Consider the following 57671-nt stretch of genomic DNA (forward strand, 5'->3'; position numbering starts at 1 on the left):
TAACTACGCTCGTAAGGACGACCTTAAGAGCGCAGCCTCGCTTCCGTGCCATGCTCGCGCAAGGCGGCCCTCGCCGGAGGCGTACCGCAAAGCCACAAGTTCAGGGTTTTCACCAGCGGCCAGAAACGCCGCGTCACTCCGGCCATCAAACGCCAGATGCGGCGGCGGGCGGCGGTCGAGCCCGTGATCGGCCACATCAAGGCCGAGCACCGCATGAGCCGCAACTACCTCGCCGGTCAGCACGGCGACGCTGTCAACGCCATCCTGGCCGCCGCCGGCTACAACTTCTCCCTCCTGCTCAGGTGGCTGAAGGTTTTTTTGTCGCTCTTGATCGCTCTCTTCCAACTCCGGCCCAAGTCGGTCGCCGCTTAGAGCGCGGATTGTTCACGGTCGACTGGTGAACTGACCGGCGAACGCCAAACTCATGCTCACCGGGCCGATTTGTCAGCAGACGACAGAAACCGCTCAACGGCCGCGTCTTAGTAACCGCTTCAAGCTCAAACCGGCCAACAAAATGTAAGGTGGCATGGCGAGCGAATAGTGACCACAGTTTAACTCTAAAATATTTGGCCTGGCCCCGGCGTCCTTCAGCCTCTGCATGAACCTCTCCGATAGCGCTGGCAACACCACTTTGTCTCTCTTAGCCAACACAACCTGAAGATCGAGATCAGGCCGTGCCAAACTATGCGCGTAATTCTCCAAGTTAAGTGGACCCCAGGCCCTTCTGAGGCCGGTCAGCTCAATCTCAGGCTCAAGGCTGGCGCGTATCGATCGTGTCGCGCGACCCGTCCAAACCATGTCCGCTAGACTCCCCGCCGTCAGAAACAACGAGGCTTTTGACACGGCCAAGTCGTGTGCCGCGACTATGGCCGCTACCCAGGAACCTAAGCTCATACCGAGAACCGAAATCTCTCGATAGCCTTCGCTTTTCAACCAACGTATGAGTTTTCGCCCATCCAACACTGCCTGCCTTACAGATTGGATCGTTCGACCGAGATTAGGGCTGAGCATATAGTCTGCGTGCACGGAGCCGGGACGGCTGCGTTCGAAATGATAAGGCATAGCAATCTCGACAACCGTGATGCCACGCTGCGAGAAAAAGTTGGCAATCTGACGATTCCGGGCGCTTGCATTCCAATGGTGAAAAATCACCATCGCCTGGTCGAACGACCCGCTTTCTGTGATTTTCGCCGAGACGACATTGTTCTGTTCGATATCAGTAGAAATGGCCGATGGAAATTTGAGCCACCCATCTAGCCTTTCAAAACCCTGATCACTCACACTCGGCTCATCGAAAAAGGCTGGATCAGCCACGGCTTGGTCCGCAAGGGCACAGAACTCCTCGACACTTGTTATCTTCTTCGCACCTGGAAAGGCGCGTTCCGCGTCAAGGACGAAATCCGTTGGTTTCTTCCCTTCCTCACCGCGTCGCGCCCGCCGCTCATCCCAATGATCAAGCCAACTATGATACACTCTGATTGTTTCCTAATTTACTCGCTCGCCATCGCCCCAACACTGGATCAAACAGGCCGTATATTGCGAGCAGCATTCCAACGCCCAGAAGGATCGAAAAGCCAGCGAATGCATCGATCAGCAAGTAGCCAGTCACGAGTAACGCTACGATCGCTGACATCCTCCACAAAGGCATACAAAACCGACGTTCGAAACCTAAACGGATGGAACCGTACATAAATACAACACAGGTCGAAATAGCGATAAGAAGGCTACTGTAGTGGGTCGGCCTACGATAGCTGATCCCGGCGCTCACATCATTGCGCCCATAGAAGGCGGAAGACATATCTCCGACCAACCAAGCCACAACATTCTCTCCACGCGATGTCAGGTAAGCACTCTGGACCTTCATGGCTATGGCAATCAGAATCCCCAAAACAGTACACCGAAAAATCCCACGCATAACCCTGAGGCTGGCTTCATTGAGCTCGTGTTGATAATCCATCTCCGGCCGATTACTCGCTGCTTCTCCAATTCTCCAAAGATCATGGATCACCGTATAGAGCAAAATGAGACCTACGAAGAACAGATAAAAGCACACGCACATGTATAGGTAAGCGAGCCCGGTGAATACGACCGCTTCTGGCACCGATATGACCTCAGGGCGCACAATCGCTAGCGAGCCCCAATCCGTCGCATAGTTGCCACCACCTTTCATCAACGGGATCAATGACACGCCGATCCACTGAAAAAGACCGGCGAACAGCACACAAATCAAAAAAACCGCCCAATATGAATACGAAGAAGCTTCTACGCTGCGCGCCCAGGCATCGTCGCTTTCCATCTTGTCGCCGTGCGCTACGAGCTTTGGGCGGCCTTCATCTTTCCAAAAGGTCACTAGCTCGGTCACGAAGGCAAAAAACAGTGGCAAAAACACCATGAAGACGAATGTCCAATTCGCTGTCCAAAGAAACCCAACCTGCTTGACGACGCCATCCGCCCGGCCATATGTCACGCTGTGAATCCCCGTAATATACGACAAAAACCCAAGAGCGGTGACACCCGCAAACACCGACGCCGGTAAATTCAGGGGAGATCCGTGACTAAAAAAAGCCTCCGATTTCCTCGCCAAACTAAAACGCCGCCTCGGCCCCTTGGCGTCAGTATTTCGTTTTAGCTCTGCCGGAGACGCTGTGTCTTCATCGAACGTCGCAGCCAGTGCTGTATCTGGAAACTCCTGTGCAACGCTGCTTCCGGCTCTCTTCCATTCTCGTCTCTTGGCCGATAACCGCGATTGCGCCGCACTAAGCTCCATCTGCCATTCGCTAGTTGCCACCGGATCATCGCACCCAAAAACCCTCGCCAGCCAACGAATATTGGCAGTGCTAATTCCCTTCTCGTTCTCTTGAAACCAAAGCTGCACCGTTCGCAGATCGACCCCAATCCGGTTGGAATCGATCTGTGAAATCGCCTCTGCAAGAAGCTCGGGCGTCCATGGGCCTGCAGGAAACCCGTCCTTGCCCAATGGCCGACCAGCACCCGCCGCGGCCAACCGCTTGAATAATTCTTTGAAATCACTTTCGTCTCCCGGCGGAGGGAGAAATATTTTTTCATTCTTAATCAATGGCTTACAGGCGCTGCTTTCGTTTCGTTTCGCTAGCCTTCGTATCCTATCGTGCTCTCGTCCTTGATCAACGTTTTTATCACTCGATTTTGGCCGGCACGGGAGAGGATCGAATGAAGGGACAGGCGGGTTTGTGGGATGTCGATGAACGCTATGCGCGGCTGGCCGACATAACCGAACGACATGTCGCAGCTCAAAGAGCGGCCAAAGCGTTCCGAGAGGCTGAGAAGGGGCCCGGGGCTGGCGACGTGATCGCCTTGGACGAGGCCGCGGCGCGGCGCAACGTGATTGGGTATCAGCCCACCGATCACCGGGAATCCATCGGGAAGCTGGTATACATCGCGGCATATTTGATCGCGAGGCGGGAGCGTCTCGAGGAAAGGGAAATGGCGACGGTTATGGAGATGGCGGCGCCGTTTGGGTGAGGTGATCAGCCATCATGGGGGTGAAAAAAGCCCGCTGAAAAGCGGGCTTTTGCATGCCACAGGTGCTTAAAGCTCTGGTAGGCCGAAGCAGTCTTTAGAGGGACGTATCTTCGACGACAGCAACGGGTCGACTCCGGTCATTCGGGACAGTTCTGGCCAAAAAATTCATGTGCTGATTGATGGCACAACATCAAGGGAAAAGCCCACCGCCCAGGCGGGCTCTTTTGTAGCGCAGACGTTTCCTTGATGGTCTGTCACAGCAAGTCAGGCCTTCCATGCACCAGGCGGATGAGTCCGGCCTGTACCGCGCCGGTGACGATTCCAAAAAGCAACGCAGCCAGCAAGTTCCAGCCGAAGCAGAGTGAGATGACGAAGCAAACCACCGCTGTTGCAAGGACCGTCACGTAGTCGAGAAATTGATCTTCCATAACGAACACCTTTCCCGTATCGGCCTAGAAGATTGTGGCAATCCATCCGCCGTTGGCTGCCTTTGCGAAGCCCACAACACGGTTGAGAGGCTGTGCCTTGGGCGACATCTTGACCGTGGTCATGCACGAAACGCCGGGGCCGTTGTTGTTTTTGTCGCACTGGCCAAGGGCAAGCGAGATCTTCGGCAGGTCGTTGCGATCCCAGACCAACGGTGAGTTGGATCGCGCGTTCTGATAGGCAGCCAGGGCCTCACCCTCTGACGGTTTCTCCACGACTGGCAGAGGACACAGTGAGGGATCAGCGGCTATCGCCGCCGTGAGCTCGGCCTTGGCAATGGTCCTTGCCTCGACAGTCGGGTGTGGAATTGCCAGCCAGATTCCGCCGCCGCCCGCCGCAAGGCCGACGCCGGCTGTTATGGCGAGTAGGACGGCATTGTTCATCGCTCTGACCCACTAGAGATTCAGATTGAACCAGTGGCGTTGCTTGACGCCCTGATCATTCGGAATGTCGAAGTACCAGGGGTCAGCGCGCCTCGGCCGCTGCGAGGAAATCTGCTTGATGCAAGAGTTTTCTCCGTCACGGGCACGGCGGTTCAAGATCACGCCTGCTTGATGGGCGGGACCGTCTAGACCGGGGTGCGTTTGACAGGTGTTGGGGGTCTTGACGCAACGATCCGGTGCGCTGCGATTTCCGTCCCGGCCATATTGGCTATAGCCGATCTTGGTCCCTTCGGGGCAATCGGCATATTCCTCACGACCCGGTGCACCGGCCTTTGCTTCGTTGCAGATGGGCCACGAGAAGCCAGGCTTCGACATGGCAGCAATAAGTTTGATCATCGGCGGGACGCAGTATTCCACGCCATGCCAGGAAGGGTTTTGCGAGGCTGCGCAAAGCAGGACTTGGCAGCCCCAGGATGCGTCTCGTGCCTTGGCCGCTGTGGCTGGAAGGAGCGCGGCGCCGGCGATGCCGGCGGCATAAATCAGGTGTCTCATGTCAGGCGGTCCTCTGATTATTGCGGGCGTCGCCCAGGCGACAGACGGTGTGTCGTTGGGGTGGAGCGGTTCGCTTCGAAGCGTCTGCCATGTAGACGAAGTCCGGCAGCTATCGGTCTGTCCTCAACAGTCGCTTGCGGGCATCGGCAAAAGGCGGGGATATTTCACTCTCGCGTTCGGCCAGCAGATTGAAATCAGCGATCGGCCAGCGATCTGGCGTCTTGTCGACCGCCTTGCGGCGCCATTCATTCATGTCGAGCACGTAGGTTGCCCACATGCCGTAGCGCGCGGCCATGGCGTAACGCTGATAGGCGGCATATTGGCCATTGACGAGATAGGGCGAGGCAACTCGCGCCCAGCCAACACGAAGCATTTCCAGGGCAAGATCTCGAGCGCCGGTGGTGCAGCGCGCGATCGCCGTACCGTCGACTCTGTAGGAGACGACGTTGCAGGTCACCGACTTGTTGCCGACTGTCCGTTTAAGCCATGCCTTGGCAAATGGTCCGCACGGAACGGGTGGGGGAGCCTTCACGCGCTCACGGTCTTCCCACTTGGGATCGAGTGCCCATTGCGGCAGCTCGCAAGCGTCGATGTCGGCCAATTGGACGCTCTGTGCGTACTGAGGGTACCAGAGCGTCCGCCCGTCCATGACCGCGACCCGCCCCCTTAGAACAGGATGCACCCGGGTCACCTGGGCGGCGGATGGTTCTACGGCTGGCCGGTAGACCTTGCGGACAGGCTCATTCCTGATGACATCCGCCGCTTCGACGGCCTCAGCGGTGAGGGCAAGCATCTGCCGACAAGAGGAGTTGGGCTTTCATTGCTTCGCCTCCTTCTTGGCGCGCTCGTTGGCTGTCTTGGCCAACAGGACTGCCGGGTGCACAACATCGGGGAACTGCCAGAGACCGGCCTTGCGTTCGCGGGCGTCCAGCTCGGCCACGGAGTACGGCGGATGAAGTGGCATGCCCTGGTCATCGAGCGAAGCGAAGGCGTAGCCGCTCGAAATCATCATGGTGGCGAGGTCGAGGCGATCCTTGCCAAAGGTGGCATAGCAGATGACGTAGGTTAGGTCCGCGGTCTTGGCGACCGGCGCGCAAACCGGCTTGGTGTCCTTGATATAGGCAGCAAACATTGCCAGGGACGCATCGCCACAATCGCGCTTTTGCCCCTTCAAGTCGGTGTAGTTGGTGCCGCGAAGGCAGGGTTGAACCCCAAACAGGTGATAGCGTTGCCCCTCTGCAACCCAGGTGTCGCCGGTTTCCAGTGTTATGCCCGGCTCCAAGTCAAAATAGCCGTCAGGCGCACTAAGAGCCGTTGCAACACTGGCCACGGTGAGCGTAAGGGCGAGTGAACACCTCATTGGGCCTTCACTCGCGGATCGGCCCACATGCCGTAGGACCCTTCTTTGCCGATATCTTCGGCCTGCGCGAGGTCCGGGCGGTCATAGGAGCCATCGGGCTTTTTTGTCAGGCGCAACGCGCCAAGGGACAAAAGCTGCTCCTCGAACATATCAACGGAATCGAGGCTGCCGGGATAATTGTAGTAGCCATAGCAGGTGGCATTCTGCGTCGGTGACGACTGCTCGCTGACGAAGGCCCGGCAGAAGATGACCTTCGGGCTTTTCAGCATGATTTGCAGCTGCTGTTGCGCGAAGTCGGCGCAAGTGCCGGCAAAGCCTTCCTTCCGGTTGACCACTTCACCTTGGCACGGCTGGAGCCCGTATAGGTGAAGATTGGTCTTGCCATCGACCCGGAAATCCGTGGGCGATACCGCCACATATCCGGATGCTGACGCGTAGCCCTTGCGGTCCACGGCTTTGCCGCTGCCGTCGTAGTATTCGACGACCAGCACCGTCTTGCCCGGTGTCGCCAGCGACTTGATGTAGTCCTTGTTGACGTTGTCCACCGACCAGGCCGGCGTTGCGATAACGCAACCTGCGAATGCAGCAAGGATGGTCCGTTTCATTTCCAGCCCTTTACCATCTTGGTTCATGCCGAATCCCACTTTTGGGGTTCAAGTGTGGCGCAAAAACTTGTATCGCTACACCAAATCGGTTCATACAACGGCGAACTTAATCGGTTTTCACCACAATCTCAACACCGCAAATGGGGCGGGTCGCGATGACGAAAAGGGCTGGAACGAGCGGCATTGCAGGCAGCGGGGCTCTGATTTGCTCGACCCTGCTGAATGTGCTCGCCACTGGCGCCGCAACGGCCCAGGAAGCGCAGCAATCCGCCAACTTTGTGAATATTTTCGCGCAAACTGAAAGCGTCAATGACGCTGCGATCAGTAGAATTTTCGATTCTAGATGGAGCCTGAGCGGCGGTCAGTACGTCGTCAGCGAGGACGGCGTTGTCACGCCAGAGAAGACAGCCAAAAAGGGCCGCCAGGCAGACACCCATATTGGTACACTGAAGGGGGCTTACACGACGGAAGACGACACTCCGGAAAATACCATTGTGGGTAAGATACCGACAGGACAGATTACCCAAAATGGCTTAGAAAACCCGGCTCAAGACAGCACGGCAGGCGTGCAGGCTTGCGGTCCGTCACCGCTAAGCCCTTCGGAAATCAAGAAATTAGTTGTCGATGCGGCGCGGCGTCACAAGGTCGACGAGGTTTTCGCCACGGCGATTGCCTGGGCGGAAAGCGGCTTCGACCAAACTCGCAATTCGGACAAGGGCGCACGCGGCCCCATGCAGCTCATGCCTGCCATCGCCGAACGATTCCAGGTCGAGGACATCTGCGATCCGCAGCAGAACATAGAAGGCGGCATGAAATACCTGCGGGTCCTCCTCGACGAGTTCCAAAATCCTCTGCTTGTCGCCGCTGCCTACAACAGCGGCGAGCAACGGATCTACGCGTACGGCGGCATCCCGCCGTTCCGGGAAACCGTCAGCTACGTCGCCAAGGTAGTCAATTACCAGCTCGGTTTGCCCATGCCGGCGGCGAGGGCAAAGCCCAATGCATCCGGGACCACAACAATCGCAGCCGGTGATGAGGACGTCGACGTCGGTGTCATCGCCGTGAAGAAGACCGGCAAGTTTGTCGGTGGAGTGATGCACTTTTGAAGGAGAGAACGCATGAAGTGCAATGCAACTGAGGGACCGAGGGTCGGCGCATGGAAGCTGGCAGCCGTTCTTGGATTGGCTGCGGCCGTGCACATCGCCGGCGTCGATCTAGCCTTGGCGCAAAGTGGTGGTGGCGGCGGCGCCTTCGCGCCACTGCAGACGGCCGTTCAAATGATCGTGGATTTCATCACCGGTCCGTTCGGCCGGCTACTAGCGATCATTGCGGTGATCGGCCTTGGTTTTCTCGCCTTCGCCGGTCGGCTGTCGTGGTTCACGGCAGGCGCCGTCATCGTCGGCATTGGCCTGGTCTTCGGCGCGCCAACCATCGTCGATGAAATGATTGCGGCTGTCGGCAAATAGCCATGGCTGAGTTCGAGGACGAAAAGCCTGCCCTGACACCGCTGGTGATCGGCTTGACCCGTTCACCGACGCTTTGGGGTGTGCCCTACATGGCCGTCGTTATCGTCGTCGGTTTTACGATCATAGGGTGGTTGGGCTCCAACTCCCTGTGGGCACTGCTGACCGCACCAATCGCCTACCTCGTCCTTTTCACGGTGTGCACCTGGGACAGCAAGATCCTCGACGTAATGCAGGTTGCGTCGCGCAAGACGCCCCGTACGCGCAACAAGAGTTTTTGGGGCGCCAATTCATACGGACCATAGCCGATGCTGAAAGTCGTCACAGATGAGCTTGGGTTTGGGAAGGCCGCTCAGAACGAGCGGCGTATGTCGACTCATATTCCCTATTTGCGCCATGTCTCCGATACGGTGATCGGCTTGGAAAATGGCGCCTTGATCAGCGTCATCAAGCTCGACGGCCTATTCTTCCAGACTGAGGACCAGGCCACGCTAAACATGCGCTCCGTCGTGCAAAACACGATGATCCGTGCGCTCGGTTCCAGCCGGTTTTCGCTGTGGTCGACGGTCATCCGCCGCGCAGTTGAAACCGAGATCGGAGGCGCTTTTGATGATCCGTTCTGCGACCTGCTCAACAAGCGTTACATGGAACAGTTGCGCCACAAGCGCATGTTCACGAACGAGATCTACCTGACTATCGTAAGGTCAGGCATGAGGGGTGCGCTCGGCATCGGTGACACCCTTAAGCGGATACTCAACAACGCCAGCAGCGACGGTCGCTCTCAGCAGTCACGCGAGGACGTGACGGAACTGGAGGAGTTGGTCACCAACATCACGCGCGAGCTCGAGAAATACGGCGCACGTGCGCTCGGCATCGTTCGCCGCGACGGCGAGCCATATTCCGAACCCTGCGAGTTCTTCAACACAATCCTGACCTGCGGCGTGCCACGTAAGATGCGGCTTCCGCGCATGGGCATCAGCAACTACGTCGGCACGTCTCGCCTACATTTCAGCAAGCGGACCATGCAGGCACAAGCCGCTGTCGACGAGGACAGTCGTTTCGGCGCGCTTCTGTCGGTAAAGGAATATCCCCCCTTCACAGGGCCGGGAATGCTCGACAGCCTTTTGCAAGTCAATCACGAGTTCATTCTGACGCAATCGTTCACGATCGCGGACAAGCCCATTGCTCAAGAGCGAATTACGCGCCTGCAACGTCAAATCCAGGCCTCGGATGAAGCGGGTAGCTCGGTCGAACACGACATCGATTTCGCAGTTAACAGCCTGATGAACCAGGAAGCCGTTTTCGGCTTCCACCATCTGACACTGTTGTGCCTGTCGCGCGATCTGGAGGGCGTGAGCAAGGCGGTCTCCGAGCTTGGGGCATGCCTCACCGACATGAACATCAACTGGCTGCGCGAGGATATGAACCTCGAAGCAGCCTTTTGGGCGCAATTGCCGGGAAATCACAGTTACATCGCCCGCAAGGCGTTGCTGTCGAGCGGCAATTTTGCCGGTTTGTCGTCGATGCACAATTTCGCGACGGGGCAATCCGACGGCGTGCATTGGGGCCTGCCGATCACGATCCTGGAAACGACTTCGCAAACGCCGTACTGGTTCAACTTTCACCAACGCGACATTGGCCATTTTCTCGTCACCGGTCCAACCGGCTCGGGCAAAACGGTCGGCCTGACGTTCTTGCTTGCCCAGGCTATGCGTATCAATCCCGCGCCTAAGGCAGTTTTCTTTGACAAAGATCGCGGTGCGGAGATCTTCATTCGGGCGGTTGGCGGCACCTACGAGGTACTGTCCCCGGAAACACCCACCGGCTTCAACCCTCTCCAGCTCGAGAACACCGGACCGAACCGGGATTTTCTCCTGCGGCTGCTAAAGGCAATGCTTCGCGCCAACGATCGTCGCGACTTTAGCCAGGAAGACGACGACACACTCGAGAAGGCCTTGGCTCGGCTCATGCAAGAGCCCGCGGCTGAGCGCAACCTGGTGAACCTGTCGACCCTGCTCGTCGGCCGCTCTCGCGCAGACGCCAACGACCTTCATGCACGGCTGCGGCCATGGATCGACGGCGAAAAGGCATGGTTGTTCAACGCTCAGCACGACGTTCTGTCGTTCTCAGGACATCGTGTCTTTGGCTTCGACATGACCAACATCCTCGCAAATGAAGAGTTGCGCACACCGGCGCTGATGTACCTGTATCATCGGCTGGATGAGCTGCTGAACGGCGATCCTGTCATGTTCTTCATGGATGAAGGCTGGCAGCTGCTCCAGGACGAGACCTTTTCGGCGTTCATCGTCGACAAGATGAAAACCATCCGCAAGCTCAACGGCATTGTCGGTTTCGGAACGCAGTCGGCGGCTGACATCGCCAAGGCCCGCGCATCACACACGCTGATCGAGCAATCGGCAACGAACATCCACTTCCCTAATCCGCGCGCGGACGAGGAAAGCTACATCACCCGCTTTGGCCTGACGGTCAAAGAATTCAACTTCATCAAAAACACCCCGCCTGAGAAGCGCACTTTTCTCGTCAAGCACGGGAATGATTCGGTCATTGCCCGGCTCGATCTGTCGTCGATGCCCGACATGGTCAAGGTCCTGTCGGGCCGAAAGAAGACGATCGAGGAGTGCGCCGCACTTCGGGAACAATACGGCGACGAGCCGGAAAAGTGGCTGGCTGAATTTTGCGGATGGGAGAAGGCTCAATGAGAAATCGTCTGGCCCTTGGCCTGCTGGTGACGACACTCGCCACCCCCGTTCCGGCGATGGCGTCCGGTGTTCCCGTCATCGACGGAACGAACCTCGATACAAAGACTGATCGGAAGGACAAGAACGGCGAAATCGAAAAGACCGACAAGGACCGGTTTTCGATCAACAAAGGCGTGACCTGCTCCGTCTTCAGGGAAGGTCGCAAGGACGATCCGGTCGCGGCCGCGAAAGCCAACCCGGAAATCGTCGGCCTGGTCAAAAGGGTCGCGAGGGAAGAAGGCGTCGACGAGAACCTGTTTATGGCTCTCGTCTACCAGGAAAGCCGTTTCAATCCATGCGCCCAATCCGGCGCCGGCGCATACGGCCTCACCCAGCTGATGCCGGGGACCGCAAGCGATCTCGGGGTCAATCGCTACAATATCGAGTCCAATTTGCGTGGCGGCGCCCGCTATCTGAAACAGCAGCTCAGGCGGTTCGGCGGCAACATGAATCTGGCACTTGCCGCCTACAATTCTGGTCACGGCAACGTCCAGAAATACGGTGGCATCCCGCCGTTCAAGGAAACACAGGGTTACGTCAAAAAGATCACGCAACAGTGGCTGCCAGCACTCGGTGGGGCGAATGGGGCGAACATCCCGATCAACTATGGCGGCGGCAGCACATCGTACACTGGCATGCGGGATTCGACGATCAACGCCATGGCGACGTCGCAAGCCACGCAGGAGAGCGGCGCCAACGTCGCGTCATGGCTGCAGCAGCTCGGCGGCCTGACCACTGGAACCATTCAGGACAGTTGGGACCACAATTCCGGTGCGCGAAACGCCAATCTCGAAATGATGAACCAGGTCATCCTGCTCGGGTCGACAATGGCAGGCCTGTTCAATTCAAGAAACACGATGCAGCTGACCGAGACGTCCGGCTCATCGCAGTCGTCCGGATACAAAAACAAAGGCGAAATGCCGCGCGAAACCACTGGTCTGTGCGACCCGCGCGAAGGGTTCGAATGGAGCCCGGCGGACAAGGCCTGTGTCCAGAAGCGCGAGCGTGAATCCACCCTCAACCTGCAACTCAAGCTTCAATAAGGAGACCTTCCATGAAGCGCTCTATTCTCACTGCGTGCTCGGCTCTCTTTGCTTCCGCGACATGGGCATCAGGCGTGCCGGTCATCGACGGCGCCAATCTCAAGGTGGCCAAGGAAACGGCCATGACCACCGACAAGATCCTGAACACGAACAAGGACATCCTGTCGACTGTCGAAGACACGTTGAAGGCCGTCACCGGCGATCGCGGCAGTGATGCCAACCAGATGCAGAATCTGGCTGTTGGCAACGGTTTCAGCGTGTCCTCCATGCCTTCGTTCGACAGCATCATGTCAGGCGGTGTGCCAAATTTCGGCGGCATGGGTGGCGACATCAGCAAGATCGCGACCACCTTCATCAATGGCCTGCAGCTCGTGAAAAGCCTTTCTGGCAAGTCAAACAGCGGCTTTTCCAGCGACAAGTCCTATGAAGAGCTGATGAACACGGTCCTTGGCGTTTCGGCCCTTGTGACCGGATCGCAGCAGGCCGTGACGACACGCCGGAGCGCCCTTGAGCAAGCCGGACAGAGCATCGGCCAGGCTCAGGACATCAAGGGGTCGATCGATCAGAACACCCAGTTGCAGGTCCAGGCCGGCCTCACCATCAACGAGCTCATCGGCGTGATGAACGGTGCTGTCGGTTCTCTGCAGGCCGACAACCAGCGCCGGCTCACCGACATTTCCAACTCGAAGAAGGCGTTGACCTACGGTGGCAACTAAGCCTGCTCACATAGTCAGGGCCTCGTTCGTGCTCGTGATCGCGGCCGGCGTTGCCGGCTGCGGTACGGTCAAAGAGAAAACGGCCCCCTGCAAGCGACCCGCAAATCTGACGTCCTACGCTGCCGATCCTCGCCAGGAATGCGGCCCGATGTCGTACGTCAACGGTGACCCGGCGACAGTCATGGCGGCGATAAAGGCGATGGCAACTCAGTAAGGGCGATCGGCGGCAATGGAAGATTTCTTAGGCAACCTCATCGACCGAATTGAAGACACAGGCAGAACCTTCTCGGAAAGGGCATATGGGATTGTCGGCAGCGAAGTCACGCCGCTGCTCAATGTCCTGTTCCTAGCCTATGTCGCTTATTACGGCCTGCAGCTCTTCATGGGAACGTCCAGGGTCAGCGTTGCCGAAGTCATCGGCCGTGTCGCCCGGATGGTGATCATTCTGCTGATCGTCAGAGAATGGAGCAGTTTCGACACGCTGTTTTACAGTTGGCTGAACAACACGCCCGAGGATGTCGGGCGCGCGATCCTGACTGCCACGGGAACCGGCATCACCGAACCGACAAATGGCCTGTCGATGATCTGGAAGACCGCCAATGAAGCAGCGGCGGCGTTTGCGGAACAGTCGGGCTACTTCGCCATTCTGCCGTCGATGATCGGCTTTCTCATCATGCTTTGCGTGGCAGTGTTTATCGCCGTCGCGCTGGCGATCCTGTTGCTGGCGAAGGTGATGATGTGGGTGCTCATCGGAACGGCCCCGATCTTCATAGCCTGCATGCTGTTCGAGCAGACGCGACGCCTCGGCGTGTCGTGGTTCCAACAAGTCCTTCTCTACGCGCTGATACCACTGTTCATCTATGTGGTTGCCGCCTTCCTCATCGCCGCCATGGATCCCGAACTAACCAAGGTTACGAATGCAGCGAACCAACGCCGGCTGCAGCTCAGCGACGTGTCGGCTTTCCTGCTGCTGTGCTGCGCAGGCGCGTTCGTTCTTTTCCATATCCAGGTGTTGGCGCAAAGCATCGTCGGCGGCGTCTCAGCGGGCATCGGCAACGTCGCGAGGGCTGTTGCGCAATACTCCGGCATGACGGCACCAACGAAGGCACTCGACGTTGCGCGCGGCACGGCAGGCGTGGTCGGAGATGCCGGTATGCGTGCACGCGATCGTATCCAACCCGGCATGGTTGCCAACATTCGCGCGGCCAACGAGCGCGCTGCCATGCAGAACAGAATCTCTAACAACAGCATGCCTCGCTGAGGCTGCTCGATGGCAGGCAAAGTAAGGGCTGGATCAATATGGCAGACAACGAAGGTGCGCTGAGGAGCTATTTTCAGGACGGCGATCGATGGGAAAACGAGATCGTCAAGAAGGCGAAGCGCTCCCGGTCGCTTGCGTGGTTCGTGGCACTGCTTTTCGGCGCGATCACGTTGCTGGCGCTCGCAGCCCTCGTTCTCTTGGTCCCGCTGAAAAGCTTTGAGCCGTATATCGTCGAGGTCGACAAGAACACCGGCTACATCGAGGTCAAGACAGGCCTGACCAAGCCGTTGACCCTGACAGAGACGCAAGCCATCACGCAAGCCAATGTGGTGCGCTATATCCGCCACCGCGAGGGCTATGACCCGTTCGCCATCGAAGAAACTTTCGGCGTTGCCGCTCTTCTGTCAACCGGGGATGCAGCACGCGAGTTGGCAGAGCAGTACAGCGCAGCCAATCCGAACAATCCGACCAAAGTCTACGGCAAAAACAAGCGCGTGCTGGTCGACGTCAAGTCCGTGACGTTCTCGAATGCCAGCACGGCGCTGGTCAGGTTCTCGACGACGGAAAAGTCCGACACGGAGTCGATCGTCCGCCACTACATTTCGGTTGTGCGCTACCGCTACACGGACACGCCGGAAACGAATGAATGGCGGTTTGAAAACCCCCTCGGATTCCAACTCTACAACTACCGCCGCGACCAGGAAACGGTTACGTCGGGGGACGAGGGATGATGAAGCGCCTGCTGTTTTCGGCGGCGTTTTCCGTCGCCATCCTGACTCACGCCCATGGTGCGCAAACGCCTCGTCCGGGAAACCTCGACGGGCGCGTTACCAGTGTCGTCTATCAGCCGAACAACGTGGTCACGGTCAATGCCACCTATGGCATTTCGACCATGATCATTTTCGACGAAGACGAGAAATTCGAAACGATCTCGCTCGGCGACACGGAAAGCTGGCAGGTTGCGCCTTCCGAGAAGGGCAACATCCTGTTCGTCAAACCGGTCGCCAAGAACGTCACCACCAATATGAACGTGGTGACGACGAAACGAATCTATTTCATCGAGCTGCACGACTATGCGCCAGAGGCAGGCCACAAGGTCTTCGGCGTGCGCTTTGTCTATCCGGAGAAGGATCTGAACGCCGCCTTGCGCAAGGAGGCGGAATATAGGGCGGCAAACCCCAACGTTTCGAACATCGACAAGGCCAACGTCAACATTGACTACTCGTTCTCGGGCGACGCGGCCATGAAACCGTCGATGGTCTTCGATGACGGCAAGAAGACCTTCTTCAAGTTCAACGGCCGCGTGCCGGCGATCTTTGCCGTTCAATCGGATTTTTCCGAGACGCTGCGCAATTTCCGCAAGGAGGGCGACTATCTCGTCGTCGATGGCGTCGCCACTCAATACACGCTGCGCGACGGCGATCAGTGGACGTGCATTTTCAACCTTCGAAAGCCCGACTTCGGAACCCCAGACCCCGACATCCTCGGCCCGGCTCCCGATCGCCAGGCTAAGAAGCGCTGGAGGAGCGGCAACTGATGAAGCAATCTCCAGAGCTAGAGGCCATGCTTGCCGGCGACGATACGGCCATCGCCAACAAGAATGCCAAACGCAATCAGCTGCTCGGCGGTGCTGCGCTGGTAATCGGTGGCGTTGTCGCCGCCTATTTCGTCCTCTCGCCCGCCAAGGAAACCTCTCATGACATCACCCAAGGCGACGAGGAGTTTCGGACCACGACGTTCCGTCCGCCGTCATTCGTGCGCGAGCAGGATAAGCCGGAGGCGCAACCCGACCCGGCGATCATCAATATTCCGCCACCGCCCGAACCGGTTGAACCGAAGGTCGATACGACCGGATTCAACGTTCCACCGCCGCCTCCCCCGGTTGCCGAGCCGGCCGTCGCGCCACCCCCCGCGAACGAACCGCCACCGGAAGAATTTCCGCAACGCTACAAATCAGGGCTGATCTCGCTCGACCAGGCCAAGGCTGAGGATGGCGCCGGCGGGCTCGGCGGCGCCAATGGCAGCGGCCCTACGGTCGCTGGCGAAGACCGCAACAGCAAGTTCCTTGCTGCTGCATCGAGCCTGGCCGACCGTGGTGCGAAAGCCACCCAACTCAAGCGCATTGATGCCTTGATCCCGGAAGGCACTCTCATTCCCGGCATCCTCGAAACGGCGATCAACAGCGACTTACCGGGGCAGATTCGGGCGATCACGTCTCAGGATGTTTATTCGTTCGATGGCCGCCGCATCCTCATCCCGACGGGAACGCGACTGATCGGTGAGTATCAGTCCGATGTGACCAGGGGACAAAAACGTATCTTCGTCATCTGGATGCGGCTTATCCGTGATGATGGCGTGAGTGTCAGGCTGAACTCGATCGGAAGCGACAGTCTCGGCCGTTCCGGTCTCACCGGCCATGTCGACAACAAATGGCGCGAACGTTTTGGGTCGGCCATCGTCCTTTCCATCGTCGGCGCCGGTGCCAGCTACCTGACCGGCTTCGGGAGCGACCAGGCGTACGGCAAGAACAACGACGATGCCAAACGTGGCGAGGAGCTGGCGCGCGACACGATCGCTCAAACCTTCAGCGACATGGCCAACCAGGCTTTGAGCGAAAATCTCCGCATCCCCCCGACCATCAGCGTTGGTCAAGGCGAGCGCATCTTTGTTTATGTCAGACAGGATCTCGATTTCAGCGCCATGTACGACGATCCCGTCACCGAAGCGATGAAGGAAATTCAACGTGAACGTCGCCGTAGGTAGAGCCCCCAACCCTTATCATTTTCTCGATCGCGCGCTGGTTCCGCTGAAACCATTCCTGGAAGACCCGCGCGTCGTCGAAATTTCGATCAACAAGCCCGGCCATGTCTATGTCGAACGTCTCGGCTCCGACCATATGGAGCACCACGAGATTCATGAGCTGACGGCGGTCGAAATCCAGAACATCGGTGAGCGCGTCGCCGGCGCGACAAGTCAGTTTATCAGTCACTCCAAGCCCATTCTCAGCGCCGCGCTGCCGACAGGCGAACGCATTCAGGTCGTCCTGCCGCCGGCCGCTCCCGAAGGCGGCTCAATCTCGATCCGCAAGCAGGTGGTCAACAACTTCACGCTCGAGGAGTATCGCGACAGCGGCTCGCTAGACAGAGTGTCGGTCGCCGTCGGCGGCCTAAGTGACATCGATCGCGACTTGATTGGCCACCTGCGCGCCGGCCGTATCTATGACTTTATTGATACGGCCATCACGAAGCGCGTGTCGATCCTGATCAGCGGCGGCACTTCTTCCGGCAAAACGACGTTTCTCAACGCGTGCTTGAAAAGCATCGATGCCAATGAGCGCATTCTGACGCTTGAAGACACACGCGAACTGTTACCGCCCCAGGCCAACAAGGTGCACCTCCTCGCCTCAAAGGGCGATCAGGGCACTGCTGACGTGACGATTCAAAGCCTGCTCGAAGCATCGCTTCGCATGCGCCCCGATCGCCTGTTTGTCGGCGAAATCCGCGGCGCCGAAGCTTTCTCGTTCCTCCGCGCGATCAACACCGGCCACCCCGGCAGCATGTCTACTGTCCATGCCGACACGCCGCTGGGTGCCTACGAGCAACTGGCGATGATGATGCAACAGGCTGGCATGTCGTCAGGTTATTCCAAGGCCGATCTGATGTCCTACATTCAGATGGTCATCCCCATCGTCATCCAGCTCCGCCGCGACGGCGGCAAGCGCGGCGTGTCGGAAATCTTCTTTGCCCGGGATGAATCATGAGCCAGGGCTATAAGGCCTTTTACCTGTTCTTCTGCACCGGAATCGTCTTTGCAGTCTGGATTCTCGGCTATGGCCTTGGCCTCCAGATTTTTTTCCGTGACGGCCGCATTCTCGAAGCGACGATCACCACCAATCCATTCGCCCCATTGCAACAATTCTGGCTCTACAAGAGCAACACCACATTGCAGATGGTCGCGATCGGGGCGCTCGTCCCTGCCCTCCTTGCCGGTGGCCTAGCTGCATTGCTCGGCCTTCGGCCGCAAGGCAGCCCACTCGGTGACGCGGCCTTTCAGGACATCGCTTCTCTCCGCCGCGGCAAGTGGTTTCGCAAAGCCGGCCATGTCTTCGGTCGCGTCGGCCGCAAAATCCTGCGCACCAAGGATGATCGTCACCATCTGATCATCGGGCCGACAAGATCGGGCAAAGGCGCCGGCTATGTCATCCCCAATGCTCTGATGCATGAAGGGTCGATGATTGTTACCGACCTCAAGGGAGAGATTTTCAAGGCGACGGCCGGATATCGCCGACGCAGCGGCAGCCAGGTCTTCCTTTTCGCGCCAGGCGCGGAGCGGACGAACCGCTACAACCCTCTCGACTTCATTCGCCAGGAACGCGGAAATCGCACGACCGATATCCAGAACACTGCGAGTATTCTCGTTCCCGAAAACACCGAATCCGAAAACTCGGTGTGGCAGGCGACCGCTCAACAGGTCATGGCAGGCGCTATCAGCTATGTGCTGGAAAGCCCGTTTTATAACGGCCGGCGCAATCTCGGGGAGGTCAACTCGTTCTTCAACAGCGGCGTCGACCTCCAGGCGTTGATGAAATTCATCAAGGCAAAAGAGCCGTACATGTCCAAATTCACGTTGGAAAGCTTCAACGCCTACCTAGCCCTTTCCGAGCGCGCCGCCGCTTCAGCCTTGCTCGATATTCAGAAGGCGATGCGGCCATTCAAGAACGAGCGTGTCGTCGCCGCGACGAACGTCACCGACATGGATCTCCGTGCGATGAAGCGTCGGCCGATCTCCGTCTACCTCGCACCCAACATCACGGATATCACGCTGCTCAAGCCGCTCCTGACGCTGTTCGTGCAACAGACAATGGACATTCTTACCCTCGAGCACGATCCGAACTCACTGCCGGTCTACTTCCTGCTCGACGAATTTCGGCAGTTGAAGAAGATGGACGAAATCATGATCAAGTTGCCCTATGTGGCAGGGTATAACATCAAGCTCGCCATCATCATCCAGGACTTGAAGAACCTCGACGAGATTTACGGCGAAACCTCCCGGCATTCGCTGCTCGGCAATTGTGGTAATCAGCTCATTCTAGGCGCGAATGATCAGGCGACCGCCGACTATGCATCGCGTGCGCTCGGCAAGCGGACCATCCGCTACCAGTCGGAATCCCGCACGATCGAACTCTTCGGCCTGCCAAGGCGCACGAAGGTCGAACAGATTCGCGAGCGTGACCTGATGATGCCGCAGGAAATCCGGCAGATGCCGGAGAGAAAGATGGTAGTGCTTGTTGAAGGCCAGCGCCCGATCTTCGGCGACAAGCTGCGATTTTTCGAGACACAGCCATTCAAGTCCGCCGAAACCTTTTCGCAGACTCACACGCCGGATGTGCCAACGATCGACTATCTCCCGGTACAGCCGGTTCCGGCTTTGACCGACGATTACAACCGGGCAGGCCAGCCCGCTGAAGACGTCGGTGCCCCGACTACCGGGATGGCTGACCCCGAAAAGAGAATCTCGTCACCAGTTAACGGCGCTGCGGCGATGCCAACTATCGCTGCGGCCGCGAAACCGGCGCCGGCAACAAAGGAGTCCGCAGCTCGCACCGTAGATCGCAAAGTTGGCCTGCCGAAACCGAAACACGCTAAGGCATCGAGTGGCGGATCTGGAAACGAAGCGGAGGAGAAACCGGAGGTAGCGGCGATCGACGCTAGGATTAAGGTTGCCGAAGAAAGCCTGAAACCTAGCGCTGAACGCCTCAAGGAAACAGTTTCTCAGAAAGTCGAAAAGCTCGGCCAAGCTTCGCCCACGAAACGGCGAAACTATCTCGACATTTTCGCAACGACGGTCCCCGACCCCGTCGAACTCGGCCTGGAGGCCGCTGAAGCCCAAGCATAAAGAGCAACGTATAGTCCTAATGCGATTCACGAGAGATGTGTAGCGCTCTGAAGAAAAGTGCAATACCAGCGGTGGAGAGAATGTCGCAGACGGGTGGTTGTACCACAACCGAGTTTCACACGCATTTGAAAATAAGTGATGAGCACTGAAAAGGCGATCATTTGGTGCCGCTGGGCATGTTTGAAATGCGCAACATGATGATCACGAACAATCACCGGCCTGCTCTGCCGTACCTTACCGGCATTTCTTCTCATTCCAAGCATCAAGTGAACTTATGGAATAGAGCACACCCTTGCCCTACCTTCACGAACGTAACCCAACTCTCCTTGAACGCGATTGCGGTGCCTGCCGAGATGCCGCTCCGACACTTCGGGTCAGGAACATACCTCCAGCCGCTATCACCTCCCTTTGGCTATCCTGGCGAGGCAGCCTTGATAGGGACGAAGCCTCGAGCAATTCCAGGAAAAGTGTGTGCGGTTTTCCGTCCGGAATTGCGTAGAAACAAGGAGATAGAGCGTTTCGCCGTTTCCGTGAAACGGGGAAACGCTCTAGGACGGCCTTGCATCCGGACGCGAAGCGCTTGCGCCGAAGGCGCAGCGGAGAAGGCAGAGGCCGGCTATCTTATTTTGGTTCGGATGGAAACACGAAACACGCAACTCTACCGGAAAATTGGCGGAAGCGTTCATTGTCGGGCCGGGCGGGTTCGGTTGTGAGCCGATCGCCCTCTCGCGCGGTCATCTCGAATGGTCAGATGCATCCGGGAGTGGACGGATGAGGTCGCACCGTGACGCCCCGGGAGACCAAGTTGGCAGTTGGCATTGGCTTTCAGCACCTCGATGCCTCGGGTCCTCAGATGCCCTTGAAATCAAGGCATTGCGCTGATCATGGCATGATCAGTAGCCTGTCAGCTCGCCAGCCACCGGAGGCTGCGGGACCTTGCCGCCAAGTATGCGAGACATAATTGTTGTCAGCGTTGCGGGGTCATTGTCAAAGCCTCCGTGACTTTTTGGAGTAGCATCCTTGCCTACGGAATAGCTTGTGGATAGCCGTTTCTTGTAGGAGTTTACAAAATCGTCGTAAATCTGAATTCCGGCAATGGGCGTGTTGGGGTGATCTTCATAGGCTCGCGACACCAAATAAAGCAAAGAATGGCTGTACGAAGGCAGCGAGGCGACGCCGACCTTGTCATCGAGTTCCAGTTGGTCGCCGAGATTATACATGTATGCCTTGCCCTGAAGTGGGCTTCCCTCTTCAAGGTAAGGGCCATAGCACTGATTAAAGAAGTCGACAGTGCATGCTGGTGCCATGAGGTGAATACTTTCAAGCTTCATCTTGCTAAGACCGATAGACTCAAACTTCTCGAGAAATCGGCCCAAAATGATCGCGCCGGCGCTGTGTCCGACGAGATGGAGCTTTGGGCGTCGGTCAGCCTGGTCCAGGCCCTTAAGCAACATAGACAGGCCGTATAGACCGCCGCCGTATCGGTCCTCTCGATTTGGCAAAAAGGCAGCTTTTGCGTCTTGCTTCATATTGCGCCAGGCCCGCGCACCTAGAGGCTTTCCTATGGTTTCGAACAACACGTCACCCAGGATTCCGCCAGCGCGGGCATTGGCAGCTTGCGAGAGTGGTCCGAATGCTTCGTCTATGAATCCCGAACCCCACATGAGATGAAAGTTATAGATACGATTTCGCGCGAAAATGTCGTTCCGTTTCCAGACTGCAATTCGGTTCGCTTCGTCATCCAGTGTGTTGAGGCCGCCGTGTGCGTAGATGACGAGATGGTCGTAGCCTTTACCGGTGCTTTCTCCCGCGTCCTTGTTCGAGTTTGGGTCGGCAATCCGTTTCACCGTCTCCCCCATTTCGGATGGAGTCGGTGAGGCGTATCGCCCGTCGACGACGTAACGGCCGTCGTCGATGTTGATGAAGTGGCCGACGATGTCGCCGCGGTTCGGAGCACTCGCAGCGTTGGGAACAGCTAACCCCGACGGAACGCTTCTCGGAAATGCACTGAAAGCCGAGGGCGCGCGGACTCCGAGCTGCAGGACCCACGCGTCCATCATGGTTGCCGCCCAGTCCTCGTAGAGCCAGTGGGCGATTCCCCCGCGACCCCAGCCCGATCCCCACGAGTTCAGCACCCAAAAGCCTTCCGCGTCGTAGCCAACCAGCGCGAAGGCGTGGCCACCGGCAGACTCCCCTCCGGGTTTGATTTGATACTCACCCACCCAACCTTCGGATGTCTGTCGCTTTTCCGGGATTGCCCAATGCTCGTGTATCTGCGCCGACGCGTAAATTGTGCCTACTTCGTCAATCGCGGCATGAAAGTCTGAAAGATCGGGCTGGAGGCGGTAGTATGCGCCAAGACGCGTCTCTCTTGCTTCCTTGGCCATTTCATAGGTCAGGGTCCAATTATCTTCGGTGCCGTCTGGTGCAAGTGCCTCGCTACAAACTCCGTTGCGATAAAAACCCTTCACGGCCCCGCGTATGCTCGATCCTAGGTAGCTGGTTCCCGCCCACTCATCATTCCGTTTGGCCATCTCGTAAAGCATTCGCGCACTGACGCGCTTTGCGGCTGACTGCAGCTCCTCGTGATGGAGAAGACAGTCTATGGCATGAGCCAAGGCATGACCTGTGCAGCTCTGCAGTGACCCCTGATTTCTGACCGTGAACGCAATTTTGGGATAGATGCTCGGCCTCAGCACACTAAGGCGCGGCTGATAAATGCGATCCCGTATGTCTGGAAGATCTGGAAGTGCATTCAGGGTACGGTTATGCAGCTTCCGCTGCTGTTTGAATGTCCGATTGCCGAGCTGGATAGGCATCTTCAGAGCATGCGGCTTTTGCGCCGCTGCATCAGCCGGCACGTCCTCATCGCCGGGGACGGGCGATTTGATGCCAAGCCTCCCAGCTGTTTCGTCAGCAGGCTCACTTTGCGAGCCAACCTCCTTTGCCTCCCGATCACGGGCGGGTCCACGGGCAGTTTTAGAGATTTTGGGAGTAATTGCCATCATCGCATCCCCACCCGCGACATAAGCCGGAATCTCCGAAGCATGCAGAAGGCTACGGATACATCTTCTTGATCATCTTCACATCTGTCGGCGAGACCACCGTATTTTGATTGGTTGGACCGAGCCCGTCAGAAAACAGTGCTGCGTCAAACGCATAGAGCATTATGGAATCTGGGTCGAATTCCGTGGCCGCTATGCCGCTGGGCGAATATTTGTCCAAAACATTGCTCTTGATGTCGTTCGGATCCCAATAATTTGGCGGACCTTGAAAATATTTCATGACAGCTGCTTCATTCCAGGTTCGCGTGAATTTTGGATTCTGATGCTCATGGATGCAGCCAAGAGCATGACCAAATTCATGGGTAACGACCCTATGATATTCTTCGTCGTCCGTGTCGTCCCTGAGCCATCCATAATTCATCGTCGGTTGATGAGTAGGAAAGTAGCTCGTGTTAAGTGCGTCCCGCCCGACTGCCGACCATGATCCGCTGTCCGCAAAAAACGAGATCCGGATCTCGGCGCTGCCCTTCGTGACAAACTGTAGTTTGATATCCGCGTATTTTTGCCATTCGAGCGCGATAGCTTTCACCTTCGACTTCATCTTGACGCTGCCGTCCAGAAATCGGCAGCGTAATACTGAACCGGCGGTCCACTTTTTCGAGTTGACGAGAGCCATCTTGGCGACGGTCAGCACGCCATCGGCTTTCAGCTTCTTTTCGCCACCGGCTGCCTCAATCATTTGCTGCCGCATCTGCCTTCGCACCATACGTTCCGGATCAAGTTCATCGGGTATGATGCGCTCGAAACAAATTCTCACGGGCCCTCCTGCTGTGTAAACCGGCTTCTCCAACACGACCTTGGTTTTCTTGGCCATTTTATAATTTCCCCCCACAACCGAGACGTTGTTTGTCGATTTCTCGTTTATAAATAGAGAACGACAGTGGATTGTCACACGTTTGAATACAATTGACTAGCGCCTTTCGAGCGTCGCGAAGTAATTGTGGCTGGCTTCAGCCTGACGACCACAGGCGGGCAGCCTAGCCGAAACGACCGTGCGCAGAACCCGTTGGGAGGCGCCGAGGAGACTACGGAACGATTAGCAAAATGATGCCTGGACCAAGCAGTTCGCAGCCACCGAGTCACTTCTATCGGGGAAACATTGTCGTGGAGGGTCAAGAGGGCAATCGCCTAACGACATATATAGCATTTCTATCGATCGATTCTGCAGCACTATTGCAACGCGTCTTAGGACTTATAGATGATACGCTTTATGGCTCTGAAGAACGTATGGCTGCGGATAAGAATGGTGTCCCGTATTCCTAAATAGTCGACTCGTTGGATCAAGACCCGGTGGTCGCGCTAATGCGGCTCGAATATTGGACTATAAGTCTCTTGGCTACCTCCCTGTCGACTCTCAGGACATGAATAAGGTGGATCTAGCCTATCGAAGCTGTCAGTTGGCTTATTCATCAAAGGAAGAGCCACAAAAGACCGGGTTCTTCGAAGTCCGCAAATCGTTCTGGACTGCGTGGCTATAGTAACTGATCAAGCGAGAGCATCTCCGGTAGGCGATACCGTGGACGACATTTGATCGAAAATGCCTTCTGTCGCCTCAGGGATTTCCGTCGCATCGCCGCCCCGCCGCCAACTTCCGCGGTTCCACTGGCTACTATGATCGTGTTCTGGCTTTGAGAGGCAACGAAAAGCTCAGTCGGGCGATGAACAACACGAAATGGGACGAGCTTCGGCTGGAAATTGCGCGCTCACGCCGCCCCCATCGTGGAGCACGCTTTCCACAACCGGCTACCGCTCGCCTTCCGATCGAGAGTGGTTCTATCACTTCAGGGAAGGGCGTTACGAATCCATCCTTCACTTGGACATTCAGGTCGAAACCCCCGCCCAGCGAGAGCTTGTCCGTTCGGCTCTGAGGGAGGTGCATGTGCCCGGCCCGGAAATGGTCGACGGCTTTCGCGTGTTCTGATACATCCAGGACGGTCAGGCTGCCGCCTTAATATGAGTCTCCATTGCCGGCCTGATCGAGTCTAGCCCCTTGGAGACCAACCTTGGCCGGAACGTAGACAACGCTCGCCGATCACAGATATAAATGGGTCGAATGAGGTGTTTTCTGTTTCTGTAAGGAAGGAAAAGAAGTACACTGACAGGGCGACAACTCGCGATTTTGGAGGACTCCTTGGCTACCACGGGGACGACCATACTTCGAGAAAAATATAATCAACTCGCTTCATGGGTGTGGTCGAATTTATGGCGAATAATTTGGGGAATTTTATTTATAGCGCTTGTCTTTTCTTATATACGTCCATTTGAGAAAGAACATACTGACATAGAATCAGATTTAGCTAAAGCCTGGAACGGTACAATTCAAAGGCTTGGGTTACAACCGTTATATCCCCCACAAGAGAACTTCAGTGTTGGAGACATTTGGCTTGTTGCTTCCTCGGTGTCTAGTGACGGCGAAGACGCAACGCCGATTGACACAAACACTCTGCAGCAGCACGCGGTACGCGTTGGCCACGTTGATCTTACAGAGTCCATAAGGAATAATTCGTTCATACCTTCGTTGTCATCAACCGCTATTGCGGAAGACGGAACTGGTAAAACGGAGCTACTCCCTGCAGCGTCATCGGATGTCCCCGTTCATTTGACGTTGCTTTCGTATCCGGGTCTACACATTTCCCGAAAGGTTGGTACCAGCGCCTCCTTTCTGGGCGGTCTCTTCAGTTCATCCCGTTCAGAAGATCAGATACAGGATATAGCGATTCCTGTGGCAGAGACCTACGGAGCTTCGCCTTTGGATGCCATGGGGGCTCTTTATGCTTGGTGCGCATCAGAAGACAATAAGCCCTATTGTGAAGACGAGATTGCGCGAATTTATTTTTCTTATGCGGTTAATCCGGCGGTATTGGCGGTCAACAGTCAAAAGTACAGCGTACGACTTGACATAGTTATAGTTGATCGTGTCTATATGACCCGCCAACTTGATATCACTAGCGCCGGAAACATCACAAAAGACATTAAGCAGGGGGTAGACGGCCACAAGGAAGAAGTGATGGCACACTCTGACGGGCTAGAGACTAGCCTGACTTTGAAGGAGAAATTTCCTCGCCCCTTGGTGTTCGGATTCCGAACTGTCGGCTTCGGCCTTACACCGTCGGAGCCAAAAAGGGAGTCTGCGAAAAAATGAGAAACCTTCTTCTGCTGCTCTTCTTATTCAACGCTGCGGCGGCCTGGGCTGACGATGTCGTTGCTAATCCCCCAGACCAGGTTGCAAATCCCCCAGACCAGCAAGCGCCTGACAAGATAAAGTGCGCCAAAAAATTCACAGTCACCTGCGTGACAACCGTGAAAACATTGGGCTGGGGCGCGGCGTCGCACAATGGAATCGATGCAATCATCAAAAATCCTAAGAGCGATATTGATTCGCAAGCTATTAAGGATTCTTTTAAGTTCTAACGGGAGCTGCCGAAGCCATTTCATGCCAGTACCAGGGTTTCGATTTGGCGAAGGCACCCCGATCGGGGTGAAAATGATGTCCGCTGCCGACCAAAATAGGTTTCGTCATCCACAGGCGAACCAGCAGCTTGGGTCACATTTCAGTCCAAGGTAAATCCTACGGATTCGACTTCATGGCATACCGCTCAATCTCCGACGTTGGCGATCTCGCGGAGTCCAGACAAACCAGGGAACAGCAACAGCAGCGTTCCATGCCAATGGAGGAGTTGCGGCAAATGGTGCAACAAGACTTCGCCACTGGACGTGGATATAGCGGCGTCCGGTACGGCCCCTGGTGTCGCTCGATCTGCCATTAACATATCTTGCCAGCGGAGCCGGTGGAAATCGAAGACGGGGCTGAAATCGGCCTTATTGATCCAGTTCATGACAAGGAAGAACTGGGCCCTCAGATTGGAACACAAGAACAATCCTACCAGCCCTCGATCAACACCATCGTCGCGCTCACCTTGCAGTTCCGGCCCATATGGCAGGCCTCTGCGCAACAGCTGAGGGCCCCCTTTCGGTACAGTGGGGGTGACAAGTGCCGTCAGAGCCTGATCGCGAGGGTTTGCCAGACGTATGTGCGAGGTCAGCGGGCAGCGTAGACCTTTCGGATCATCAGAATAGCCGAACGCCGTGGCCGTTGAGAGTGCCGGGTTAGGCGCGGTCGGCGATAGGATCAGCGGAGTGCCATCGCGCCATCTCCCCATCATCTTCGCTGCTAACAGCTCCCTTGCTTGTCCAGCCGGAATGGCGGGCGCGAGGTGGGGAGCATTCGCGCTCAGAAACTGCTCGAATGTCGCCACATCCTGGCGAATCCATTGAAACGCCCCGTAGCTGCCGTCGCGCACCAAGTCGGCCCAGCGCCCCTCGCGCGGGAAGGACTGTACCGTTTCAGACCAGTACCCAAGTAGGAATTGGCGGACGTCCACGAGATCGGGCCGGTCTGGCTCGTCGTCCCAGTTCACCGCGGGCTCGGAAATTCCGTCTAGAAACCCGAAATGCAGCTTCCTCCCGCCTATCGAGCGAGCGGTGATAGCCGGATCCCGATCGGCGTTGGGCGTAAGCTCGACAAAGCCGGCCTCCGCCCCTTGCCGCACCATGCGGCTCGCGTCATCGAGCCCCGCCTCGGTCCGACAATGAACGCTCACAACAACGTGGACTTCGCCACCGGAAAAGCGTCCCTTCCACTCCCCCGCCACCGCTTCCGGTGGCGGTTCCCGGAAATCTGCAGGAAAGGCTGTCTCGGCTCCAACAATGCGTTCTGCCGTCAGCAGCGCTTCAAGTCCAGGCCATGTGATCCCAATATTCACAAGAGGTTCCGGCCGCGCGCTCAGATCGTCGCTCGCGCTCGTAACCTTCGGAAGCCATTCGCGCAGGCAAGCCCTCGCTTGCGCGGCATCCGTTGTCTTCAGCAACAAGTGCCGCGCCAGCGGATAGGCATAGCGCTGGGTGATGATCCCTTGGATATTCTCCCGCGCCGGGCCGGGCATCGTCCGCAACCTAATCCGAAAGCAGCGGTTTGATCTCTCTGACCGTGCGGTCGCCGAAGGCGGAAAACAAGTAGCCCGCGACGTGGCCATCCTGGTCCTTGTCGCCGTCCGTCGCGTCGCCGAGTGCCCGGACCTGCAACCCCTTGGAGAATTCAAAGAATTTATTGCTGTCTTCCAGCGCCGCCGGATCGATCGGCGTCTCCGCTAGCGAAAATAGCAGGCCGAACACCTGCGGCAGCTTTTCGCGGAAGAAATCCGTGTAGGCTTTGTGATCGCCGTCATATTCCGTCAACACTTGCAGATACAGATCGTCGATCACCAGAACCCGGGCAAAGTGGACAACCTCGGACTCGCGCAGGGCGGCATCAATCATTGGCTGGATCTTCGTAGCGAAGTCAGCCTTGACCTTCGCCAGCGTGGCTTTCGCTGTCTCGTCCTGCCTAATTTTCAGAGTCAGATTGAGTGCATGCGTCATGTGAGTGTCCCCCTTTTGATGTATTTATTTCGCCAACTTAGGCTCTAAAATAACCGCGCAACAGCCCAATAATTAGAATGCCAATAAAAAGATGAACACTTCGCGCCCGACCCCTCGGTGATGGAAAGGTGCTTGAATCAAAACCGAATTTAATCACCACATCAATTTCCGGTCCTGCGCGATGCCATCTGCGGGATGATGTGTTCGACCTAGACGTCGTCGGAGCCGAGCATTCGCAATTCGGCATGCTTGTCGTGTTGGCTGAGTTCGATCTGCTCAACAGATGGTTGTAGGATGTTGTTGGCCGTCAACCAGTTTCGAGCCTGTTTATCCCCGGCTGTGTGACGCCCTGTGGGACAGCACGATGCTTCCGAAAACATGCACGTCCCCATTTTCAAAGAGCTGATGTCTTTAATCAGCTCATACATCTGCCGTTCGCCCATACGATAGGCAGAGTGACTATCAATTTGACAGGTTGCGGCTTTAAGTCGGCGAGGTCGCGCGTATCGCCCCCCTTTTGGTGAGCGATCGCTTCCCGTGTCTTCTTGGAGCCGGCTCAGCCGAAGCCTTCGCGAATGGCATGCGCAACGTTCCGATCATTGAGATAGCCGACAATGCCGTGGCGATTGGACGTTTGGTTGTTTACCGTGCCATTGTTCGTAATAGCTGGATCGACGTCGAAATTATCCGAATCGAGTGGATAGAGCGCAACCACGTCACGCGAGTCGTAGGCGTTGTACCATCCTCTGGTGCCGGCCGGGTTGGTTAACGTTCCCAGGGCCGACCTGATCGCCCGAATGCCAAGTGGACAGCCAACCGTCACAAATAGGGGGGGCTTGCCACTGGCGTCACGAAGCACATCATATGCGATGACGCTTCCAAGCGAGTGCCCAACGACAACAGTCGTGTCGTTGTTGAGGCTTTTCGCGACAATCTTATTGATCTCGCTTCTGACCGCTGTCTTTCGTGAGTACAAAAACACATCCCGCAGGAGAATTTCGATCGCACCTTCCGACACACCCGTCAGATGCTTGTCGAGCAGCCGAACGATCGCCTGTACCCATGCCCAGTTTTGCGGTCCTTTTTCGGTCGGGAGATCACCGGCCTCTGCTTGAACTTGGGCGTCCGAGATATTGAGGCGAGCACGCATCTCATCGGCAACCTGCGCTTTGAAGGCGGCATACTCATCGAACACCGGGCTGCCTTTGGGCATGAAAGCCGGATCGGCGGGTAGCTCGAAGTCCTTGACGAAGTCGTCGAGGCGATCCGCATAGAACGGAAAGTCAACCTCAACATTGGTCGGGAACTTAAGCCCTGCCTGCTTGAGCCCTTTGCGGAGCGTTCCCATCCAAGTCGCCTCAAGTTCAGCTGGCACTTTGCCGCCTTGGCTACGGCCGTGAACGAGCATCAATCTCATTTCGATTTCCCCTCTTTATCGCGCTCATGATCTTGTCTGCTCGCGAAGGTCTGAATGTAGTCCAGAGTGCCGCTTCCAACTCGTCCTGCGCTTCGGCAATGACCCTCGGCAGCTTGACATTTCGGAGGCGAAGCAGGTTCCACCCCTGTGTGAGCATTGGGCAGAATGGCGCAATCGCCACACCGCTGTCTGTCATTGCCCTCAGTTCGCCTGCCAGCAGTGCGACGTCAAAAATCGAAGCTTGAAGGTCCTCGTACATGTACTTCAGCACCGATATTATGGCCTCTCGATCATCGGCTTGCGAATAGGCGTAGGCCGAATAGATGCCGAGAGATGGGTCGAGCGCTTTGTCGGTGCGCGATTTGCGAGCGAAGGCCTGGGCTTTCGCTTTGTCATTCAGCCTGAAGACGCCTTTGCCAGCCGCCGCCGCTGTGGTTGCGCGCAGCTCTTCGATGGCTTTTCGCCGGTCGCTGTATGGCTTCCATCTGTAGTTGTTCTCGGAGGGCACGTAACTGATGTTGACCACTGCATTTCCGTCTACCGTCACGTGCGCGATGTAACCAGGCAGTCCGGCGATAACGGTACCGCGGCCATTGGAGAAGCGAATACCGATATTGGTAATGTTCGATGATATGTGAAGCCGCGCGATCCCTGGGCTCGTCGTGGTACCGATCTCAAAGATCTCTGCCGTGGCGTCCTCGCCGACGGCAACCTCGGCGATACCAGCTCCCCTAACGGCTAGCCCGGTTTGTGTCTCGAAAGACCTTACAAATTCGACGGGAGCCGCTTTGTTGACAGCAGCTTCAAACCCACTGTCTCTCGCTATCCGTTTGATCGCATCGAGAGTCTTGAGAGAGACGTCCATCGGCGTGCCGAGCTTTTCCCAGAGCTTGATCGTGCCGACATCCCTTATTGTGATCGGTTGTCGCGAAGGTACCGCGATGCCGTCTGCGGGTGGCGCCCTTGCCGGGCCGGCCCTCGCGATATAGGCATCGCCATCCGACAGGACCTCAGCATCCGGAACCTGCTCGTACTTAGCATTGATCGACTGGAGGAGTTCGGGCACGCGCCGTTGTAGGGTAATGGCAAGCCTGCGGTTTGGTACGACTGAGATCTGTTCGCCTGCCTCTGTAACCTGCTCGACCGTGTCTGCGTCGGGCTCTGAGAAAGCGTCCAGCAGGCAATACGTGAAAACACTGGTCTTCTTATCATCGCCAACAAGTTTCAGTTCATACGCTGGATTGGTAACGACTGCGGCAAGGTACTTGTCGACCTTGCTGCGTGCGCCGGGTTGGTCAGTGTTTGGAATGAGCACGCTGCCCCTGATGCGCATAGCCGTTGTCGTTGCCGGCGGCGTGCGGCAGGCGTCCGAAATTAGGACGACGTTCGGAATCCCGCATCCCTTGGCGAGTTCGGCGGTTTCCGTCCAACTGATGGCCTCTTCGCTGTCCTGCGGTGCGTTCGTCAGGAGCCAAAACTCGTTGTCGTTCTTCCAATAGCCGTGTCCCGAAAAGAAAATAACGAGCTGGCTATAGGTTCCCTTAAGAACGATGTCTCTGACGGCTATTTTTAACATAGAGGCAGTGACCTCTTTGTTGTTGCCGTTTGCGTCCACATCCGTGAAGATCTGAACCGGGTCAAACCCTTCTTTCTTGAGCCACTCTGCTACGGCTTCCGCACCGGCGGCGCTGCCTTGCAAAGTAGGCAGTTCGCCTGTCTTGTTGACGCCGATCACAACGGCTGCGCGCTTCTTCCCCATGACACCTCGTTCTCTTTGACCGTTAGGCGCCGAGGTCCCCATCAACCTTCAGGCCTGAATTTGACTGTGCACCGTGGCAGCAGGGTCGTTGTTGTCGTCAGCAGTTGCAAGTTCTTCTCGCAATTTATGTTCTTCTCGAAGTTTAGGCCTTCGCCACATCTTCTGTTTCAAGAGAATAGCTCGATCGATGTAGGAAACATTCCTATCATCGCTCCCTTGACGGTCTTCTCGAGCAATTCGTCTCCGCATCGTGCACAAAGGTAGGTTCATCAAAAAACATCGCCGTTGGCCTTGTTGATGAATCGCCGCAGATGACGAAGATCGATCAATCCCTTGCTCATCCACAGGGCTCCTCCCGCGTGTTCTAGGCAGATAAATCCGAAGCTAATCAATCTCCTTGTAGCGGCAGATTGACCGCCAAACATTCAGCCGAAACCGCACGAGACGAAAGATCGTCGAAGGCCATCGTATTTCCCAGCCGGGACGCCGAGGTTTCTCCAAGCGCTCCGCTGTCAGCAATGCACTGGTCGCCGCCATTGCTATCAGGTGCCCGCTTTGCATCGCCAAAGGGATGAGCATCAGGGCCCAGCAGGTTCCGCAGCACCAGATCCCTTGCATCACGCCATACCTGAGAGCATCCAAATCGGCGCTGATCCCATGCACAGCAAGAGACGGCTGGCTGTGGCAGCGGTTCAGGCAGAATTGCTTTGCAGGAGAGAATTGCCAGAAAAGAACGACCGCTCCCACCAACGCGACAGTGACGATCGGTGCTGTCTGCATCACCCGAAATGCGAGCATCGTCGTCACGATGAGAAATCCATAGGCAAACCAGATCGTCCAGTAACCGATCATAAGAAGCACTAGTGCCCGCAGGCGCCGGCTCGGCAGGCTTCTCGCGCGGATGTGCCCAACAGCACCCACGAGCATCGGCATCATCATTGCCGCGACCATGAGCAGCCATTCTCCCACGAGATTTGCGGGAGAATAAAACGTCACAGCAAAAGCGAGCTTGTCGAACGAAAGCTCAATCCAAAAATCGGTGCTGCAAAAGGCTCCAAGTTTGCGCTGTTCGGACCCTGCCACTATGGTTGCCCAGGAGGCGATTGCCACCGCGGCAAGGGGAATGCGAGTCTGCAATCGCTCGTAGGCAGCGGGGGTCATGAGGAAGCTGTCATTCGCCTTGACGCACGATGCTGATGCGGCCGACACGGACGTCGGCCGACTGTTGGACCGGCGCAACCGCCTGCAGCCGGATTCCAATTTTAGCGAGATCGGCGTCCCCCGAACCAGCGAACTCCGAATAGGCCTTCGTGATATTCAACACGTAGGACAAACCATTTCCGGCATGCCCGTCGTCCGGCTCGGTCGCCTTGGTGATGCCAAATAGCCCGATGCTGCCGACCTGTCGTTCGACGGAGGGGGCGCTGCCTTTTCCCGGAAACTGTACATAGACCTGGAGAACGGTAGCATCGGAATAGCCGCGGACGTTCTCGAGATTGAGTAATACCTTCTCTGCCTTCGCGCCAGGCGCGGGGCCCGCGGTCAGTTTTCCAGCGACCTTCGCCCGCATCGTGGGATCTAGCGGAACGGAGGCCTCGGCGCCTTTCCCTGCTACGACAAGCGAGTGTTCGCTGGCGCCAATCACTTCGACGGTTGCGTCCCGACTTGTTCCTTTCGATTGGGGCATTGCAATCACTCCGGGCAAGGCCGTTGTCACGCCGGCAACCGCCTCTATCAGTGCATCTGCCGGCGAGAAATCGCTGTAAGTATAGTCCAAATTCGCAAAATCAGACATCTGCCCTGGAGTGAACTGCCACGGCGAGCCGTCGGGCAGCGGAACGACAAAGGCGTGCTGGCCGATACTGGCAGGCCCGTCCTTCCACCTGGCTTCTGCTGGATCCGGGTGATTCGAATTCCAAGCTTGCCACAATCGATCGATGTTCGCGTGGTGCAGCCAGAAGATCGGGTCAAGGCCAGCCGTCTGCGGCGCCGACATAAGTCCCGGCAAAGGTCTGGGGCTCGCAGCGGGAAACATCATCTCCCCGCCAACAAGGCCATGCACCTGGTCGTGCGGTTGACCCTCGAGGTCACCGTGTGTCCCGCCACTGTGCTCGAAACCCGTGTCGACTCCGCCGAAACCAGGATCACCCCCGCTCGCCACGCCGGTGAAGTCCGAAACGGTCATCGCGTCCAGATTGACCGCCTCGAGCGGGATGAAGACGTTGCCTGGCTGCCTGGGGTCCGGGCCCCAGCGCTGTTCGACAAAAAGGGGATTGTTGCCTGTCCCATCCGGCCAATCTCTCGCCGCAAACGCGCGCGGCAATCCGTTTTGGCCAGACTTGAAGTAGTTCCAGTAGGGCAGGGTCCAATCGTCCGGCCCTCCGAGTGCCTTGACCGTGGAGCGAATCAGTTTCTCGAACCCGATCAGGTACCCGCGATGCCACGGCAGAAAGTACCAACTTCCATGCTGGCACTGGAGCCAGAACCGATCGAAATCGGTCTTAGCGGGCAGCTGCTCGCCAGATGCCTTATAGCCGTGGAATTCCCAGAGACCCTGATGGTAGCCGTGCATGCCGGCCCAAAATCGCCAGCTGGTGCGATCGTTGAGGGCTTTGGGTTTCAGCGCGGCGACCGCGCGCGCATACCAAAGGATCGGATCCGCCCAGTCGCCGCCAAGCTCCCATACGTTGTGCCGAATGAACATGCTGCCCCCTCCCAAATCCCATTCACTCACCTACTGGCAGGCCGCCAGAGCAGACGTGCGTTCATTCCAGCTTGATCGTCCGCTTATCCACGGTTCGGCTCTTAAACCCGGCATTCTGCGTAATTCGAACTTCCACCGACGACGCACCCGGAAACTGGTTCTTGTCGACAACAAAGTCGGGAGTCGACTGTCCAACCGCCAGCGTCTGCCATTGATCGGCATTGTCGGGCTTCGCTTGAATCATGTAGCTCACACCGCTGCGTTGCTCGACCTTCGGCGTCCCCAACGAGAGCTTGCCCGGCTCGCCTGGAATGGGCAGACCGAAAGTTGCGGTTTCGCGAAACTGCTGGTCGGCCCGGGTCGCGGGTTCCGGCCGAAAGGCGTCGAGCGTCTTTCCCTTAAATTCCAGATCGACTTGCGACAACGTACCGGTGACGTCGATATCCTGCTGGATTATCGCGCGATGTGGCTTCTCGTCGTCCTGACAGGCCTCGAACCGCAACTCGGGACGCACTCGGCCGATCTCTTTTCCGGCAGCGTCCTTAAGGACCAGCCTTACTCCTTCGTCTTTGACATTTGCGCCAGCTTGTTCAGAGGAGCTCGTACGCATCTTCGCAGGAAGCACATAGCGAATCAGACCCTCTCCACTGGCGGTGTCGATGCTGGCAATCACGTGAGCAAATGTGTCGCTTCCACTGTCAGCCATCGCACAATCCTTTCCGCAACACCGCCCCGCCGCCGATTGTGAAATCAGGCGATGGCGGGTGCAAATTGTTCGTCCTCTTCCTTCAGTCGAATCCGGATAGCCTCAAATGTGTGGGCGCAGATCCACTGCTGATCCGCATAGGTCATGACATCGTGGTGGTCAGTCCCGGAAAGGGCCTGCAACGGCATGCCGAGGACCCCATCGCCCAGATCGTACCCGACATATTTTCGGTCCGCGTTGGAAAGCTGCCCATTTTGATACGGAAAGGCGGGATCAGACGCATCTTGCTGTCCCGCCGGGAAACCGGGGTGGTACCGGCCGAAAGTGTGGCCCAACTCGTGGGCGCCGTACCAGTCGGCATAGGAGAGATCATTGTCGCCAGCAAAGCCATTTGGAACTCCGCACGGCCCCGATGCAACCGTATCGGGCTGCGGCATTGCCGGAATACCCATCGCACGGCCGCGCATAAAGTTCGCGCCATTGGCGTCGTCGACCAGGCCGAAATAGTGGGTGCGCGGATCGACGCCGCTGTTCACATCCGAGCTGCGGATCGCGGCAATCTGCATGTTGGCCTGCACGACCGTATCGTCACTGAAAGGCGCCGAGAAGTCGGCGTCTACGACGACTTGTGACCAGATGACCGAGGGCACCGGATAGGCGCGCTCAAGATAGGAGCGCAGATAGGTGAAATGCACTGCATCGGGCGTGTGTGTCTTGCCGGTCGCTCCATCGCGGTATCGCAACCCCAAGCAGCGAATTCGAAGAGGTGCTGCTGAAACAAAAGTGGCAGACGTCATACGCGTGCCGGTCAGAGGCTGATCCTCGCCTCCTTTCTGTGTCACGCGGTTGATTTCCACCATCAGTTTGCCCGCTCGGGTCGAGCTGGCCGGCAGGCGAAAGTTCAAACTGGCGGCCATTGTGTCACGCTTGTCCACGAGCGTTGTCCCATCTACGGGGTCTAGGTCCAGCTCGTTGATCGCAGGAACGTATGTGGCCGGTCCTTGCTCGCTTGTCCTCAGCGTAATTTCACCCCGCAGTTTTGTCGCGGATCGAACACTCGCTTGATTGATATAGACCCGCACTAGCGTCGCCTTGTCGGCGATCAGCGTCACCGAGTTCTCGACGCTTTGGATGGCCTGGCACACTTCGATCCCCTGGATCGCTAGCCCTGCTGGCGTGGCGCCGGCGAATTCGATCTGTTGGGGTCTGCGTCGCGGAGCAGTGGCGTAGGCATGATCAACTCTCGTTGCGGCCTCGTTGCGCGGCATCCCTCGCTTGTTTTTCATGGCCCAGCCCCCAAAAACCGCACACGCCTGCTAAGAACTTAATCCAGAACTCAAGAATTGTATAGTGTTAGATTAAGATCCATGCACTCTTCTTGCGGTACACATAACGCTTGTTCTTGCGACTAGCCCGCGCCCATCCCTGCCTTGCCGCGTAAGATCCGAGCTTGGGAAACGTCACAGACTTTTGTAGTAGCTGTCCAACTTTGTTGGTGGTCATCTTAAACGAATGTCGCACTGCATAAGCCGCGCGAACATAACCGCGGCAATTCGGCAAGGATCTGACACAGTCTCTTTGAGGTTCGACATCGAGATTTCTCCGCCACCACACATCCTTGAAAGGGTGATTAGAGCACCAAGGGTAATGGAAACCTCGTCCTCTGGGTTACTCGTCCAAGGCTGTAGCGGAATCCCATTGATCATTGCTTTGGAGATGTCTCCATTTTTAGCAAAGACCTGCAATCTGGGTGAAGCACCCATGGGATAGTTAGCTTTGTATTCAATTGTCGCAGCGAGATTTTCCAGACTGCACGAGCGATTAAGGGCGTCACAGTTTAGTTCCCAATCAGTCGAGGCAACCTTCTCACCCACATTGAATTCATCTGCGTGAAAACAGAGGCTCTCATCGGACGGATAAGTTGTCTTCATATCGAATTCTTCCCCATCAATTCGGAGACTGCCTATGAATCCTTTACCGTCGTCGGATCTTCTCAGCGAGAACCCACCCTTTGTGGAGCTAACCGCGATCCACAGACAGTCGAGAAACACTCTTTGGTGTCCATTTTTTTGCTTTCCAGAGTCTGCCGAAAACTGACAGTCATTCTGGTCAATGGTCCAACCGTTGAGCAGCAGATCGACCTTGTACCGGCTGAGATTGCCGGCGTCAGTGTTGTCTACAAATCGTCCAGCCATCCCAAGTCGGCCTCCCTCCCAAGGGCCAACGTACAGGGCCGAATAGTCGGTATCCCTGGCTTGCAAGACCCCTGGGCCTTCGAATGTGGTTTTGAATGGGCCGATATAGACATGAGGTCCATTTTCTTCTCCCACTTGACCAAGATATTCGCCGCCATTGTATATCGTTCCTATTCCATCATTGGACAGGCCTTTTGAATTGAGTATAAGCCCTGTGAATTCCATCCGACATTCGCCGTCGGCGACGTTTTCCTGTTCGAAGGTGCCTTTACAGGTGGACCGACATCCCGCTGAGTGTAGGCATTCATTTTCATCAGCCATTAGCTTGCCTACGCCAGCTGGTCTGTTGTCTTTGACTTGTCCCGAAAAAATCCAGCGGGGAACGATGCTGTACTTCTTTGCGAGCATATCTCGATAACTGACCCGCTCATATGTTAGCTTGGCTGCGCCATTGAGTTTTCCGTTACACCCGATATCACCAGTATAGTAGATCAGATACCCGGGGAACAATGGCTGCTCATCCAGAAGAGTTTCGTCAGCGGCCACCCCAGAGCACTTAATTACTGGCTCTGACCTCACACCTTGTTGATATGCAACAATGCGAGCTTCATAAACAGATCCACGAGGTAGGCCAGTTATCTGGTAAGATCCGGATTGTACTTGTACGTCAGGAGCGAGTACCCGAAATTCGGGCTCTCCTTTTTTTCTAAGGGCGATTTCAATTGTAGTGTTGTCACTAACGTTCGGGTCCCAACTGACTGTCTTGCTGACAACTTGAGGCCCTAGGCCAACCACATCTGATCGATAGCGAGCAAACCTGTCTTGGACGTCTGCTTTGGGCTCATCCGCCAACGCTGTGGCAATCCAGCTGATCGACGTCGATGAGAAATTCACGTCCTTCGGTTGTTCGACCTTAAAGCCGGGTCGGAACCAGCTGTTTAGCGCCGGTGGTTTGCCAGTGGGGATGTAATACAGGATCGTAATGAAGAGTATGGCGACTGCAGTGAGAACTGTTGAAAGCAACGTGTTGCCGACGACGCGCCAGAAGGGCGTTTTTGATCTCGCGATTCTGTCAAACCCCAATACGATGAAAAATAAGCCGGCTGTCAGAACGATATTGATTACGAACGCGCTATTGGATGCATTGAAGTAGCTTGCCCCGGTCGCGGCCACGAACAAGAAAGCGAGGGCCCCATACGCAATAGATGCGATCGAACGCGGCGTACGTCGGGAAATGATGCGTCCCTTTGGGATCTGGATATCAGGATCACCCATGCATGCTCCCCTTCATGTTGCTGCCTACAAGGGATGGGCAGTTTCCAGGGCCAGCAAGCCACTTAGGGTTCCGCCGCCAGCCAAGATAGCAGATGCCCTGCCACTGTGCTTTAGCCTGCTGGATGTCCCACTTCTGTGCCGGTGGACGTCGCCCCACGTCGCCTCTCCCTGGGCCACAATGCTTCCATTGCCGACGTAAGTCCAGCTGGCGGCTTGACAAGGGAGATCAAATCGCGAACAGAAAAATGGATAGTCTAGCGCCGGCCTGTCCGGGAATCTCTAATGAACCCGACAATAGCCCCGCTCATCGGTGACAAGGTTGTCGCCGCCCACCGGCCACGGACCACATCGTTAGCGAACCGTGCCAGATTGGACCGTGGCTGCGTGGCCATTTCGCGCGTTTCCGCTGAGCCTATACCAGCTGCTTTCAAGACGCCGCCCATTGCGTGCTAATTTAATAAAATGATCATGTTCCGTTCCCCTAGCCGCCAGATCGTGCGGGCCTAGACTCGATCCTGTGCCTAAACAAGTGAGTGCCGGCACTGGCCGGTTAGCGTTCATTTCACCGATGTTGCCGACCCTGGTTGCGAAGCCTCCCGAGGGGGATAACTGGATTCACGAGGTCAAGCTCGACGGCTACCGCTCGCAGATCGTCATCAACGGCCCGGATGTTCGCATCTACACCAGGCGGGGCCTCGACTGGTCTGAAAAATATCGCGACCTGGTCGAAGCCGCGAAGGCGCTCGATGTCGAGACGGCGATCGTCGATGGTGAAACGATCGTCACCAACGATGCCGGCCTTCCGGATTTCGCCGCGCTTCGGCGAGCAATCACGCGACGACAGCATGACCTCTACTTCGTCGCCTTCGATCTGCTGCACCTCAACGGCCACGATCTGCGCGACCTCGGCGTCGAGGAGCGGCGCGAGATCCTGCTCGGTCTGATCCAGCCCGACAGCCGCATCCAGTTCAGCGAGACGATGCCGGGCGGCGACGCCAATGCGATCTTCTATCTGGTCGACCAGGCGGGGCTTGAGGGCATAGTGTCGAAGCGACTTGGCAGCAAATGTCGCAGCGGCAACACGGCGGCATGGCTGAAGACCAAAAGCTATACCGTGAGCGACCTCGAATTGCTCGGCGTCGAGCGGGAGAGGGGCAAGCCCGCCTTCGCCCTCATGGGAGAGCCAGGCACCCGCAAGTATGTCGGCTCCGCTTTCATCACGCTGAACCGTGAAATGCGGGAACGGCTGTGGAAGCGCGTTCAGGAGCACGCCGGGCCGGCCCCTAAGGGGGTGAAGCGGCAGGCGACAACGTGGGTCAAGCCGGGTCCGAAGGGCCACGTCAAGCACCTACGGGGCGAAGACAAGTTGCGCCACGCATCGCTGCAGGATTCCGGGAGGAGAATTAAGCGGTTTGGCCGTTGTTGCTGCGCGTCCAGGAACATGCCGGGCCAGCACCCAACAAATGGGTCAAGCCGGGGCTGATCGGCCGCATCCAGCACCTGCGCGGCGAGGAAGACCTGCGGCAGGCCTCGACGCAGGGTTTCCACGAAGAGGATTAGCGGCAAATTGGTTGGGATAGATATCGATCGACGGGTCAAGATTGCCGATGATGTCCCGCAAGGCGCGAGTCAACTGGCGAATGGCCTCCTGGCTGGTGGCAATGTTGTAGAGATTGCACATGCCGTTGCCTCAGGTGCGCAGGATCTCGGGGACGCTCATCGGCCCGAGATCGAGAATTCTCTTGTACTCGCCCGACCGGCGCCAGACACCACGTGCCTTGCCGTTTTCCCGGTCGCGCCTTGGATCGAACATCACGCCGGCGAAGTGGTCAAGGAACGCTTGTGCGGACGCCTGGTCGGCGAAGCAGTAGAGGCGCCAGTTTTCATACTTCTGGTCCGGCCATATCGCCTGCACCTGTCTCACCAATGGGCTCAGTCCGCGGTTTTGGCAAAACGTGCGGATCAACGCGAAGCTGTGTCCTGTGCACAGGTCATCCGGCAGAGCCACCTAATAAGGCCATTCCCGATCGATCCTGGCAGGCGAGGGACCTCGGCTGCGCATCGGTGTCAGCGTAGTGTCGGCTCATCGGTCGACTTCTCAAGCGCGTCGATGGCATCGTGAACGGCCACGCGAAATCTCCTCAAGTGAAGCATCCTTGATGCGCAAAAGCAGGTCCATCTGTGCCTCCTGTTGCTATCCGGCCAACAGTGAACAAAATGGGAACAAAATGTCAAGCGAGGCCTTGACGACGGAGGAATATGTTCCTCATTGACAGGCATGCCTGAACAACCAGAAAAATGGCCACGAGGTGCCCCATGGACGTTGATGCATGCTCACAACGCGGGGCAGGTGGCCCGTATTTGCTGCGGCCACTGCAACATTAAGCGCTTCTATAAGCCGCTGGAGCTTCGGGAGGTCATTGGCAATGTCACCATTGAGCAGGTGCGGGCAAAAGTCCGCTGCGAAAAATGCGGTCGCAAGGAATCAATGAGCGCTGAACTGTTCCATCCTGTCGGTCAGGAATAGGTGACGGTCCGTTTCCGCCGCTTGGTCGAAATCAGATGGGAACGGCGGGTTATCTGGAGAGACGAAAGCTAAGCGCTCCCGTCCGTTTCGCCGTCCTCATCGATTTCGCGCACCGGCAGATAGGCGTTGGTTTCGAGCCACTCGCGCAAGATGACTTGAATTAAGTATGATCTGCCGACTTTCATTTCGGCAGCAATCGAGTTGAGCGCAATCCTCGGTTGCCGGTTCCAGCGGCACGCCTGTCACGTTTCTGAGCATCAATGCAGCTCGACGCAATATAATCTGCAGATCCGCACGTGACATGTCCCCGATGCGATCGGCCGCGCTTTCAAGCTCTACGGCAATAGATTGACGCGTCATCGCATCGAGCCCGCTTGCCTGAGGCAGGGTCTTCTTTAGGCCTTCACCCGCTTGGCTGGTGCCTTCTTGGCTGGCGCCTTCTTGGCGGGCATTTTTGCGCCCGCCTTGCGACCAAGTCCGCTTGACTTCGCCAGCTCTGACCGTTGTGCGGCGTAGCTTGGTGCCACCATAGGGTAGTCCCGCGCCAACCCCCACTTGGCTCGATACTCGTCAGGCGTCATGCCAAGCAAGCCCAAGTGCCGTTTCATCGACTTGAACTTGCGCCCATCTTCCAAGGAAATGATATGGTCGGGAAACACAGATTTTTTCGGATTGACCGCCGGGGTTTGTGTTGGCTGCTCAACTACAGCTGGCTTGACTAGGCTAACGAGAGCGGAATTCACCGAAGAAATAAGGTCGGGCAGGCCTGCTACGGGTACTGCGTTATTTTGGACAAACGCCGCGACAATATCCGCGGTCAATTCCATCAATTCCGCGTTCTGACGATTGTTCTCTTCGGTCATTCATCAACTCCTATTGCTATTCCGCTTTCGTATGGCGGAAAGTCGGATCGCGCAAGAAGCAGGTCCACAGAACGGAATACTCGGGATCATCGGCCGGCAGCTGCGGTTTAAGGCAGAGTCTTGAAAACTTCCGCACCTGGAACTGTACACGCCTACATTGCTAGACGGCACGCCTTCGTTCCGGCAAAGCTGCGAATCGCGGGGCCACTGGCAATCCGCAGGTCGGCGGGTTCAGGCAATGCTCATCGAAAGATGGGCCGCCGACTTTCCTTTTGGCTGTAAGCTCGGCGGGTTGTCGCTCTCAATTGCCGTCACAAATTGATCAGCGGGACGTGGCGACGCGGATGACTGTCATACGCGCCATGACGTTTATATGCTGCCCAAGCCTCGGCGGGCACTGCCGATTGCGCGCGGACTAGCCAGTCCGCGCGCTCAGCCTCGGTAAGTGAATTCCACCACTGCATACCGGCCATTTCGTCAGCAGTCGGATCCCGGTTCGGTTCGTCTGCCATTTTCTTATCCTTGCATAAGACTTGAGCGCCAGGGGCCCGCAACTATCAGAACGGCCAAAAGCCGGTCAAAAAAGCCAGCATCTCGCCGCCCCACTGCATGAAGCTTTGGTACCAGCCAGACACCGTTTCATAAGCAACCTGCAGTGCACCTAGGAAGAAAACGAAACAGATGACGATAGCAAATACCTTGCCAAACCCCTCGTCACCCTTCGGGTCGCTGCTCTGGTAAACGTAATCCTGTCGATTAAACATGATCCTCTAACGGTCCCGGTCGTCGCGGTCGCGTTCCCTTCTTTCTAGTTCCTCGCGCTCCAACTCCTCGAGGCGAGGAATATGCTGTTGCGCCGGATCAGTCCGCGTTGTCTCGCCGCCGCGTTGTGCGGCCTCCTTGTCCCTGTTTAACTTATCCTGCAGCCGATTTGTAGCATCTACGGTCGACGCCAGTTCGTGAGCCTGCTCGGCCGGTTCGTCCGGCGGGCGCTCGGCCTCCCCGGGGCGAGGATCTCGCTGCTGTTCGGTCACGGCATCGACATTTGCAAGGGTTTTGCTCTGCTCTTCTGCCGGCCTCTCTTGGGTCTGCTCTGCCGCCTCGATAGCGCGCTTAAGCTCCGGATCTTTCTCGGCTACCTCGCGCATATAGGTGTTGCCCTGGACGGCAAGCTCCGCCGCGCGAGCCAGTCCGCGCTCAATATCAGCTCGGAATACCCTTGGATCGTTGGAAAGCTCACCGGCCACAATCCTATCCAAACCCTCGCGACCGGTTTCGATGTCCATAAGAAGGTCATTTGCCGCCTCGACAACCGCCTCACCGTGTTTGGCGACTGCCGCATCCCACTGGTCATTCGCATCGTCTCGACGCTTCCGGCTTTCGTCTCGCTCGGTCACAGTTCCCTGCTCCGCCTGTGCCTGGCCCTTCATCTCGTAAAGTTCCATCAGCTCGCGCCGGCCGTTCACATGCTCGCGGGCGACAGACGCGACGTCATCAAAGTCTTCTCGCTCGCTCGGACCGACGCTCCGCTCCAGCCGGAACAAGGCGGTCTCGACCTTCTTTTCATATGCTTCAAACTCTGCTCGTGTTGTCTCGCGCATTTCCTGGCCCTCCAAAACGACTTTCTGCAAGGTTACCAGATTGGCGCGGAATTTTGATCCGAAATCTGCATGGACGACATTTGCGCTCGCTTCCGCCTGACCTGCCGAAAGGCTTGCTGTCAAATGATCCCTCTGCTGTTCTGCATAAGCGACAATACGCCGATCGCCGCTGGCGAGCGCAATCTTCTCCCAACTCTGCGTTGCCTTTATGGCATACTCTCGGCTTCTCTCAGCCTTCGCCAGACTGCGCCGTCCGCGCCGCTTGGCATCGTACCGTCCCTGTGCCGCCTCACTGGTCCCGACGTGCTCGGTCCGCCCTTCCCTGCTCACCGGCCTCACCTGATTGCGGGTAAAGGCGGGCGGACTGGCGAACTCGCGACGATCGGTCATCTCCATCGCTATTCCCTGCGCCCGGGCCATCTGGGCCATTGTGGCCCGCCACTCGCGAAACACCTGAGGGGTCGTCTCGATCCGATCACCCGATTCCGATCGCATGGTGATGATCGCGTGCGCATGGACATGTGGCCGCTTGCCTCCATCCCCTTCTTCCTTCGGATCATTGGCCGGATCATGCATGGCAAACACGTAGCGATGACCGGCGAACTGCTCGGCAAGGAAGTCGCGTGCAGCGTTTTCAAACGCCTCGACATTCGTGCCGGCCCGGGCTGACATGATCAGGTGCATTACGTCGCGGCCTTTGCGGCTGTGCAGATCACTGCGCCATTCCTTTTGCACCAGATCGCCAGCTTGTTTTTCGTCACCAACGGTTTGGCCGCGGTCGTCGCGAACGTTACCGTCATGACGTTCGACCAGGCTCCGCAATTTGCTGGCGCCATACTCGACACCATTGCCGTAGCCCTGGAACGAGAACCGAGCAGCCACACCCTGCGCGGCCGCGCTGGCTTCGTATCGCGCCTGAATGATGCTGGCGGACTTGTCGTCGCCAGTTAGCCGCTCCCCCTGCCCGCTTCTGAGCACGACCGCACCTTGAACCGTCAGCGCGCCGTCGGCCTGGTGCGTGACAGCGTAAGCGTAGCGGCGATCGCCGAATGCGCTCGTCAAACTATGCCTGACCAGCTCATGCATCGCCTCATCTGACGAAACCGCCGCAGTCGCAATCTCTACGGTGAAGCTGCCGATATCGCGGCTCTCTGCGCGGTTCTGGAACAGATGGTTCCAGTCTCCCCGCAACCGCGCCAGATCCTCGCGACTGCTGATGCGCTCGCCGTTCTCGTTCTCGACGGCGAGTTCGCCGCCGCGCGACACATAATTCAGCATCGCCCCTACCCTCGCGCCGCCGCCATAGGATGCCATTTTGACAACCGCGGGCTGGCCGCCCTGGGCCACCGCCGCTAGCCGCGCTTCTATTGGACGGGACGCTTCCGCTGCCCGCTTCTCGGCCGCGAAGATCGGCCTGGCGGCCGCCCGCTGCATTTTCGGCAGGCTGCCACCGCCGCCACCAGCACCACCGCCGCCGCCTAACCCGGCCATCGCTTTCAATCGACGCTTCATTTCGTCTTCGGCCGACGAACGGCGTTTTGGCCCAAGCGATAGCTCATGCAGCAACGCCGCGCGCCGCTGCTCCCATTCGCTCGTGAAGGCGCCGAAGAAGATCTCCACCCCTTACCCCTCCCCTCGCCGCTTATAGCCGGCGCGCTTCGCCAGCGATCGCAACTCCGTCATAACGGCTGCTTGGACGCGCTGCACGTTGCCAAGATTGATGTCGAGCTCGCTCGGGTGAACGCTCTTGCCGCTGTTTATTGATCGCGCCACCTGGTTCAGGTTCACGCCGATCGCGCGCATGTCCTCCAGCAGCAGCGCCATGACGAGCCGATCATCCTTAGTCAGGATCGGTCGGACGCCGGCGCCTTCGAGGATCAGCGACCGGAAAAATCCGGAAACCGTCATGTCGGCCGCCTTGGCAGCCTTTTCGATCGCCGCATATTCGTCCGCGCCGACGCGGGCATGCACCATTCGACCCTTCCGGTCCGGCTCGAGCCGGACCTCGAATTTCGCGTCGTCCATTGGCCTGGCCCCTCTCTGGCGCTTGCGGCAGGCATCGAGGGCTTTGTTCCTCGATCGTCGGGAAAAATGTCGCACATTTTTCCGTATCCTGCCACCTTTAACAGATGTGAAATAAAATCCCATAAAACCAACTGAGGCCCACTCGACTTTATCGCGACCCTGCCACCTTTAACAGATGTGAAATAAAATCCCATAAAACCAACTGAGGCCCACTCGACTTTATCGCGACCCTGAGCAGGGCCTTCGCCCCTGCTCAGCAAACGTTAAAACGCTCTCCGGGGTTCACCTCCAGGACCGCTTTGTCGCGCGGATCCGGGGTTCACCACAAAGGGAGCGGCAAGGCCTGCGGCGGCGCTGACGGTCTCTTGGCCAAATGAGGGAAAATTGCGTCGACTGGCGAGGGCTCCAGGGTTTGCTCAACGCTAGCGCGTGCACCATTCCAGTTTCACACGACTTGTTCACACGATGTTGTCACATGATGCCATTACGTTACGATGTGAACGTAAGGTGTGATTGAAGTATCACACCTTACGATGGTGAGGCGTGATCGCATCGTGTAAAAACGCCATGCGAACGCAAGCATTCACTTCGTTTGGAAATGCAGTTGCCCAACAGGATGCATGAGCGTGGCGACGGTCCGCCGCGTTCGGCTTTGGGGGGCGTCAAAAGATGGATCAGACATGCCTCGAAGAATTTGCGCGATCAGCGGAAAAGGCGGCGCCGGGAAGACGACGGCCATTATCCTCGTCGCCGGCGAGTACGCTATTCAGGGAAAGAAGGTTCTTCTGATCGACGCCGATCCGCGCCAGAACCTCGCCGAATGGTGGAAGCGATGTGAGGCCAAGGACAATCTTCCGGCCAACATCGAGCTGCACAGCGCGGCAACGCAGCGAAGCATTGAAACCGTGCTGGCCGACCAAGACGGCGTCTATGACGTAATCCTGATGGACTCACCGGGCATCGACAGCGTTATCCGCGATACGATCATCCGCAACTCCGACCTGGTGTTGACGCCAATTCAGCCGAACCAGGATGAAATTAAGGCGGCCGGCGAAGCCGCCACCATCACGGCGGATATTGGCGACAGGGAGGGGCGCACTATTCCCCACGTCAACGTGGTGACGCGCATCGCCCTTCCGGGCCGCGTGCTCGAGGCTTACAGGCTGATCCGTCCGTTCATCGCCAATCTTCGCGACAATGGCTATGAATCGACGCTGATGGATACCGAGCTCACCGAAAGAAATTGCTACCGCGAAATCCGTAACGGCCTCGGCACTTTGCAGATGCTTGAGCTGACCGACCCCGTCATGAAGGGTCGCGCGGAGATTGCGGCGTTTGTGGCCGAGCTCGATCGCCATCTCGCGGCAAACCGGGAAAAGGTGGGAAATGTCTAAACCAGGCAAACTGTCCGTCTCTGACTTTCCGATCGCTCCGCGACGGCCGAAGCCAGCCATATCCAAAGCCGCAATGAAACCAGCCTCTGTGTCGGTAGGGGCAGAGGTGCGAACGGCTGCAAGGGAACCAGCAGCGGCGCTGGTTTCAGAAACGGATGTGACAAGGGAACGGCCGCGGCGCAGTCTGCCAAACCCGAGCGGTGAAGAGCGCAAGAGCAAAGCGATCGAACGTGCTCTGTCTCAGGAGGAAGGGCGTTATCGCCTGCGCGACCTGAAGCGAGCGCACGAGCGGGAAGCCAAGCACTACGTCAATTGCCCCCTGGACTACGACATGAAGATGCGACTGCAAAAGGCCGCCTTCGACAACGACATCAAGATGACGGTGATTATAAAGGCGGCCATCGACCAGTTTCTCCGAGACAACGGCTATTGATCCGTGGGCGGCCGAAGCTTCCTGCTCGGGATGACGATCGGTATCCTTATTGGCATCTACGCCGCACCGTTCGTCGGTAGCCAAGGCTTCGACTTTGGTGAAGGCTCAAAGGCCGCTTCCCTATTGAACGGACTTAGGGAATCCGCTCTCGGTGCGGCCATCCGGCCGTCTGACGAAACTGCCAAAGGCGAGCTGTTTCGCTTATCCAATTGGGATATCTCAATGCACGGGACCGGATCGACGGTTACCGTGAAGCGATGTATTAGTCTCGGCAAAGATTCTATCGCGTGCGAACTCTTGGCGCATCTGGGGTGGGTCGATGGGGAAAAACTTGTCGAAGCTGTGTTCGAGGGCGAACCGGGTACTTGGCGAATGGTTGCAGCCAGGGCGCGCTGATTTTCTCTCAGTGGGCTGTGCCTATCCCCGCGCCAGCTCAAGGGCGTTATGAATGCAGGCTTCCGCCAGAAAGAACCATGCAAGGCGAGCGCAACACGGCCCTGATGGTCGTTTATTGCGAGTAGCGGAAAGCGCTGTCCTCACTCCCCGCTTCTGGAAAATCGCTGTGCAAGGAAGTGCCGGGGCGTACTTGGGTCAATCCCGTTTTGAATGTTTGATTGAGGTCGTCGCCCTGCCCGCGACTGGAAAAAGGCAAGAAGGGAGAGGACGTGGCTAAGGATATGGACGCTTATAAAAACAAAATGGAATTGGTTGAGACGATCGATCCCGAGATCGACAAGCCTATTTTCCGCCGTCCGGGGTTCGAAGGCATCAAAACCCTAGGCGAGATCGATGAAAGAATTGCCACCTTCATCCGCAAGGCGCGCGAGGACAAGGTTCTGACCCGCGCGGAGCTTGCTCCCTTGCTTGGCCTTTCGATGCAGGTTTATGGCCGCTATGAACGTGCCTTCTCAAAAATGCACGTAACTAGGATGATCCACCTGTGCGAGATCCTCGGATTCATGCCGATGGAAATGCTGTTCAGCGCTGCCCCGCATCTATGGGGCGGCACGCCGGAGGAAGCGCGCGACAGCATGGAACTAGCACAACAGGTCGTGTCCCTGCCGCACGGCACCAAGCGCGATCTGCTGGCCCTGGTCAAGAAAATGGTAGCCCTGGAGCGTGCCGCAGACGGAGCGGCGGTGGGAACGCAAAAGGGAGAAGAAGGACGCCTTTAGGCGCCTCGCGCTGCGATGAGTGGCGCCGGGCGGGAGCATCACCGCGAGGCATTAATAGGGCCACGCCTTAAGCATCGACCTTCTTCAGGTCCGAGAGCCGCACAAGGCCGTTTTGGCTGCGTAGTGTCAGTGTCTCATCCCTACTTTGCGCCTGGGCGATCCCCGAAATAACGTGATCGGCGGTGTCGTAGATCGTACGCTGCCCGGCATCCTCGATGACTAGTCGCCGCGTGTCGGGATAGATCGCGTATGCCAGTCAGTCAACAACGCTCCATCAGGTCGTCGATCTTCGTTGCCTTGATATAGCGGGCCGGGTTCGGATCGATCTCAAGCGCCTTGAAGTGAGCCTCGCCACACATGATCTTCGCCGCTTCGTTATCGCGAAGATCGTCGGTGAACAAACTGCCCTTCGTCTCGATCACGAAATAGAGACGCTCCTCGCCGCTGACCTCCACCAGCACCGCCCAATCGGGATTGTACGTACCCAGCGGCGTCGGCACTTTGAACCACGCCGGAAGCTTGGCGTAGATTTTCACCGACTCGTTCTTTTCGAGCTGCTCCGCGAACGTCCGTTCCACGCCGCCGGAATCATAGACAACGTGCTCGAAGACTGACTTCGTTGCGTCCTTGAGCATGTTCCTCAGATAGCCCGTTAGCTCTTCCTGCTGGAAAAGTTCCTGAGCGTAGTAGTGCTCGTCACCGATCCGCTGGTATTTGATCCCATCGACCAACGCCAACCGCTTGGTGCGGTTGATCACTTCACCCGCGATCTCGATGAAGGCCTGCGGATTGCGCTTGAAGTCCTTCAACCGCCCGCACTCGATGAGGATGCGGACAAGGCTCTTGCGCGTGAGTTGGGTGCGATCCTGGAGATCGGTGAGCACGTCGGGCAACGCGATGTCACCCTCCTCGATCGTGACGATCATCCCGCTGTTCTTGTCGCGCTCCGTGGCTTCAACGCCACCCTGGCCGATGGAAAGATCGGCCTTCCTGATCCGGACACGCGCCTTGGAAACCGGCGGGCCGTTGGCGATTGCCTTGGCGCAGTCGGCGATCAGCTTTTCATTGTCGAAGTGAACGCGATAGGTCGTCTTGTGCTTGATGCGATCCCAAAGCGCCTGGAACTCCGCGCTTTCCAGAATGGCCTGCCGTGTTTTGACGACGACGCGCTCGTCGGCGTTCTTGATATCGAGCTTGCCGGCGACCTTCTTCAGCAGCTCGCGAACCGCCGCAACATGCCCTTCGAGTTCTTTCGGCAAAGCGAAAGTGCCGTCCTTGAGCGCCGCGCGCAACGTGTCCTGAACCTTACCCTTCGGGTCAACGAAACCTTGCGTCTTCAAGTGCTCGAAGATCGCGGCGGATACGTCGAATCCCAGCATGCCCGTTGAGCCATCAGCCTTCGCCACTGGAATGGCGGCGAACTGGTGCTTCTCGACAATCCCGAACTTAATGCCGGTGTCCCTCTCGATCTCTTTTTGCAGGTTCTCGGCGAACTCCTCGTAACTTTCGGTGGCGACGACGGTCAGCGTATTGACCTGGAACCCGCGTAACCGCTCGCCTTGCTGATTGACGCAGAGGCGCAGGCCTCGGCCAATCGTCTGGCGACGCTCGCGTTCCGTGCCCATCTCGCGGAGCGCGCATATCTGGAAGACGTTCGGATTGTCCCAGCCCTCCTTGAGGGCCGAGTGGGAGAAGATGAACTTAAGCTTGGTCTCGAAGCCCAGCAGCTTCTCCTTGTCCTTCATGATCAGGTTGTAGGCGCGTTCGGCGTTGTCCCGGCCTGCCTGGTTATTGTCGGCCGTATCGATCCAGCGCCGCGCCTTGTCGATCGAGAAGTAGCCATCATGAACCTCCTCGGCTTCCGAGGTGAGATCGACCTCCTTAAACAGGCTCACGAACTCCGGGAGCTTCGCTGCGCGGCGGTACTCTTCCTCGAAGATTCGGGCGTATTTGCCCTTCGTCGGATTGCCGTCCTCGTCATACGACCGGTAGTGCTCGACGGCATCGATGAAGAAGAGGCTCAACACCTTGATGCCAAGCGGCGCGAGGCGTTTCTCTTTTTCCAGATGCTCCTGGATCGTGCGGCGGATCATCAGTCGCTTCATGGCGTCCGCGTCTACATCGCCAACCGCCTCGCCGGGTGAGAGGAAGGTTTCGCCACCCGGAAGCTTTACTTCCAGGAGCTGGCTGTCCTTCGCGGCGCGGATCTCGCCGATCCGGCAATCGGCATACACGGCACGCTTTGTCAGTTCCTGAAGATCGTCGCCGTCCTGAACGACCACCTCTTTGCGACGCACCGCCTTGCCATCCTGAACGTCAATCTCGACGCGCGCCGTCACTGGTCCCTTGCCGTTGCTGGCCGAAACAAAGCGCACATATGTATTGTTGTACCCGCCCTCGACCTCCATCGACGCAACTTCGATCTGCTTAACAAGCTTGCGCTCATAGGCATCGACCGCATCGAGGCGAAATACCATGTGGTGCTTGTCGACATGGGTGGCCGAATAGCGAAGCGTGCAGAGCGGGTTCATCTCCGCGAGAGCCGAACGCCCGCGGCCTTCAAGACCACCATCAACGCTTTGCGGCTCATCCACGATCAGGATCGGCCGTGTGGCGCGGATCAAGTCGATCGGGCGCTCGCCACCGGTCTTCTCGCTGTCCTTATAGAGGTTGTTCACGTCCTTCTTGTTGATTGCGCCGACCGTCACCACCATGATCTGAATGTTCGGGCTGGTCGCGAAATTGCGTACCTGCCCCAGCTTGCCGGAATCGTAGAGGAAATAATCGAAGGGCTGGCCGGAATAGAGGCCCTTGAAGTGCTCTTCGGTGATCTGAAGCGTCTTGTAGACGCCCTCCTTGATCGCGACCGAAGGCACGACGATCACGAACTTGGTGAAGCCGTAGCGCCGGTTCAGCTCGAAAATGGTGCGCACATAGACGTATGTTTTGCCTGTGCCGGTCTCCATCTCGACTGTGAAGTCGCCGGAGGTGAGCGCCGTTGACGGCGCGAGGCCATTGCGAAGCTGGATGTCGTTCAGATTTCGGATGATCTCGTCATCGAGCAGCGTCAGGCGGTTGCCGATGCCGAGTTCGCTTTCAACCAGGCCTAGTTCGCCTTGCGCGCCCAGGAAGCCGCCAAGATCGAGGCTGCCTTGCCCGGTGCGTTCGGCCAGCGGGCGGCGCGTCACCGTGAATTCGGTGCGGTTGATCTCCTGGCCGCGGAACAAATCAGCGACGGACTCGATCGCCAGCTTCTGGTAGTCGAGATCGGGTTCGAAATGCAGTTTCATCGAACCCCTCCTACAGGCTGCGAACGTCGGTGATGCCGTTCTGACTGAGGATCGCCGCCATGTTGGTTTTGGCGACATCATCGGCGAAGCCCGAATCCTTGAACACGACGCGCGTGTCGACGGCAGGTGCAAGCGCCGTGCGCCACGTCACGATCCCCGAAGCTAGCGGCTCGACCACGTCCTTGCTCAACCCATCGGCAAGGCAGACGATCAGCGCACCCCCACCGATGGAATTCACGGACTTGCCGGCGATGCTCTTCGTCTCGATCGGCACGCAAAGATCGAGCCCGAGCTTCAACAGCAGCTCATAGAGCACGTCCTGCTCCTTGCGACCTTGGACGAGATGCTCAGCATTCTTCAGCAGGCTGCTTTCGAGATCGGCTGCGACCGGCTCCCACGCGCGGATATTCGATGATGCAAGCTTGAAGACGCGGAACCCAAAATCACCCTTGAAGAGGGGATTTTCTTCATCGATCCGCGCTGCAGAACGTCGGAGCCTTTCTTTAGTTAGTTCGGCTATAGTGCGAGGCTTTCCCAACTTATCGCAGAAATCCGATGCAACCTTTTGTTCTCTGTTACTGGGGTCGAGAGGCTCGGGAAGTTGGACAAGGACGTATCGGCGCTTTAGGTTCTCCGCAGCATTTTGCTTCAAAAGGGCGTGTCCGGTCGTTCCCGACCCGGCAAAAAAATCCAGAACGATATCACCATCCGCGGCGACCTGCTCAATGAGACTCGCAATCAGCGCTGTCGGTTTTGGGAACGCAAAGAGGTCAACGCCGAACAGTGAGCGTATCTCCTGGGTCCCATCTGCTGTATGTACACCATCAATAATCGACCGGAATGCAATGAACTCCGATCGCATCTCGCTCCGAAATTTCTTCTCGCGAGGTCTCCCGTCATCATTCCTGGGAAACAGAACTTTTCCCTCGGATATCAGCTCCGCCATCTTATCTTTCGAATATCGCCATCCCGTGGAGGCATTCGGGGGGAACACCCTTCCAGTCAACGGATCGACGACGTCGTAGTGAAGGTTTGGTCGCTGATCTCTCGTAGCAAGGCCGAGCATGCTACGGCTCATCCAATCCCCACGCGGATCACCGTCTGGATTTCCGAATTTCGACTCATCACGGCCCACACCCTTGAGCGAGAAGCCATCGTCCCGGGCATAGGCGACGATGTACTCATGGTCGGTTGATATGTTTGTGTTTGCGCGCGCATCAGTAAACTGACGAGCCTTCCACACAAATTGCGCGACGAAGTTTTCCTCACCAAATATGTCATTCAATATAGCGCGGAGATTCGCGACTTCACCGTCGTCGCAGGAAACTAGAATTACACCATCTGAATGGAGAAGGTTTCTTGCGAGCTTCAAACGCGGATAAATCATGTTCAGCCAGTCGGTGTGAAACCGGCCAGACGCTTCAGTATTCGACGAAATCTTTCGACCGCCTTCAACCTGCCCCGTAAGCTCAAGATAGTTCCTGACATTGTCGCTATAGTCATCAGGATAAACGAAATCCTTTCCCGTGTTATAGGGCGGATCGATGTATATAAGCTTCACCTTGCCGGCGTAGCTCTTCTGCAAGAGCTTAAGGACTTCGAGATTGTCGCCTTCGATCATAATGTTCTGGGTAGTGTCCCAATCGACGCTTTCGTCCGGGCATGGCAGTAGCGTGCCGGTGGACGGCGTCAGCGCGATCTGTCGCGCACGGCGTTTGCCATGCCAGTTCAGCCCGTATTTCTCGTCGCGCTCATCAACGACAGCACCCAGCAGCTCCCGGAGAACCCCGAGATCAATTCGCCCCTCCTTGAATGCCTCCGGGAAAAGGGACCTTAAGGACTCGAGGTTGTCCGCTACAATGTCGGCACTTTTGGTGATTGAGCTCCTTGGGTCGAGCTTCTCGATATTGGCCATCGTCACGCCTTCCATTCGCAGATGTTCTTCTTGTGTTGGGAGCAGCTAAGGGTGGAAAAGTCCGTAGTGATATTCGAGCGCTGCCACACTTGGGTGAAGGGCGGCCTTGGCCGGCAGCACGGGATGCTTGCCGTCGAGAGCTTCATACATCGATCCCTCTAGAAGCTTCGAAACTCTAACGACCAACTTCGTGGGCTCGATAGCAACGAGGGCGAGGTCGAAAAGTGTATGAACATCCGCTCGAAGCAAGAGCCCATTAGAAACCGCGTTCGTCTTTATCCCCCGATATGGACTGATATGCGCAGCTTCCAGAACCCAGGGCGTCTTGCAGCATGTTAAGGCGCATTGTCCGCTGTACGCGGAGATCAATTTGCGGCGAAAAGTCTGTTGCCCCAACCGCCGGATCACCGAAGCGATTATGCGCTTACGACCGTCGGAAATATTCTTCGGATCGAATTCTTCTGCGACAGTCGCGTCCCTTTGTATCTCAAATTCATCCAACCTACTTGTCTGTGGAACAAGTAGCGAATTGACAAACTCATGTGGCGCTATCGCAATTCCGATATTGTTGGAAAGAATCCCCTTTGGTCTGCTCGCAGGGCTCATCTTTCTCAAGCTGCTTTCAAGAGAAAACCGCGCGTGAAATGATTTTCCGCTCTTGAATACCAAGACGTAGGGCGGATCGCTGGCATCGTAAGTTGTGGGGAAACCGGCGGTCGATGCCCATGCGGGGTGGCGGTTGCTGTACTGATCACGGATTCGCCATTCACCACCTCTGCGCTTTGGATTTCCGCTAAAGGCTAGCTCTCCCACCTGTGTTCTTTCACGATCGGCGGCAGCTGAGATGGTTGCATCGGTCTTCCCCGAGGCACCTAGGAAGTTGTCGATGGGAAATTGGGCAGTGCGCACGCCAAGGGCTATGTGCATGGCTCCGCCTCCGCGGCCATACGGCGAAGCATTCCCGTTGATTGCCCTAAAATCTGTCGCACTAAGCCGCCGCCAAAGTACCGTGGAACTCATGTTGCCCCTCAGATCCATTCTCGTATTCGGATGTCCACGCGTTCCGTTCTCAAAGTTTTTTCTGGTGGGCTGCGATCTCGGCCTCCAAGCGCTGGATCTCTAAGTTGAGATCGACGCGCCGGTTCAGCTGCTTCTCGCGGGTGGCCTTGGCGCGAAGACCGATGATCTCGCGCATCAGCCGGGATTGGGCTTCGAGGGCTTCGCGGCGGCGCTCGATCGTCACGGCGTCATCGCTCGCTGCAAAGGCTCCGCTCAGCCTGGCGGCGCTGAGCGCTTCGATTCGGACCAGCCAACCCTCATACAAGGTCCATAGGTTGCGGCGGGACTGCTTGGCAAGGGGTAGACTTTCGAGAAACGCCTGTTCGTTGGGATTCAACTGTTCTTTGCTAATTCCAGCAATCGAAACGACGCGCTCGATGACGACTTTACCTGCTTCGTTTTGCGCATGGCGCTTGTGCGCCACCGATAGCGCGACACCCTGTTCGTCGGAGGTAACGAGAACCACTGGGTAGGGAATGGCGCGGTGGATCAATTCGATCAGACGCGCGGCCTTCGCATCAGGCCGAAAGGCACAGGCAGCGACCGCGATCTCAAGGTATTCCCGCGTATCATCAGCGAAGCTCGGCACGCCGATGGTGGTTGGCTTGCAGGCGGCAAGCCATTGCAGCTCGTCGATCCCGTCCTGAATGGCACGCTTGTCGGAGGCGGTCGGCGCGCCCTGTTCCACGAGAAGCTTCTTCGGCACCCGCGCATCCACGCGGGCTTCGGGCGGCAAGCCCAAAGCCTCGACAACTGCGAGGATGCCGGCTTCCGTCGTCACGCCGCTGCACCCCCGGCGTCCGGAAGCACCACAAGAAACGCGACAACCTCGAAGTCGTTGATCCCGGCAAACTCGCCCTTCATGGCGTGGGTACCGCCTGGCGAAAAGAGGCTCGCGACTGCCCGCTCTTCCTTCTTGCCAACGACGGACGCGACAGCCCGGGCGAGCAGTTTCTGAAATGGCTCCATGTCCCTGCCGAAGCGCGTCGCCTTGTCGAACCGGATGCTAGCTTCCGCGTCGGGCAGATCGCGGCCGAGGCTGAGCTTCTTCAAAGCATCCAGCACCTGCTTCCCCTGTGTGTAGGGAAGCTTGATTTCGCCGTCCTCGCCAACATGCACGACGTAGTGCGGGCTCAAGGGATAGCCCGGCTCCGGCGATTTCAGCGCCGCGTCGCCAACCGCGCGAAGGCAGAAGATCACGCCGGGCTGAATGCCCGTGTCGACGCTCGCGGCAGTGCTTCGCGGGGCCGACGTGACCGCATAAGTCGCAAGCGGCAGCGCTTCGAGGCGCTCCTTATTCTCCCGCAGATAGCCGGAAAGATCGATGCGGAAATCGTTTAGCGTGAGGTCAGCAATCGAGACGCCGCTCGACAGGTCTTCGAGGTCGATCACCGCGTCTTGCAGCTTCTGAAGTTGGGCGCGGCGGTATTCCAGATCGTTCATCTGGTTGCCGGCCTGAAACTCTATGACGTTCTCCTCGCCCGTCGCCGAAACGTCCAGCAGCACCATGCGACCGCTCACGCGGGATTCGAGATCGAGATACTCGTCCAGCTCCATGTTCGGCCAAAAGTTGACAAGCTGAATCTGCGTGTTCGGAGAACCGATCCGGTCGATGCGGCCAAACCGCTGGATGATCCGAACGGGGTTCCAGTGAATGTCGTAGTTGATCAGAAAGTCGCAATCCTGAAGGTTCTGGCCTTCCGAAATGCAGTCGGTGGCGATCAGCAAATCGATCTCGCCTTCGACCGCCATTTCCGCGGGCCGCTCCTTCGAGCGCGGCGAAAAAGCGCTGAGGATCGTGCTCATATCGCTGCGCATGCTCGGCATGGTGGTCTTGTTCGCGCCAGTGCCAGTGACCACCGCGGCGTTTAATCCCAACGTTCTTTTCGCCCAGGGCGCCAGCTCGCGGTAAAGATAATCCGCGGTATCGGCGAAGGCGGTGAAAAGAAGCAGCTTTCGATTACCGTCGTTGATCGGCTCGTGGGCTTTCTTGGCGATCACCTGCTTCAGTGCTTCCAGCTTTGCGTCCCGATCAGCCGTCACAGAGCGGGCCGCTGATAGAAGCGTCGCGAGGCGGTTACGGTCCTCGATGAGGTCCTGCCGCCAACGCACTCGGTCAACGTCCTGAAGCAGCACCTTCACCTTTCGCCCGACGAGCAGAGACTCGAACGCAGAGTCGTCAACGTCGATGTCGTCGATCGTCGCTTCTTCAACCGACTCATCGTGCGCGTCGATCTTCGAAAGTAGGCCCTCAACGTCGGCGAGCTGCCGATTGATGGTGAGAGCGAATGAGGCAACCGAACTCTCCATGCGCTTCAGGATGTTCACCCGAAGAAGGTGGATCAGGCTTTCCTCGCGATCGACCTGCCGAAAGAAGCTCTCGCCACCGCGGATTTTCGTGCTGTATTTTTCGTCGTAGGCCGCCTGCTTGTGCGGAAGCACGTAGCGCAAGGGCGCATAGGCGCTGAGCGTCAGCCGCCGGATCTCGTTGTTGATCTCGCGGATGGGCCGGAATTCGCCTGCCAGATCGACGTCCGCCTTGATATTGAAGGGCCGAAGCCGCTCGGGGAATTGCCCGGTCTCGGCCGTGCCGTAATAGCGCTGAACGTGCTTACGCGACCGCGCGATCGTCAACATGTCCAGAAGCTTGAAATAGTCGAAGCCCAGCATGTCCATCAACCGCGCAGGACGGCGTTCGGCCTCCGGCAAATCGAGCCAGCGGTTGAACTGCGCCTGGGCTTTCCTGATCGTCGCCTCGATGCTTGGAATACCGTGGCCGATCAGCGCTAGATCGTTGCCCTCGGTCATGAACGCGATCTGGTTCTT

General features: G+C 57.3%; 53 protein-coding genes and 4 pseudogenes (1 of these 57 running past the window's edge). 24 read left to right on the top strand and 33 right to left on the bottom strand.

Features of this window, described 5'->3' with window-relative positions; genetic code table 11:
• Positions 1–84 precede the first annotated feature (84 nt).
• Positions 85–372, top strand: a pseudogene (locus tag NKI73_RS15195) (transposase); the annotation flags it as partial.
• Positions 373–465: 93 nt separating this feature from the next.
• On the opposite strand, the gene NKI73_RS15200 reads toward NKI73_RS15195, so the two are convergent.
• Both NKI73_RS15200 and NKI73_RS15205 read right to left on the bottom strand, forming a co-directional pair.
• Positions 466–1473, bottom strand: coding sequence for an RcgR family putative quorum lactone hydrolase (locus NKI73_RS15200; RefSeq protein ID WP_352631002.1), 1008 nt, complete (start codon positions 1471–1473; stop codon positions 466–468).
• The gene (locus NKI73_RS15205; RefSeq protein WP_352631004.1) at positions 1463–3076 is read right to left on the bottom strand and encodes an RcgA family putative transporter; all 1614 of its coding nucleotides are present in this window, start codon (positions 3074–3076) and stop codon (positions 1463–1465) included. The genes NKI73_RS15200 and NKI73_RS15205 overlap by 11 nt, the downstream gene beginning before the upstream one ends.
• Positions 3077–3189: 113 nt before the next feature.
• On the opposite strand from NKI73_RS15205, the gene NKI73_RS15210 reads away from it, so the two are divergent.
• Positions 3190–3501, top strand: coding sequence for a hypothetical protein (locus tag NKI73_RS15210; RefSeq protein WP_352631006.1), 312 nt, complete (start codon positions 3190–3192; stop codon positions 3499–3501).
• A 254-nt stretch (positions 3502–3755) separates the two neighbouring features.
• Here the strand turns inward: NKI73_RS15210 and NKI73_RS15215 are convergent, their stop codons facing one another.
• From NKI73_RS15215 to NKI73_RS15240, 6 genes are all read right to left on the bottom strand, one after another.
• Complete coding sequence (locus tag NKI73_RS15215; protein WP_292191162.1) at positions 3756–3929, bottom strand: hypothetical protein; 174 nt, start codon at positions 3927–3929, stop codon at positions 3756–3758.
• A 24-nt stretch (positions 3930–3953) separates the two neighbouring features.
• A complete protein-coding gene (locus NKI73_RS15220) occupies positions 3954–4370 on the bottom strand; it encodes a hypothetical protein (RefSeq protein ID WP_352631009.1) in 417 nt (138 codons plus the stop codon).
• Between the two features lie 12 nt (positions 4371–4382).
• The gene (locus tag NKI73_RS15225; protein ID WP_352631012.1) at positions 4383–4922 is read right to left on the bottom strand and encodes a hypothetical protein; all 540 of its coding nucleotides are present in this window, start codon (positions 4920–4922) and stop codon (positions 4383–4385) included.
• Between the two features lie 109 nt (positions 4923–5031).
• Complete coding sequence (locus NKI73_RS15230) at positions 5032–5715, bottom strand: thermonuclease family protein (RefSeq protein ID WP_502909562.1); 684 nt, start codon at positions 5713–5715, stop codon at positions 5032–5034.
• A gap of 24 nt (positions 5716–5739) precedes the next feature.
• Positions 5740–6282, bottom strand: a complete 543-nt coding sequence (locus tag NKI73_RS15235) for a thermonuclease family protein (protein WP_352631016.1) — start codon at positions 6280–6282, stop codon at positions 5740–5742.
• Positions 6279–6887, bottom strand: coding sequence for a hypothetical protein (locus NKI73_RS15240; protein WP_352631173.1), 609 nt, complete (start codon positions 6885–6887; stop codon positions 6279–6281). The genes NKI73_RS15235 and NKI73_RS15240 overlap by 4 nt, the downstream gene beginning before the upstream one ends.
• Before the next feature lie 155 nt (positions 6888–7042).
• Here NKI73_RS15240 and NKI73_RS15245 point away from each other — a divergent pair, with 155 nt between their 5' ends.
• The 13 genes from NKI73_RS15245 to NKI73_RS15305 are packed head-to-tail and all read left to right on the top strand — an operon-like array spanning position 7043 to position 20024.
• Complete coding sequence (locus tag NKI73_RS15245) at positions 7043–7993, top strand: lytic transglycosylase domain-containing protein (RefSeq protein ID WP_352631018.1); 951 nt, start codon at positions 7043–7045, stop codon at positions 7991–7993.
• 12 nt (positions 7994–8005) lie between these two features.
• Positions 8006–8353, top strand: coding sequence for a TrbC/VirB2 family type IV secretion system protein (locus NKI73_RS15250; RefSeq protein WP_352631020.1), 348 nt, complete (start codon positions 8006–8008; stop codon positions 8351–8353).
• Positions 8354–8355: 2 nt separating this feature from the next.
• Positions 8356–8655: a VirB3 family type IV secretion system protein gene (locus NKI73_RS15255; protein ID WP_352631022.1), complete on the top strand. Its 300-nt coding sequence runs from the start codon at positions 8356–8358 to the stop codon at positions 8653–8655.
• Between the two features lie 3 nt (positions 8656–8658).
• Positions 8659–11070, top strand: coding sequence for a VirB4 family type IV secretion/conjugal transfer ATPase (locus NKI73_RS15260; RefSeq protein WP_352631024.1), 2412 nt, complete (start codon positions 8659–8661; stop codon positions 11068–11070).
• 56 nt (positions 11071–11126) lie between these two features.
• The gene (locus NKI73_RS15265) at positions 11127–12152 is read left to right on the top strand and encodes a lytic transglycosylase domain-containing protein (RefSeq protein ID WP_352631175.1); all 1026 of its coding nucleotides are present in this window, start codon (positions 11127–11129) and stop codon (positions 12150–12152) included.
• Positions 12153–12163: 11 nt separating this feature from the next.
• On the top strand, positions 12164–12868 hold the full coding sequence (locus tag NKI73_RS15270; RefSeq protein WP_352631026.1) for a type IV secretion system protein: 705 nt from the start codon (positions 12164–12166) through the stop codon (positions 12866–12868).
• A 10-nt stretch (positions 12869–12878) separates the two neighbouring features.
• Complete coding sequence (locus NKI73_RS15275; RefSeq protein ID WP_352631177.1) at positions 12879–13082, top strand: hypothetical protein; 204 nt, start codon at positions 12879–12881, stop codon at positions 13080–13082.
• A 15-nt stretch (positions 13083–13097) separates the two neighbouring features.
• The gene (locus tag NKI73_RS15280) at positions 13098–14129 is read left to right on the top strand and encodes a TrbL/VirB6 family protein (protein WP_352631028.1); all 1032 of its coding nucleotides are present in this window, start codon (positions 13098–13100) and stop codon (positions 14127–14129) included.
• Between the two features lie 38 nt (positions 14130–14167).
• A complete protein-coding gene (locus NKI73_RS15285) occupies positions 14168–14860 on the top strand; it encodes a VirB8 family type IV secretion system protein (RefSeq protein WP_352631030.1) in 693 nt (230 codons plus the stop codon).
• Positions 14857–15666 carry a TrbG/VirB9 family P-type conjugative transfer protein gene (locus NKI73_RS15290; RefSeq protein WP_352631032.1) on the top strand — a complete coding sequence of 270 codons (810 nt, stop codon included), beginning with the start codon at positions 14857–14859 and terminating at the stop codon, positions 15664–15666. The genes NKI73_RS15285 and NKI73_RS15290 overlap by 4 nt, the downstream gene beginning before the upstream one ends.
• The gene (virB10, locus tag NKI73_RS15295; protein WP_352631034.1) at positions 15666–16892 is read left to right on the top strand and encodes a type IV secretion system protein VirB10; all 1227 of its coding nucleotides are present in this window, start codon (positions 15666–15668) and stop codon (positions 16890–16892) included. Before NKI73_RS15290 ends, virB10 begins: the two co-directional genes overlap by 1 nt.
• Entirely contained in the window at positions 16873–17889 is a 1017-nt protein-coding gene (virB11, locus tag NKI73_RS15300; protein ID WP_352631036.1) for a P-type DNA transfer ATPase VirB11, read from the top strand. The genes virB10 and virB11 overlap by 20 nt, the downstream gene beginning before the upstream one ends.
• A complete protein-coding gene (locus NKI73_RS15305) occupies positions 17886–20024 on the top strand; it encodes a type IV secretory system conjugative DNA transfer family protein (RefSeq protein ID WP_352631038.1) in 2139 nt (712 codons plus the stop codon). The genes virB11 and NKI73_RS15305 overlap by 4 nt, the downstream gene beginning before the upstream one ends.
• Before the next feature lie 893 nt (positions 20025–20917).
• On the opposite strand, the gene NKI73_RS15310 is transcribed toward NKI73_RS15305, so the two are convergent.
• On the bottom strand, positions 20918–23032 hold the full coding sequence (locus tag NKI73_RS15310) for a C1 family peptidase (RefSeq protein ID WP_352631040.1): 2115 nt from the start codon (positions 23030–23032) through the stop codon (positions 20918–20920).
• Positions 23033–23081: 49 nt separating this feature from the next.
• Positions 23082–23903 carry a zinc metalloprotease gene (locus NKI73_RS15315; protein ID WP_352631042.1) on the bottom strand — a complete coding sequence of 274 codons (822 nt, stop codon included), beginning with the start codon at positions 23901–23903 and terminating at the stop codon, positions 23082–23084.
• 695 nt (positions 23904–24598) lie between these two features.
• On the opposite strand from NKI73_RS15315, the pseudogene NKI73_RS33640 reads away from it, so the two are divergent.
• From NKI73_RS33640 to NKI73_RS15325, 3 genes and pseudogenes are all read left to right on the top strand, one after another.
• Positions 24599–24721: pseudogene (locus NKI73_RS33640) on the top strand (IS5/IS1182 family transposase); the annotation flags it as partial.
• 499 nt (positions 24722–25220) lie between these two features.
• Complete coding sequence (locus tag NKI73_RS15320; protein ID WP_352631044.1) at positions 25221–26231, top strand: hypothetical protein; 1011 nt, start codon at positions 25221–25223, stop codon at positions 26229–26231.
• Positions 26228–26500: a hypothetical protein gene (locus tag NKI73_RS15325; RefSeq protein WP_352631046.1), complete on the top strand. Its 273-nt coding sequence runs from the start codon at positions 26228–26230 to the stop codon at positions 26498–26500. The genes NKI73_RS15320 and NKI73_RS15325 overlap by 4 nt, the downstream gene beginning before the upstream one ends.
• A 185-nt stretch (positions 26501–26685) precedes the next feature.
• Here NKI73_RS15325 and NKI73_RS15330 read toward each other — a convergent pair whose 3' ends face one another.
• The 10 genes from NKI73_RS15330 to NKI73_RS15375 form a co-directional block, all read right to left on the bottom strand.
• Entirely contained in the window at positions 26686–28032 is a 1347-nt protein-coding gene (locus NKI73_RS15330) for a Dyp-type peroxidase (RefSeq protein WP_352631048.1), read from the bottom strand.
• 10 nt (positions 28033–28042) lie between these two features.
• Positions 28043–28507, bottom strand: a complete 465-nt coding sequence (locus NKI73_RS15335) for a hypothetical protein (RefSeq protein ID WP_352631050.1) — start codon at positions 28505–28507, stop codon at positions 28043–28045.
• 209 nt (positions 28508–28716) lie between these two features.
• Complete coding sequence (locus NKI73_RS15340; protein WP_352631052.1) at positions 28717–28935, bottom strand: hypothetical protein; 219 nt, start codon at positions 28933–28935, stop codon at positions 28717–28719.
• A 128-nt stretch (positions 28936–29063) separates the two neighbouring features.
• Positions 29064–29924: a hypothetical protein gene (locus NKI73_RS15345; protein ID WP_352631054.1), complete on the bottom strand. Its 861-nt coding sequence runs from the start codon at positions 29922–29924 to the stop codon at positions 29064–29066.
• Positions 29896–31683, bottom strand: coding sequence for a caspase family protein (locus NKI73_RS15350; protein WP_352631056.1), 1788 nt, complete (start codon positions 31681–31683; stop codon positions 29896–29898). The genes NKI73_RS15345 and NKI73_RS15350 overlap by 29 nt, the downstream gene beginning before the upstream one ends.
• A gap of 384 nt (positions 31684–32067) precedes the next feature.
• The gene (locus tag NKI73_RS15355; RefSeq protein WP_352631057.1) at positions 32068–32844 is read right to left on the bottom strand and encodes a copper chaperone; all 777 of its coding nucleotides are present in this window, start codon (positions 32842–32844) and stop codon (positions 32068–32070) included.
• Between the two features lie 10 nt (positions 32845–32854).
• Complete coding sequence (locus NKI73_RS15360; protein ID WP_352631058.1) at positions 32855–34387, bottom strand: tyrosinase family protein; 1533 nt, start codon at positions 34385–34387, stop codon at positions 32855–32857.
• Positions 34388–34448: 61 nt separating this feature from the next.
• On the bottom strand, positions 34449–35093 hold the full coding sequence (locus NKI73_RS15365; RefSeq protein ID WP_352631060.1) for a hypothetical protein: 645 nt from the start codon (positions 35091–35093) through the stop codon (positions 34449–34451).
• A gap of 44 nt (positions 35094–35137) precedes the next feature.
• On the bottom strand, positions 35138–36379 hold the full coding sequence (locus NKI73_RS15370) for a hypothetical protein (RefSeq protein ID WP_352631062.1): 1242 nt from the start codon (positions 36377–36379) through the stop codon (positions 35138–35140).
• A gap of 213 nt (positions 36380–36592) precedes the next feature.
• Entirely contained in the window at positions 36593–38563 is a 1971-nt protein-coding gene (locus NKI73_RS15375; RefSeq protein ID WP_352631064.1) for a hypothetical protein, read from the bottom strand.
• 568 nt (positions 38564–39131) lie between these two features.
• On the opposite strand from NKI73_RS15375, the gene NKI73_RS15380 reads away from it, so the two are divergent.
• Positions 39132–40046 carry an ATP-dependent DNA ligase gene (locus NKI73_RS15380; protein WP_352631066.1) on the top strand — a complete coding sequence of 305 codons (915 nt, stop codon included), beginning with the start codon at positions 39132–39134 and terminating at the stop codon, positions 40044–40046.
• An 84-nt stretch (positions 40047–40130) separates the two neighbouring features.
• Here the strand turns inward: NKI73_RS15380 and NKI73_RS15385 are convergent.
• Positions 40131–40244 (bottom strand): annotated as a pseudogene (locus NKI73_RS15385) (SOS response-associated peptidase); the annotation flags it as partial.
• Between the two features lie 9 nt (positions 40245–40253).
• Positions 40254–40487 carry a hypothetical protein gene (locus NKI73_RS15390; RefSeq protein WP_352631068.1) on the bottom strand — a complete coding sequence of 78 codons (234 nt, stop codon included), beginning with the start codon at positions 40485–40487 and terminating at the stop codon, positions 40254–40256.
• Between the two features lie 345 nt (positions 40488–40832).
• On the opposite strand from NKI73_RS15390, the gene NKI73_RS15395 reads away from it, so the two are divergent.
• Positions 40833–41090, top strand: a complete 258-nt coding sequence (locus tag NKI73_RS15395; RefSeq protein ID WP_352631070.1) for a hypothetical protein — start codon at positions 40833–40835, stop codon at positions 41088–41090.
• 68 nt (positions 41091–41158) lie between these two features.
• Here NKI73_RS15395 and NKI73_RS15400 read toward each other — a convergent pair.
• From NKI73_RS15400 to NKI73_RS15425, 6 genes and pseudogenes are all read right to left on the bottom strand, one after another.
• Positions 41159–41450 (bottom strand): annotated as a pseudogene (locus tag NKI73_RS15400) (hypothetical protein).
• 35 nt (positions 41451–41485) lie between these two features.
• Positions 41486–41953: a Ros/MucR family transcriptional regulator gene (locus tag NKI73_RS15405; RefSeq protein ID WP_352631072.1), complete on the bottom strand. Its 468-nt coding sequence runs from the start codon at positions 41951–41953 to the stop codon at positions 41486–41488.
• Between the two features lie 311 nt (positions 41954–42264).
• Positions 42265–42465 (bottom strand): hypothetical protein, encoded by a 201-nt coding sequence (locus NKI73_RS15410; protein WP_352631073.1) that lies wholly within the window; start codon positions 42463–42465, stop codon positions 42265–42267.
• Positions 42466–42510: 45 nt separating this feature from the next.
• On the bottom strand, positions 42511–42717 hold the full coding sequence (locus tag NKI73_RS15415) for a hypothetical protein (protein ID WP_352631075.1): 207 nt from the start codon (positions 42715–42717) through the stop codon (positions 42511–42513).
• Positions 42718–42723: 6 nt separating this feature from the next.
• A complete protein-coding gene (locus NKI73_RS15420; RefSeq protein ID WP_352631077.1) occupies positions 42724–45174 on the bottom strand; it encodes a relaxase/mobilization nuclease domain-containing protein in 2451 nt (816 codons plus the stop codon).
• A gap of 3 nt (positions 45175–45177) precedes the next feature.
• Positions 45178–45579, bottom strand: a complete 402-nt coding sequence (locus tag NKI73_RS15425) for a MobC family plasmid mobilization relaxosome protein (RefSeq protein ID WP_352631079.1) — start codon at positions 45577–45579, stop codon at positions 45178–45180.
• 680 nt (positions 45580–46259) lie between these two features.
• Here NKI73_RS15425 and NKI73_RS15430 point away from each other — a divergent pair.
• From NKI73_RS15430 to NKI73_RS15445, 4 genes are all read left to right on the top strand, one after another.
• Positions 46260–46973, top strand: a complete 714-nt coding sequence (locus tag NKI73_RS15430) for a ParA family protein (RefSeq protein WP_199202458.1) — start codon at positions 46260–46262, stop codon at positions 46971–46973.
• Positions 46966–47406: a hypothetical protein gene (locus NKI73_RS15435; protein ID WP_352631081.1), complete on the top strand. Its 441-nt coding sequence runs from the start codon at positions 46966–46968 to the stop codon at positions 47404–47406. The genes NKI73_RS15430 and NKI73_RS15435 overlap by 8 nt, the downstream gene beginning before the upstream one ends.
• A gap of 30 nt (positions 47407–47436) precedes the next feature.
• Positions 47437–47802 carry a hypothetical protein gene (locus NKI73_RS15440; RefSeq protein WP_352631083.1) on the top strand — a complete coding sequence of 122 codons (366 nt, stop codon included), beginning with the start codon at positions 47437–47439 and terminating at the stop codon, positions 47800–47802.
• Positions 47803–48071: 269 nt separating this feature from the next.
• A complete protein-coding gene (locus NKI73_RS15445; RefSeq protein ID WP_352631084.1) occupies positions 48072–48581 on the top strand; it encodes a helix-turn-helix domain-containing protein in 510 nt (169 codons plus the stop codon).
• Positions 48582–48841: 260 nt separating this feature from the next.
• Here the strand turns inward: NKI73_RS15445 and NKI73_RS15450 are convergent, their stop codons facing one another.
• The 5 genes from NKI73_RS15450 to NKI73_RS15470 all read right to left on the bottom strand — a co-directional run.
• A complete protein-coding gene (locus NKI73_RS15450; RefSeq protein WP_352631086.1) occupies positions 48842–51871 on the bottom strand; it encodes a type III restriction-modification system endonuclease in 3030 nt (1009 codons plus the stop codon).
• A 10-nt stretch (positions 51872–51881) separates the two neighbouring features.
• Positions 51882–53801, bottom strand: coding sequence for a site-specific DNA-methyltransferase (locus NKI73_RS15455; protein WP_352631088.1), 1920 nt, complete (start codon positions 53799–53801; stop codon positions 51882–51884).
• Between the two features lie 30 nt (positions 53802–53831).
• Positions 53832–54713 (bottom strand): HNH endonuclease, encoded by an 882-nt coding sequence (locus tag NKI73_RS15460; protein WP_352631090.1) that lies wholly within the window; start codon positions 54711–54713, stop codon positions 53832–53834.
• A 142-nt stretch (positions 54714–54855) separates the two neighbouring features.
• Complete coding sequence (locus tag NKI73_RS15465) at positions 54856–55626, bottom strand: DUF4391 domain-containing protein (RefSeq protein WP_352631092.1); 771 nt, start codon at positions 55624–55626, stop codon at positions 54856–54858.
• A protein-coding gene (locus NKI73_RS15470) for a helicase-related protein (RefSeq protein WP_352631094.1) crosses the window boundary here: on the bottom strand, positions 55623–57671 show its 3' portion. The gene runs 1173 nt beyond the window's last position; only the last 2049 of its 3222 coding nucleotides appear in the window; its start codon lies beyond the right edge, outside the window — the gene reads right to left on this strand; it ends in the stop codon at positions 55623–55625. The genes NKI73_RS15465 and NKI73_RS15470 overlap by 4 nt, the downstream gene beginning before the upstream one ends.

It is taken from the genome of Mesorhizobium sp. M0496, assembly GCF_040321205.1.
Classification (GTDB): domain Bacteria; phylum Pseudomonadota; class Alphaproteobacteria; order Rhizobiales; family Rhizobiaceae; genus Mesorhizobium.

Bases quoted from the DNA above. Each gene is read 5' to 3' on its own strand.
- NKI73_RS15260 (WP_352631024.1), top strand. From the start codon at position 8,659: ATGCTGAAAGTCGTCACAGATGAGCTTGGGTTTGGGAAGGCCGCTCAG.
- NKI73_RS15440 (WP_352631083.1), top strand. From the start codon at position 47,437: ATGACGATCGGTATCCTTATTGGCATCTACGCCGCACCGTTCGTCGGT.
- NKI73_RS15415 (WP_352631075.1), bottom strand. From the start codon at position 42,717: ATGTTTAATCGACAGGATTACGTTTACCAGAGCAGCGACCCGAAGGGT.
- NKI73_RS15425 (WP_352631079.1), bottom strand. From the start codon at position 45,579: ATGGACGACGCGAAATTCGAGGTCCGGCTCGAGCCGGACCGGAAGGGT.
- NKI73_RS15270 (WP_352631026.1), top strand. From the start codon at position 12,164: ATGAAGCGCTCTATTCTCACTGCGTGCTCGGCTCTCTTTGCTTCCGCG.
- NKI73_RS15430 (WP_199202458.1), top strand. From the start codon at position 46,260: ATGCCTCGAAGAATTTGCGCGATCAGCGGAAAAGGCGGCGCCGGGAAG.
- NKI73_RS15345 (WP_352631054.1), bottom strand. From the start codon at position 29,924: ATGAGATTGATGCTCGTTCACGGCCGTAGCCAAGGCGGCAAAGTGCCA.
- NKI73_RS15310 (WP_352631040.1), bottom strand. From the start codon at position 23,032: ATGATGGCAATTACTCCCAAAATCTCTAAAACTGCCCGTGGACCCGCC.
- NKI73_RS15210 (WP_352631006.1), top strand. From the start codon at position 3,190: ATGAAGGGACAGGCGGGTTTGTGGGATGTCGATGAACGCTATGCGCGG.
- NKI73_RS15230 (WP_502909562.1), bottom strand. From the start codon at position 5,715: ATGCTTGCCCTCACCGCTGAGGCCGTCGAAGCGGCGGATGTCATCAGG.
- NKI73_RS15215 (WP_292191162.1), bottom strand. From the start codon at position 3,929: ATGGAAGATCAATTTCTCGACTACGTGACGGTCCTTGCAACAGCGGTG.
- NKI73_RS15245 (WP_352631018.1), top strand. From the start codon at position 7,043: ATGACGAAAAGGGCTGGAACGAGCGGCATTGCAGGCAGCGGGGCTCTG.
- virB10 (WP_352631034.1), top strand. From the start codon at position 15,666: ATGAAGCAATCTCCAGAGCTAGAGGCCATGCTTGCCGGCGACGATACG.
- NKI73_RS15305 (WP_352631038.1), top strand. From the start codon at position 17,886: ATGAGCCAGGGCTATAAGGCCTTTTACCTGTTCTTCTGCACCGGAATC.
- NKI73_RS15360 (WP_352631058.1), bottom strand. From the start codon at position 34,387: ATGTTCATTCGGCACAACGTATGGGAGCTTGGCGGCGACTGGGCGGAT.
- NKI73_RS15250 (WP_352631020.1), top strand. From the start codon at position 8,006: ATGAAGTGCAATGCAACTGAGGGACCGAGGGTCGGCGCATGGAAGCTG.
- NKI73_RS15235 (WP_352631016.1), bottom strand. From the start codon at position 6,282: ATGAGGTGTTCACTCGCCCTTACGCTCACCGTGGCCAGTGTTGCAACG.
- NKI73_RS15220 (WP_352631009.1), bottom strand. From the start codon at position 4,370: ATGAACAATGCCGTCCTACTCGCCATAACAGCCGGCGTCGGCCTTGCG.
- NKI73_RS15410 (WP_352631073.1), bottom strand. From the start codon at position 42,465: ATGGCAGACGAACCGAACCGGGATCCGACTGCTGACGAAATGGCCGGT.
- NKI73_RS15330 (WP_352631048.1), bottom strand. From the start codon at position 28,032: ATGCCCGGCCCGGCGCGGGAGAATATCCAAGGGATCATCACCCAGCGC.
- NKI73_RS15290 (WP_352631032.1), top strand. From the start codon at position 14,857: ATGATGAAGCGCCTGCTGTTTTCGGCGGCGTTTTCCGTCGCCATCCTG.
- NKI73_RS15365 (WP_352631060.1), bottom strand. From the start codon at position 35,093: ATGGCTGACAGTGGAAGCGACACATTTGCTCACGTGATTGCCAGCATC.
- NKI73_RS15280 (WP_352631028.1), top strand. From the start codon at position 13,098: ATGGAAGATTTCTTAGGCAACCTCATCGACCGAATTGAAGACACAGGC.
- NKI73_RS15225 (WP_352631012.1), bottom strand. From the start codon at position 4,922: ATGAGACACCTGATTTATGCCGCCGGCATCGCCGGCGCCGCGCTCCTT.
- NKI73_RS15460 (WP_352631090.1), bottom strand. From the start codon at position 54,713: ATGCACATAGCCCTTGGCGTGCGCACTGCCCAATTTCCCATCGACAAC.
- NKI73_RS15435 (WP_352631081.1), top strand. From the start codon at position 46,966: ATGTCTAAACCAGGCAAACTGTCCGTCTCTGACTTTCCGATCGCTCCG.
- NKI73_RS15355 (WP_352631057.1), bottom strand. From the start codon at position 32,844: ATGACCCCCGCTGCCTACGAGCGATTGCAGACTCGCATTCCCCTTGCC.
- NKI73_RS15335 (WP_352631050.1), bottom strand. From the start codon at position 28,507: ATGACGCATGCACTCAATCTGACTCTGAAAATTAGGCAGGACGAGACA.
- NKI73_RS15370 (WP_352631062.1), bottom strand. From the start codon at position 36,379: ATGAAAAACAAGCGAGGGATGCCGCGCAACGAGGCCGCAACGAGAGTT.
- NKI73_RS15315 (WP_352631042.1), bottom strand. From the start codon at position 23,903: ATGGCCAAGAAAACCAAGGTCGTGTTGGAGAAGCCGGTTTACACAGCA.
- NKI73_RS15265 (WP_352631175.1), top strand. From the start codon at position 11,127: ATGGCGTCCGGTGTTCCCGTCATCGACGGAACGAACCTCGATACAAAG.
- NKI73_RS15455 (WP_352631088.1), bottom strand. From the start codon at position 53,801: ATGGAAGGCGTGACGATGGCCAATATCGAGAAGCTCGACCCAAGGAGC.
- NKI73_RS15240 (WP_352631173.1), bottom strand. From the start codon at position 6,887: ATGAAACGGACCATCCTTGCTGCATTCGCAGGTTGCGTTATCGCAACG.
- NKI73_RS15285 (WP_352631030.1), top strand. From the start codon at position 14,168: ATGGCAGACAACGAAGGTGCGCTGAGGAGCTATTTTCAGGACGGCGAT.
- NKI73_RS15380 (WP_352631066.1), top strand. From the start codon at position 39,132: ATGTTGCCGACCCTGGTTGCGAAGCCTCCCGAGGGGGATAACTGGATT.
- NKI73_RS15405 (WP_352631072.1), bottom strand. From the start codon at position 41,953: ATGACCGAAGAGAACAATCGTCAGAACGCGGAATTGATGGAATTGACC.
- NKI73_RS15450 (WP_352631086.1), bottom strand. From the start codon at position 51,871: ATGAAACTGCATTTCGAACCCGATCTCGACTACCAGAAGCTGGCGATC.
- NKI73_RS15325 (WP_352631046.1), top strand. From the start codon at position 26,228: ATGAGAAACCTTCTTCTGCTGCTCTTCTTATTCAACGCTGCGGCGGCC.
- NKI73_RS15350 (WP_352631056.1), bottom strand. From the start codon at position 31,683: ATGGGGAAGAAGCGCGCAGCCGTTGTGATCGGCGTCAACAAGACAGGC.
- NKI73_RS15375 (WP_352631064.1), bottom strand. From the start codon at position 38,563: ATGGGTGATCCTGATATCCAGATCCCAAAGGGACGCATCATTTCCCGA.
- NKI73_RS15340 (WP_352631052.1), bottom strand. From the start codon at position 28,935: ATGTATGAGCTGATTAAAGACATCAGCTCTTTGAAAATGGGGACGTGC.
- NKI73_RS15255 (WP_352631022.1), top strand. From the start codon at position 8,356: ATGGCTGAGTTCGAGGACGAAAAGCCTGCCCTGACACCGCTGGTGATC.